Below are 57,671 nucleotides of genomic sequence, written 5' to 3'. Positions count from 1 at the left end.
CGCTTCCAAGAAATTCATCTATCTTTGCCTTGTTGTCAACGAACTTGTCTTTGTTTAATTTAAGCTCCTCGAGTTCTTTTTCAAAATAAAATTTTGTACCCACGCTTATGGTGAACCTCGAGTTTCCGGCAGTTCCCGCCTGAAGAAGCTGGATCTCTTCAAAAGCGGTGACTTCCCCGCCTGCAATTATGCCGGGATCTTTGATCGCAGATATCTTTCCGCCCGCTCTCAGTCGGGAGTTGAATGCATACTTCAATACTTCTATATTTCCGCGAGCCTCTATCAGCGTATTCTCGGCATATCCGATGAAAACATCGCCTTTGGCGGATATCATCCCTTTTCCATCGCCGCGCACACCAAGCTTTATAACTACGTTGCCGCCGCTCTCTATTATGGCGTCCTGACAGACGCCTTCAATAAAGATATCCTTTTCAGCTTTAACCGTAAAGTTTGAAAGAACATCATTTTTTACATAAACGTTGCCGTTAAAGACTATGTTGCCGGTGCTGTAATCCACGTTTCCGCGGACAGTGTACACAGGACTTACCTCCAGCGTATTGCGCACAAAGGTAACGCATCCGTCAGTTAATGCATAAAACTCTGTGTTGTCCTTTTCGGAGCGCACGCCCTCGCCGGTGTATATTTCAGTATCTGTGCCAGGTTCCGCCTGAATCTCTTCGTTACGGACGGTCAGTCCCCTGACTCCGGCAGTGGCCGGTTTTTTGGTGAGCAGCAGGTCGCCTTCGTTAACAACTCTGATGTTGTCAACATTGCGATAGTCCACCCTTCCGTTATTCAATACTTTCGGAGCGTTATTGACAGGTTCAAAATTGAGAACTACCTGAGAGTTTTTTCCTGCAATTGGCTCAACACCTTCCGCAATCAGAACTTTTTCAGATATCCCGCCATCTGAGGCAAGACGCACGACATTATTTATTGCCTCGCGGTTGATATTCACCGTAATTCTTTCGTGTTGTAACAAAACCATTATATCGTCTGCTGTTACAACACTTCCGGTGTTTACCCCGGGGTAAACGTCAAGATAAGCACGCAAACCATCTGCTGTCACCTTTACCTCAGTGACAGGAGGCGCAACCTTATCGCAGACAACCTTGATGATTATCCTGCCCTGTTCGTCCCGCGAAGTAATAAAATCAGCGCCTTCAAGATCATATCTGTCCGACATGAGAACTATGAGGCTTTTTTCATCCCTGCCTGTGTAATTCCTTAAAAGATTCATAATTAAATGGTATCCTCACGGTAAATTCGGTGTAAACCCCTTCATCCGAATCTACATCGATCGTACCGCAGTGAGCTTCCACAATCATCTTTACGATGGCCAACCCCAGTCCTGTTCCTTTCGCTTTACCCGAAGTAAAAAAAGGCTGAAACAGCTTGTTCCGGTTATCGCTGCTTATCCCAGCACCTGTGTCACGGATCTTTATGACACAAAGGTCTCCTTCCTTCTGGGCGGTCAGTTTTACTATGCCTTTTGCAGGAAGCGCGTCGATGGCATTTGAAACAAGATTGAAAATTACTCTGAATATCTTGCCTCTGTCCACCTTCATAATAATATCGTCCAAAACCTCAACATCTACACAGATTGCCGTATCTCTGGTCATTATATTGGCATGTTTTCTGATTTCATCAAAAAGTTCGGATATTCTGAAAGTCTCAATAGCAATAGAGACCCTCTGTCTGGAAAAATCCAGAATATCCAGCGTAAGCCCGTGGATGCGCTTAACCTCTGAGTGGATGGCGTCGATATATTCCTGCATTTCAGGTTTTATATCTTTTTCCTGCGCCATAAGCTCCAGATAAGACTGAACAATGTTCAGCAGGTTCTTTATGTCGTGGGCAATGGATGAGTTAAGCATCCCTATCACCCTGAGGTTTTCACTTTTGCGCATGTCGCTGTACATATTAAATCTGTCAACACCCAGTGCGCACTGGGAAGCTATAAAACGTGCGATTTTCACATCGTCCTCAGTGAAAAAATCATCTTCCTTGTCCGTAAGGTTTAAAACCCCAAGAACTTTGTCACCTTTTTTCAGAGGAACAGACATAAAAGAAGAGGTCTGGTAACCCAGAACGTCGTTGTCTGTTTCAGTTTTGTTCGACATTACCTCAATACCTGTTTTGGCGACCTTTCCCGCTATTCCGTCACCAAGCCGGATGTGAACGCTGGAATGATCAACCTCAAAACCTGCATGGGCATACATCTTCAGATACTCATCCTCGATGAGCATCAGAGAGATACGCTCAACCCCAAGATATTCCTTAGCTATGTTTATGATAGCCGGAAGGAGGTTATGCAGCTCGAACATACTGTTCATTTTTTCGGAGATCTCAACGAGAACCTCCAGAAAGTCTCTTTTCAGTCGAAATACCTCAATATGTTGTATTGCATATCCCGCTGGGCAGGGATAAAGCCCGCCTTGCGGATATTATTGTTTATCTCTTCTATGCTCATGCGGAAACCCACTCCGCATGCCGCAACAACGTTCTCCTCAATCATCAGGCTGCCGAAATCGTTTCCGCCGAACCTCAGCGCCGTCTGACCTATCTTCGGACCCTGCGTAACCCATGAAACCTGAATGTTCGGAACGTTGTCCAGATATATCCGCGCCATTGCCAGCAGCCGCAGATATTCGACTGCGGAAACGTTCTCTCCGCCAAGTTCCGTGTTCGCAGGCTGATATGGCCACGGTATGAATGCCGTAAAACCACCGGTTTTGTCCTGTACACACCTTATTTTATCAAAATGTTCGATAATATGCTCAACTTTATCTGTTTTTTTAAACATCATTGTTGCAGTTGTCTTCAAACCAAGTCCATGGGCGGTTTCCATGACCCCCAGCCACTTGCCGGAAGATATCTTATTCGGGCTTACCAGCTTCCTTTCGGAATCCACCAGAAGCTCAGCGCCCGCACCGGGTATGGAATCCAGTCCGGCAGCGACAAGTCTTTTTATGGTATCCTCAACTGAAATATTCTCAAGTTTCGCTATGTGGCTTATCTCCGGTGCGGAAAGTCCGTGTATCCAGACCCCCTGCTCCTTAATGAAACGCATCATATCTTCATAGAAGTCTATACCCAGTTCAGGGTGCAGACCACCCTGCAAAAGTATCTGCGTCCCGCCCAGTGCCTTTGTTTCGTCTATCTTGGATTTGAGCAGTTCATGGCTTATAACATACCCGCCCTTGTCCTTTATATCTTTATAAAAAGCGCAGAAAGAGCATTTGCACGAGCATATATTTGTGTAATTTATATTTCTGTCAATAACGTACGCAACGACACCTTCGGGGTGCAGTCTTTTCCTCATTTCGTCCGCAAGCCCCGCCAGCTCGAAAAGATCGGCATCGGCAAGCATCCTGCATCCGTCTTCAAAACTTATTCTGGACACCTTAAAAACCTCTTAAGTTATGTAAAAACATTTCCACATCTTAATTTTACATATCGGCAGAACAATTGAAAGTCTTTTTTCCTGAAATCCGTTGTAATTCTCCGTGACTGGCAATAGAATGAAGCATGTTTGAATTTTTATACGATACTCAGCTTTTTGTTACATTTCTGCTGGTGATGATACGCACTGCGGCGATAATGACGACTGCGCCGGTTTTCGGCAGTAACGTCGTAAAACCCCATATACGCATGCTCTTTTCTTTGATATTCGCCATGATAATATATACTTCCGTCAAAAAACTGGATATAGCCGACCCGTCCGGTCCCATGCTTATTCTCATGATAGCCAAAGAGATACTTCTTGGCGTGTGTATAGGAATGCTGGTGCATCTTCTGTTCATCGGTGTCCAGCTGGGCGGTCAGATAATCGGTACCCAGATGGGGTTCGGTATTGTTAACGTTTTCGACCCTCAGGCAAACATATCCATATCCATCATCTCCCAGTTTCTTAACATCGCCATGATACTCATATTTATTGCCGTGGGCGGGCATCTCCTTCTGATACAGGCGATACGCGCATCTTTTGAAACCATCCCGATAGGTATATATCCTGTGGACGCCAACGCGTTTCTGTACCTTACAAAACTATTCTCAACGATATTTATAACAGCGCTTAAGATAACCGCACCCGTATTCATAACCCTTCTGATTCTCCAGCTTGTTATGGGTATCATGGGGCGTATGGTTCCACAGCTTAACCTGATGATAGTCGGATTTCCCATACAGATAGCAGTGGGTATGACCGTTATGGCGATAGGCATGAGCTATTTCTACATCGTTTTTGAAAAGCTCCTGCACGTCTATTTTGAGAATGTGGCAAACCTTATAAGGTATTTATAGAATGGCAGACGAGAACAAAACCGAAGACCCGACGGGTAAGCGGCTTTCAGACGCCGCATCCGAAGGGAACATTCCGAAAAGCCGCGAACTGCCAACTGCGCTGATACTCCTTGCCAGTGCTGTATTTCTCCATTTTTACGCACCGTATTTTATGAAAGGCATGGGCAGGATAATGCGCGAACTGCTCACAATTGATGATTACAACATCACGGTGGACAACCTTATGGGGCTTCTGGTTTATTGCACAAAAGAGGCTGGACTGATAGTCGCGCCCTTCATGGCACTGATACTGTTCATATCCATTGCCGCAAACATCATGCAGGTGGGGTTCGTATTCACGCCGAAAGCTCTGGAACTGAAACTGGACAGGATAAATCCTTTCACCGGATTCGGACGGTTCTTCTCTAAAAGAAGCCTCGTTGAACTGGCGAAATCCATGTTCAAGATTTTCGTAGTAGGCTGGTTTGCATATTATATCGTTAAGGGGAAGATGGAGACCATCGTAACCCTTGCCGACGCTGATATTATAGATATTATTGAGTATTTCGGTTCGCTGATGTACGAATTGGTCTGGAAGATAAGTCTTCTGGCACTGATTATGGCTCTCATAGACTATGCCTATGTCCGCTATCAGCACAAAGAAGACCTCAAAATGACCAAGCAGGAAATAAAGGACGAACACAAGCAGATGGAGGGGGATCCCCAGATAAAGGGTCGGATACGCAAGGCACAGAGGGAACTTGCACGCCAGAGGATGATGGACGACGTGCCTAAAGCGGACGTAGTCATTACCAACCCTACCCACTATGCAGTGGCTCTGCGATATAATCTGGGTCAGGACAGAGCGCCTGTCTGTCTGGCAAAAGGACAGAGGCTTATGGCGCTTCGGATACGCGAGGTGGCAAAGGAATACGGCATCCTTGTACATGAAGACCCGCCCATTGCACGCTCACTTTTCAAAACGGTTGACATAGGGGATGAAATACCCGAAAATCTGTACAAAGCAGTGGCGGAAATTCTCGCCCTTGTTGATAAATTTAAGAAGAAATAGAACACATTTGTTTTTCTTCCCCCTTTAATAAAGGGGGATTAAGGGGGATTTTCATTAATTATAAATCAAATCCACCCCAACCCTCCTTTCCGGCTAGCCCGGTTCAGAAACATTCGCACAAAATACGGCGAATGTTTTATCTAAAGGAGGGAGAAAAGCAGGACGCAACGCATTTGAAACTTGCTGTTTAGATGCAAGCTATACAAGGAAGATTTTGTGAGACGAGCAAAAGCATACGTACTCTGTATGTGTTGCGAGCGAACAAAATATGACGACGTAGAGTGCAGCAGATAAACTGCAACAACTGACGCAGTGATGCGCAGCATATAAACGGCAATACAGGTGATAGATGGCAGACGCCAAAGAATATCTTAACATACTAAAGCAGAAAGAGATCTCATTCTCCGTGTTCTTCATGGCGATTATCGCCGTAATGGTTCTGCCGGTTCCTGCCATACTTCTCGACCTTCTGCTGACAACCAGCGTGGCGCTGTCCATCATCATACTTATGGTGGCGATACACTCTGACCAGCCGCTGAAATTTTCCACATTTCCCACAGTGCTTCTGATCGTTACACTGTTCAGACTATCTCTGAACGTTGCAACAACCAGAACGATCCTTCTCCACGGTTACGAAGGCGAAGATGCGGCAGGCGAAGTTATCCGTGCGTTCGGTCAGTTTGTGGTAGGCGGTAACTATGCCGTCGGTATCATAGTTTTCCTTATCCTGATAATAATCAACTTTATGGTCATCACCAAGGGTTCAACCCGTATTGCTGAAGTTGCAGCTAGATTCACTCTGGATGCTATGCCCGGTAAACAGATGTCTATCGACGCAGACCTGAACGCGGGGATGATTTCTGAGGACGAGGCAAGGCAGAAACGTATCGACATACAAAGGGAGGCGGACTACTTCGGATCTATGGATGGTGCCAGTAAGTTTGTCCGTGGAGATGCCGTTGCGGGTCTCATCATCACAGTTATTAACATTCTGGGCGGTCTTGTGATAGGCGTTGTTCAGGGCGGAATGGAAGTCATTCAGGCGGCCGAACGATACACTATCCTGACAATAGGCGACGGTCTGGTATCGCAGATACCTTCACTTATAATATCCACTGCTGCCGGTCTTATCGTTTCACGCGCAGGTTCCGGCGGCGATCTTTCAAACCAGCTTTTCAGCCAGCTTTTCAACAGCACGAAAGTGCTTGGCATAACAGGCGGAATTCTGCTCTTCTTCGCCATAATCCCCGGCATGCCGAAACTCTCTTTCATACTGCTGGGTTCGCTTTTCATCTATCTGGCTTGGCTTTCTAAGAACGCCGGAAAAGAAAAAGAACAGGAAAAGGAAAAAGCCGCCGCAACAGAAAAAGAAAAAGCACCTGTTCCGGAAGAAGACGAGGTAAAAAGTCTTCTGGAAATGGACATAATGGAACTGGAGATAGGCTTTGCCCTTATCCCGCTGGTTGACGCCAGTCAGGGCGGAACGCTCCTTAACAGGATAAAGGCAATCCGCCGCCAGCTCGCACTTGAAATGGGCTTCATTGTTCCGCCGGTGCGCATACGCGATAATCTTCAGCTTGATGCCAACGGCTATGCTGTCATGCTGAAAGGCGTGCGCATAAATACCGGCTCAATCTTTCCGGATAAATTTCTCATTATGAACCCTGAAGGTTCGGTTGCGGATTTCGACGGCATACCCACCAAGGAACCGGCATACGGGCTGGAAGCAAAATGGGTTGACGAAGCTGTTAAGGATATGGCAGAGATAGAGGGCTGTACCATTGTCGATCCTTCAACGGTCATTGCGACCCACCTGACAGAAATAATTAAGTCAAACGCTCATGAGCTTCTTGGCAGGCAGGAAACGCAGGAACTTCTGGATAAACTCAAAGAGAGATATCCGAAGCTCGTGGACGACGTTATCCCTGCTATACTCGACCTCGGTACCGTGAACCGCGTGCTTCAGGCACTTCTGAAAGAGCGCGTCTCCATCAGAAACCTGCAGACCATCCTGGAAATTCTGGCAACATACGGAATGCAGAACAAACATCCCGATTTCCTTACGGAGCGTGTGCGCGCCGTGCTGAAACGTCAGATAACAGAGAGCCTGCTCGCCGCAGACGGCAAACTCTACGTTTTCACTCTGCCATCCAAGGTTGAGCAGTTCGTAGCCACAAACATACAGAAAGGCGACGACGGACAGGAAATAGTTATTGACCCTTCCGTTGCGCAGAAGATACTGTCTGCTATAATACAGAAATCCGACCAGTGTATAGCGAAGAGCCTCCCCCCCGTTCTGATAGTCTCTCCGCCCATAAGACTGCCAATGAGAAGATTTGTTGAAAAATTTGTTCACAACATAAATATTATGTCCCATAATGAGATAAGTGACAGCGTAAGGATAGAGAGCCTCGGTATGCTGGAGATTAATATATGAGGATCAAAAAGTACGAAGTCTTTGATATGAAGGAGGCGATGAAGCTCATTAAGGAAGAGCTCGGTCCCGAAGCGATGATACTTTCCACCAGAAAGGTGGTTAAGAACAACAGCTTCGGTCTCTTTTCGCGCCCTATCATAGAAGTGACTGTCGGTATCGAGGACGACGAACGGGTAATAAACGCTAAAAAGACCGCAGGAAAACCAGCCGCTCCGGCTGCAAATGCATACGCAAACACTTATAAACCGCAACAGTTCAAACCTGCCGTTCCGGAGAAATCCGAAGCGGACAAAATAACCGAAATTATCAACACTCTCGGGCTTAACAAATTTGAGGGACTTGTAAACGATATCGCTGAGATAAAAAGGCAGATGCTTGAGATAAAATCCGGCATGAAGGACAATTTTGTCGTTGACCTGTCACAGCCTGTGCTTGAGTTTTATAATATTCTGCTTAAAAACGGCGTGGACGACGACATCGCTTACAAATTCCTTAAAAAGATAGAAAAACGTGCGGCTGCGGGTCTTTCCCGCAATCAGGTGAAAAACCTTTCCGTACAGCTTCTGGGCGACCTTGTGCCTATGGAAAAGGACTACTTCTCCATGATAAAACAGAAGGTGCTTGCACTTGTAGGGCCTACAGGCGTCGGAAAGACGACTACGATTGCAAAAATAGCCGCAAACCTGAGCCTGCAGCTCAAGAAATCAGTGGCGCTGATCACCATAGATAACTTCCGTATAGGAGCCGTTGAACAGCTTAAAAACTATGCGGAAATAGTGAGCATCCCCCTGAAAGTTGCATCCTCCCCAACCGAACTTGAAAAAATAATATACGAACTTAAAGATTACGAGTATGTTTTTATAGACTCCATGGGGCGCAGTCAGTTCGACAACGAACAGATAGGCGACCTGCGGAAATTCCTTGAGGTCAGCCCCCTTATCAAAGTGGCGCTGGTGCTGTCCATGAGCTGCAACCATGCGGAACTATCGGACACATTCGACAGATATTCCAAGCTGATGCCCGAATACCTGATATTCACAAAACTGGACGAAACAAAATATTTCGGTCCGCTGATAAATCTGCCGATAAAGAAAAAGACACCTGTTATGCTGTTATCAAAAGGACAAAATGTACCGGACGATATGGAGTTACCTGATGGCAGGAAAATTGCTTCTCAGGTTCTCGGAGAGATACCGTCCCTATGGAGCGATAAATGACGGATCAGGCACACAGCCTGCGAAAGAAAGCATGGGAGCAGAACAGAAAGGCGACTTACCTTTCTATCTCCAGCGGTAAAGGCGGTGTCGGCAAGACAAATTTTGCCGTAAACCTTGCTTGTCTGCTGGCACAGCTAGGCAAAAAAGTCCTCGTCTTCGACGCAGACCTCGGACTTGCCAACGTTGACATATTGCTCAACATCAGCGTTTCCGCCTCTATCAGAAAATATCTGACGGGCGAGGTCGGGCTTAACGACATCATAAAAAGAAACGTCTACGGCGTTGATGTCATCCCTGCCTCAAGCGGCTTCGTTGAGCTTTCAAATCTGTCTGAACAGGAACATGAGAAGCTTCTGGACATCTTCGTTCTGCTGGACGGACAGTATGATTTCATACTGTTCGATACGGGCGCGGGAATCTCTGAAAACGTGATACGGTTCGCATCCGTCGCGGATATGGTCATCGTGCTTACAGTACCGGAGCCAACCGCGATAACCGACGCATACGCTTTTATGAAGGTCGTGCATTTTCAGTACGGCATTCAGGAGATTCACTTTGTGCTGAACAGGGTGGACGACGTTGCAGGTGTTAAAGGAATTTTTGAGAGCATGAAAAATGTTGCACAGAAGTTCCTTAACGTGGAGCTTTCCCTTCTGGGGTATCTGCGCGAAGACAAAACGCTGATAAAATCCGTAAGGAACCAGAAGCCGGTCTGCATACTCGCACCCACGGCATCATATGTTAAAGACCTGCTGCCCATAGCAAAGAAAATTTCGGGGCAGCTTGAACTGGAACAGAAAAAGCAGAATCTCTACGAAAAGCTGAAAGGCGTCTTCAAGTGAACAGGTTTCACAGGAGGACGGTATGAATCTTTCTTACAGAGAAATGGCGCTGTTGTTGTCTTCAACGGTCTTCATCACCTCTTTTGTGGTGAAATTCATAATTTTTGATGTAAAATTGACTTATATGATAAGGGACATTATAATGTTCTTTGCGATTTATATGATCGCAAAAAGTCTGTTCTTTATGATAGACCGTATTTTAATTAACTTCAGGAAGATAATGTGACGCCTTACGAGTCTGCATCAGGTAACAAATTCAGCAGGGAAGAGAAGGAAAAGATCATCACGGAATTCATGCCGAAGATAAAGTCATGGGTTCTGCGTATCAGTACCACTCTGCCCGACAGCGTTGATGTGGATGATCTCTACTCTTCCGCATGTCTCGGACTTATAGAATCGCTCGAACGATTTGACAAAGACAGAAACGTAAATTTTTATACATACGGCGAAAGACGTATCAAAGGTGCGATACTCGACACACTTCGGAACCTTGACTTTCTCCCAAGAAATGTTCGCACAAGGCTCAAACAGCTTGAAAGACATATGGACAGCCATTACAGACATTCCGGTGAAAAACCCAGCGTTGAGGAAATTGTCAGCAACAGCGACTTTTCCGAAACAGAGGTACACAGGCTTCAGGAACTTATGGAAAACGACAAGGTGCTCAGCCTTGACGAAACCATTGGACCGGACGGTGAAACCACGCTTGTGGATTTCATTAAGTTCAACGGACTGACACCAGAGGACGAAACCGTACGCAACATGCTTGTGGAAAAACTGGCGGAAGAGATAGACGCTCTGGGCGAAAAAGAGAAATACGTCGTTTCACTCTATTATTACGAAGAACTTACTATGAAGGAGATAGCTGAAGTTTTGGGCATCACAGAGTCCAGAGTGTCACAGATCCACTCTGCGGCAGCATCAAAACTTCAGAAGAGGCTGAGGGAGTTTTATGAATAAGATCACTGTACTTGTTGTTGATGATTCCGCCTTCATGCGTAAGGCAATTGAAGGTATGCTTGCCAAAGACCCGGATATACAGGTCATAGGCACAGCCATCAACGGCATCGAAGCTATAGAAAAGGTTAAGACACTTAAGCCTGATGTTGTCACTCTGGACATTGAAATGCCCAGGATGGACGGACTGACGGCTCTTGAAAAGATAATGGCGGAAAACCCTCTGCCCGTTATCATGGTCAGCTCACTCACCACAGAGGGAGCGGAAGCGACACTTAAGGCACTTGACCTCGGCGCTGTTGACTTCATTCCGAAAGATAAATCATTCGCCAGCTTCGGCGTGCTTAAAATTGAGGACGACCTGCGCGAAAAAGTTAAAAACTTCGGCAGACGCAAGGCGTTCTTCGCAAGATCCATGAGAAAACCCATGGCGCCCTCCGGGCTGACAGCTCCTGCTGCACCCATGATAACAAGGGCGGCTCCGAAGATAACCAGCAAAAAGAAACTTGTTGTGATCGGCACTTCAACAGGCGGTCCCCAGTCTCTGCAAAAGGTTATCCCTATGCTTCCGGCAGACCTCGGCGTCCCCGTTCTTGTGGTTCAGCACATGCCGCCGAACTTTACAAAATCCCTCGCCCAGAGGCTCGATTCACTGAGCAAACTTCACGTTCTCGAGGCGCAGGGCAAGGAGCAGCTTGAACCCAACACAGTGTACATCGCCAAAGGCGGCATACACATGAAACTGAAAAAAGTAGGTCCCCACTATTATACAGAGCTTTCACCGGAGCCTTCAAACTCGCTGCATATCCCCAGCGTGGATGTCACGGTGGCTTCCGTTGCGGAGAATATCGGGCGCGACGCGCTCGGCGTTATCATGACGGGAATGGGTTCCGACGGAATGAAGGGGCTCCAGCTCCTGAAACTTAAGGGCGGAAACGTCATCGCCCAGAACGAAGCGTCATGCGTTGTCTACGGCATGCCCAGAGCGGTTGTTGAAGCGAACATACATGACGAAGTTGTCCCTCTGGACGAGATATACCAGCGTATCGTTGCATACTGCAAGTAAAGGGTGATAAATGGCGGATATTCTTAGTCAGGAGGAGATTGATGCCCTGCTGTCAACCGTCTCGACAGACGACGAGATGTCGGATGATACTGTCGAACAATTGGATTTTGTCCCCAAGAAAATATCCGTTTACGATTTCCGAAGACCCGACCGCGTAAGCAAGGAACAGCTACGCTCCATACGAAACCTGCACGACAAGTTCGCAAGGAACTTTTCGTCTACACTCTCTAATTATCTGAGAACAATCACTGATATAACACTTACTTCAGTTGACCAGATGACATACGGCGAATTCCTTATGTCACTTCCCGACCCCACCAGTTTCAACATCATAAGCATGATCCCCATGGAAGGAAACACAGTACTGGAGATAAACCCGTCGCTGGTTTTCCCTATCGTTGACAAACTTCTTGGCGGAATGGGAAAGCCCCTGTTCAACACACGCGAGCTTACCACACTTGAGCAGCATATTATGGACGGTATCTTAAGCCTTATCCTCAAAGACCTTGAGGAGGTCTGGCGGCAGATAATCCCCAACATACGGATGAAAAAGGAGCTGTCTGAAAACAGCCCCCACATCATACAGATCGTTTCCCAGAACGAAGTTGTCATTCTTGTCGTGTTCGAGGTAAAGTTCGGAGAAGTGCTGGGTATGATGAACCTCTGTATCCCTGCCATAGTTCTTGAACCGGTTCTCGGCAAGATAAGCTCCACTGACTGGCTCATAGGTGCCAAAAAAGGAGCCATGGGCGACAACGAAAACGAGATACTCAGTATCCTTAACGACACGGAAGTATCCACAAAAGTATACATGGGACACAGCAAACTGAGCATAGAGGACATACTGGAGCTTTCAAAAGGAGATCTTGTTATGTTCAACGTAAAAAGCGACAGACCCTCGGAAATATTCCTTAACAACAAGAAAAAGTTCCTCGGTACTGTCGGCACCTTAGGGGTGAAAAAGGCTGTGAAGATTACGGAATTTTTAACGGAGAATAACGATGAAAACACCGCTGAGTGACAGCAGACATTCCTCGCTGACCAATGTTCTTCTGGATGTGTTTAAAAACACTATCACCAGCATGTCAATGGATAAAGACGTAAGCCTCTCTTTTGCACAGGTGAGTTCTGCAAACCCCGACGATCTCACATCCGGATACGAGGAACAAACCCTCATTCTGGTTACAGAGGAAAACTCCGGTATGGAAGCGGGCATAATGTTCAACACCGTGGACATCACATACATGACCAATCTTATGATGATGATGGACGAACCGGGCAAAGACAAACTGGAGCCGGACGACAAGGACGCTATAAAAGAATACGCATCTCAGCTTCTGGCTGCATGCGGCGAACCGGTTAAAGAGAAAACCGGCGTTAAGGTTTCTTTCAGAATAGACGATGTAATGGTTAACGATGCGCCTGCACTTTTTCAGGCTGCTGAATATATGGTGGTGGACGCTGCACTCAGCATAGGCTCCACAAGCACGACTTTCCGCTTTTACACCGACAGCTCACTGCTGAACGAGTTCGGAGGCGGTTCCGGCGGAACCTCTTTTAGTGAAGAACCTGATTTCGGAGCGGCTTTCAAGTTTCCAGACGACGAAGCCGGAGTGCATATTCCGGAGATAGGCGGAGGCGGACATGGACACACTCCGGGCAATCTGGACCTGCTTCTCGATATTGATGTTCCCATAAGTGTGAAAATGGGTTCGACAAACATGTTTTTAAAGGATATTCTCACAATGGGATCAGGTAATATTATAGAACTTGACGAATCCGCAGACGAACCTGTTGAACTTGTGATTAACAACAAAGTCATCGCAAGAGGCGAGGTCGTTATCGTGGACGGCTATTTCGGCTTCCGCATAAAAGAAATTGTCAGCCGTGCAGAGCGGATAAAGAAATTAAAAGATTGACAGTACCCGCTGTTTTGGAAATAATATATTGTATATAAACAGGTGGAGGACCCGATAATGGCTTACGACCATGTGATTATAACAGTTGACGATTCTTCAACGATGCGCAGAATCATCAAGAATACCCTCACCAAACTGGGCTTCACAAACGTTCTTGAAGCAGGTAATGGCGTTGAAGGTCTTGATGTGCTTGCAAAAAACGAAGTTGATTTGATAATCACCGACTGGAACATGCCTGAAATGGACGGACTAACCTTCGTAAAAACACTCAGAGCGAAGGACGAATACAAAGAGACGCCCATACTCATGGTGACCACAGAAGCCGCCAAAGAAGATATCCTTACTGCACTGCGCAGCGGTGTTAACAACTATGTTGTTAAGCCGTTCACACCGGATACTCTTCAGGAGAAGGTTAACAAGCTTCTGGGACTGTAATATGTCTGATTACAAAGACATAAACGAACTTCTGGATATCGCCAGAAGCATCAATGAAGGGAATTATGACGTTGCAGGCGTTGACGTTAACGCCGAAAACGAACTTTATCATATCGCACAATATTTCAGCGATGCCATAAACAAGCTGAAAGCTGTGTACGATACAGTGGAAGACAGCTATGAAGACCTTCCTGGGTTTGAAGACACGCTGAAAGCCATCATTGCAGACTCGAAAACCGCTTCGGAAAACGTTCTTACCTGTGTTGACAAAATCAATTTCATAACGGATGATATCAGAGAAAACATACAAACAATAAAGGATCAGGTTGCCGCCGGACAATTCGGACTTGCCGGCGGAATAATAGACAGACTGCGCGACAAAGCACTCGGCGGTCAGGACACCTGTTTCGATATTATTGCTTCTCTGGAATTTCAGGACATTACCAAGCAAAAAATAGATAAGCTTGTTAAAATAATTTATGACCTTCAGGAAAGGCTGGCGCATCTTGTTCTCATGTTCGGCGTTAAAGAGAATAAGATCGACGTTCAGATGCTTGATATGATCAAAGATAAAAAAGACCTTTTAAAAGACCAGAATCTTGTTGACGAACTCCTTAAAGAGTTCGGTCAGTAAGGTCCGGAGGACACCATGAGCAATAATGAAATGCAGGACCTTGTTCAGGACTTTATTCTTGAGACAGATGAAATAATCGAAAGTCTCGATCAGGATCTTATTGAACTGGAAAACAGAAAAAATGACTTTGAACTTCTGAATAAAATATTCAGGGCGGCTCACACCATGAAAGGTGCTTCGTCCTTCCTTGGGTTTGACAAGATGAGCAGCGTTACCCACCACGCTGAAGAAATCCTCAACAAACTGAGAAAGAACGAAATGCAGGTTACTCCTGAGATAATGGACGTTCTGCTTGAGTTTGTTGACGTTACAAAAACTATCATTGCAGATATTAAAAACGGTACAAACACGGCGTCAATCGACGAAATCGTTCCCAAGCTCAAGCTTGCAAACGAAGGAAAACTCGGAATGGGCGGCGCAAGCGAAGCATCCGCAGGCGCAAGCGCAAAAAGAGAGAGCGTCGAGCAGGTCAAAAAAGCCGCTGTTGCCGTTGAACAGACCATTCGCGTTGACGTTTCACGTCTGGATTCACTTATGAACCTCGTGGGCGAGCTTGTTCTTTCCCGTAACCGTATCGGACAGATATCCGGCGAACTGGAAAAGAAATTTGAAGGCGAATATCTGGTCGAACAGCTTATGGAGACCACATCACAGATCGGTCTTATCTCCACTGAACTGCAACTCGCAGTTATGAAGACCAGAATGGTTCCCATCGGCAAAGTTTTCAACAAATTCCCCCGCATGGTGCGCGACCTCTGCCGCGACATGCAGAAGGACATAGACCTTGTGATCACAGGTGAAGAGACAGAACTTGATAAATCTGTCGTGGAAGAGATAGGCGACCCCCTGATGCACATGATCAGAAACGCTGTTGACCACGGTGTCGAGGTTCCCGCAGAAAGACGCAAAAAAGGCAAACCAGATAAAGGTATTGTAAATCTGTCTGCTTATCACGAAGGCAACCACATCGTTGTTGAAATTAAAGACGACGGTAAAGGTCTCGACCCTGACATGCTTAAAAAGAAAGCTGTCGAAAAGAACGTTATCAGCCCCGAAGAAGCCAAAAACATGGATAACGAGACTGCATACGGTCTCATCTTCCGTCCCGGTTTTTCAACTGCCGCACAGATAACAGACGTTTCAGGTCGCGGCGTCGGTATGGACGTTGTTAAGACTAACATTGAAAAACTGAACGGTATTATTAACATAGAATCTGAAATAGGTCACGGAACACGCTTCAAAATGAAGCTGCCCCTTACACTCGCCATCATTCAGGCACTTCTCGTTGAAGTATCCGGCGAGGTGCTCGCAATCCCGCTTGTTTCAGTTATCGAGACAGTTCGCATAAACGAAAAACAGATACACAGCTTTGAAGGACGTGAAGTTCTTAAACTGCGCGATTCCGTTCTCAGCCTTATCCGCCTGAACGAAATATACGAATTTCAGGAATCCTATGACGAAGACATTTATGTCGTTGTCGTCGGTATAGCTGAAAAACGCCTCGGCTTCATCGTCAACAAGCTTGTCGGTCAGGAAGAGATCGTTATTAAATCTCTGGGTGAATACCTCAGCGGTAACGAAGGTATAGCAGGCGCTACCATCATGGGTGACGGACGCGTACGCCTTATCATCGACGTCGCAGGCGTAATGGAAATTGCCTCCAAAATGCCAAGAAGATTCCGCCAGAAGAAAAAAGTTGATTCCGGCAGAAAGACTAACAATAAAATAACAGTTCTGATAATCGACGATTCGGCAACAGACCGCAAGATAATCAGCAGGCTGCTCACATCCACAGGCTGGATGGAGACCAAAGAGGTAACAAGCGGCAAAGACGCTGTAAAGATGATCGATAAGCTTGATCCGGACATCGTCATAACCGACATCATGATGCCTGATATGGACGGTTACGAGGTTGCAAGAAGTCTCAGAGAAAAAGGCTATGATAAGCCCATCATCGCAGCGTCAGGCAGATCGGAAATATCCGAACGTAAAAAAATATCAGCGGCGGGTATCGACGCTTTCCTCCTTAAGCCTCTGAACATGCAGATGCTGATGGACAAAATAGATGAGCTTATGGCGAACTCTTCTAACTCTTAGTTTAGTATTGATATTTTGCCGTACAGCTACGGCTAAGATTTACATATACGAGGTGGTCACGGAAACCAGACGTTTCCAGACCGCCTCGAAACTCCAACCATCCGCATTCTTACACTACTACGGCGGAAAAGATATTATTTACGAACTAACCGTCGTAGACGTCGTGAAAGGTGACGACTTTGAAGCAGCAGCAAAACAGTATAAACTTGATGAAAATAATTTCCGTGACCTTTCTCCGAAGCTTTCTAAGCCTAATCCTAATTTCCGCCGTTTTATATGGTGGAGATAGTTCAGCTAACGATCGCAAATTCTATCGCGTTATAGTTGCGCGCCCCGATTCAAACATGACAACTCAGATGCGCGTCTGGGCAGAGAATGAAGAGGAGGCTCGTGAAAACGTGGCACTTAACGGCTGGCAGATATTATCTATCGAACAGTCGGAACCAGGTGCTCCTTACAATCCGAATGTAAATACTTCCAGAGGAACAGAGGCTCAGACAACTGCACCCGCTTCTCCCTCAGATCATGAAATCAGCGTCACGAAACTCGGTGAAGGCGATATCCAGCCCATTGGCAAGTTTGCCGTAAAAGACGGAGCTGACGTGGATTTCAAACTCAAACCCGGTCCGTGCCAGACACTTGTCAAACTTGTTGTCAATGGCGAACAGGTTGATGTTTCAGACAGCTATTCGCTTAAAAACGTTAAAAAGGACACATATGTCGTTGCCGTTTTTGAAAAGAACGGTAAGGAATGTGATTCTAACGGCATAAGAGACAAGGATCTTAAAGAGATAGGCATTGTCTATTTCGATCTTGGAAAATTCAGTACAAAACTTTCGCAGGACAGCATAAGCATGCTTAAGTCTCTCAGCAAAAATAAAAAATATGTGATAATCGGACACACGGATGATGTACGCGTTATCCCTAATGTCGAATACAAAGACAACATAGAGCTTTCAAACAAACGTGCGACATTCGTTAAATCAAAAATACTTTCAAACGGGCTGGCAGGCTCGTCCATTAAAATGATGGGCATGGGACCTGCATACCCTGTCGCACCCAACAGACCGCAGGGACAGCCGCTAAACAGGCGTGCAGTGGTATATGAGCGAAGATAACGACGAACAGAAAATAACATATCAGGACTTCTTTAACATAAAACTCAACAAGTTTTATGAATTTGTCACGGAAGTCATGCATGACTTCACCTTCACAGTCCACAGAAGTATTAAAGACGAGGAAGGAAAGCGGAGAATCGAGCTCTGGCGTTCATCCAAAAGTGAAGAATCAGCCATGGTCTGGATTGAAATAGCGAGAAACGGCGAAGATATCGACAGATATGTTTCGTCCGATGTTCTGCGTACTATGAATGAAGAGGGGCTGACAAAACTCTTCTTTTTCACAAACTCGAATCTTGACGAAGACACACGCGATATTCTCGACGGGAAAAACCATTACATATTTACGCCGGCAGATATAATCGAAACTCTGGAAGCGCTTGATATGAAACGGATAACCGTTAAACCTGTTAAGAAACGTAAAACGGTTAAAATAGCTTCAGGTTTTTTTCAAATCCGCAATTATCTGAAACAGAACCCGCCTAAGGGCAAAAAAGTCTTTGTGAACACAAGCACCCTTTCGGACATGTGCGACCATTATGTTGTCATGACACGCCAGATACTTAACGATGTGGATCGTGTTGACGATATTAACAACATGAGTCCGGAACTCAAAGACAGATTTAAGCGGGTTCAGACTAAGCTTCTGCCGGAACTGCGCAAGACCCTGTTTTATAAGTTCACTGATAGATTCGACTATCTTGCACAGTCCATATATAATATTCAGGAGAGCCTGATAATCTATATCGGCGCTCTTGTCGAGATGGAATCTGAAGAAGAACTTAATAACTGCCGGGAAAAGATAGAAAAGGAACTGAACGTCCTTAAAGAAATTGACGGTAAGCTGGAAGAATTTTATAAGGAACAGATGGATAAAGCAGAAAGCCTCAGCTACAGACTGCTTTATACCTCAATAGGCATCATTGTGTTCATGGCGGTTTTTTTCGGCATAATGATGTTAAAAAAGTAAAAATACCAATCCGGTATCCTTTTATTCTTGCAATTTGTTTGATTTTTTAAGGATTATAATTTAAAATTACATAATTTTAAATTACTTAGCTCATAAAGGACGCACCACAGGGCAAAATGGAATACATAAAAGAGATACTAAATTACATCAGCGAAGTGGTATTTGTCATTAACGACAAATACCAGATACAGTATTGCAGCCCTCAGGTGAAAAACATCACGGGGAAGCCGCCGGAAAAGATGATCGGCAAGAAATGCCATATGGTTCTCTTCAATAAGATGGAACCCTGCAAAGAGTGCCAGCTCCAGAAACTGCGCGAAAACAAAATTCCGATTGATATCGAACACGATACCATTACGCACAGAGGTTTCCGCAAACTGCTCTCTGCAAAGTTTATAACCCTGCAGGAGGGAACGTATGCAGAGATACTTACCGACATCACCAGCACAAAAAAGCTCATAGACAAGCTGACCCGTCACTCCAAAGAGCTTAAAGCGTCCAACGTTATCCTTAACCTCAAACGCAAGGAGACTGAAAAGGAACACCGCTTTATACTCAAGACCATAAACTCGCTCAATGACGGCGTTATGGTTGTTAATCCGGATCTGACCATAAATATGTCCAACACCAGCCTGCAGGAAACATGCGGACTCTTCCATGTCAGCATGAACGCAATTAAATGCTATGAGGTCTACGGTTATACAGAGCAGTGCAAGGACTGCCCCCTTCTCGACCCGAAAAACGTACGCTCCTTCCGCGAGGCAAACGGGAAAAAACTGACTGTAACCATGAACCACTTTGACAAATATATTGTCGAGTCATTAAGGGATACGACAAAAGAACTTAAACTCATCGATGAAATAAAGACCCAGCAGAGCGTACTTCAGGAGAAACAGCGCCAGATGGCACTGCTGAACGAAGACCTTCTGCGAATGAACGATAAGCTGAAAACGGCCCATAAGATAATAGATGAAGAACTTATGCAGGTGGGACAGATTCAGGCGAGTCTGCTTCCCGAAAAGCTGCCGGAGATACCCGGATATGACTTCGGCGCCTTTTACACACCTGCGGAACATGCAGGCGGCGATTATTACGACTGTATCGAAATGAGCAACGGCTACTGGGGTCTAGGCGTGGCGGACGTTTCCGGTCACGGCATACCTGCATCCGTTATCATGGCGATCACACGCGCCATAATGCGTTCCTACACTTACGACATCATATCTTCCTCCGAGGCTGTTGCCATGGTGAACGAGATACTCTGCGACAATATCCACACCAACGACTTTGTCACAATGTTCTATCTTGTTCTTGATTCTGCAAAGGGAGTCTGCAATTTTGCAAGCGCGGGACACAACCCCCTACTGCTGTATGACAAGTCCGAAATGCTGGTTAAAAAAGTTTCTGCCCACGGAATGTTCCTTGGAGCATTTGATATGGTAGAATATGAAGAGGGTACGCTCACCCTTGACAGCGGCGATATAGTGTTCATGTACACAGACGGTCTGAACGAAGCTATGAACCGCAGCCGTGAGCAGTACGGGTACGACCAGCTTATCTCCAAGATCATGATGTTCTCGTCTCTGCCTGTAAGCGAGCTGATAGAGAATATCATGGAGGATGTCAGAGCATTTACACAGGGACACCCCTTTGAAGATGATATCACCATACTGGCTTTTAAAAAACTTTAGGAGGATCCAGATGTTTGACGTACAGGACAACGGCGGGAAAAAAGTAGTTTTTGTTAAAGGCGAAGTGAACGCACAGACAGGAAGCGAGCTTAAAAAAAGTATTCTTGACCTTTATAACTCTGCTTCGTCTGTCGTAATCTCTTTTAAAGGCGTTGTTTATATGAACAGCTCCGGTCTCAGAGAGATAATCGACCTGCTGAAAAGCGTTAATAAACTTAAAAAAGAACTGAAACTGTGCGAGATGTCTGCCGACATCCGCGAAATGTTCACCTTCACAGGACTGGACAAAGTTTTCAAGATCTACGATACGCAATCTCAAGCACTGGGGTAAAATATGTCTTATAAATTCACCCGTTACGGTGATTTCCTCAAGATATTGGTGGAACAGGACGCCCCGTTTAAAGACCTTGAAGATGCGGCACGCGGGATCGTTAATCTTAAAGATCTTAAACGTATCAGCCTCGACCTGAAAAACTGCTATTACATACAGAGCAAGGCTCTTGCCGCTCTTATAGCCATGAAAAAGAACTCCGCCAAAATTGGCGCCGAATTCATTGTCACAAACGTTTGCGACAATATTTATCAGGTCATGGAAATGGCGAATCTTACATCATATTTCAATATCGAAGAGGATTTTTCATCATATACATCAAGCGAGCTGGTGGAAAAATTCTTTCAACCTGATTATGCTGACAGAGTTTCAGACTTTATAGCGGAATCATACTCAGACGAATTCCGCGCGAAACTCCTTGAAATATTGGAGATGCCTGAACCCGAACTCAAGTTCTATGCCATCCTTACCATGGGAAAGGCGCATGACTACAGTGCCGAAGAACGTATCAAACAGGAGCTTGACAGCGAGATACCGCTTATAGTGCAGGCTTCCGTTCTTGTTCTCGGCTGGTTCGGAGATTCCGGCAGCAAAGAAAAAATTTACGGTGTGCTTGAAACAGGTCACGAAGAGGTAGCGGAAGCAGCAGCAGCGTCCATTGCTCTGCTCAGCGACGATTCAGACGCGGCAAGGCTCGGAAAACTTCTCACAAGCCAGAGCAAAATAATCCGCACTGCCGCAATTCAGGCGCTGACCCTTATAAACGACGACAACTGTTTTGAACTGCTCAAAGGCGCTCTGGACAACGAGAAAGAGGACGACGTTAAAGCTGTGCTGATACGGGCCATATCCTCTTTCAACAGGAGCGGGGTATCTGACATCCTTATCAAAGGACTGGACAGCAAATCCATCAAGATACGCGAGGCTTCGGCAAGCGGACTTGCAAAAATCAAGGCAAAGGACAAGCTTGAGGATATAATGTCGCGTATAACTGACAACGACGCATGGGTCGGCTATTTCGCCGTTAAAGCATGCGGTGAGATATGTTCTGCATCCGAAGCGGACAGGCTCATGAGCAGTTACGACAAAGTTGATGAAAACGTTAAACTCGCCATTGTTGAGGCGCTCGGCAAAATACCGGGTGATTTCAGCGATTTTTACATGAGCATCCTGGATAACGGGAACGAAGACATCCGGAAAGAGGTGCTTTCTTCACTGTTCCACGATAACAAAGAGAATATTAATGCGGTTGCCTTGAACCTTTTTGAAAATGATTCAAGCTGGCTTGTGCGTTACAAGGCTCTTGAAATTCTGGAACAGATAAGACCGGAGGGCTTCAGGGATATGCTTATGTCCAGACTTGCCGTGGATAACAGCAAGTACGTTAAAGAAAAGATACAGGCTGTACTGGAAGAAATATGATAACTGCTGCAACCATTAAAATAAAAGACGACGAGTTTGTGGAACTTAAAGACATAATCTATAAGAACGCCGCCATCTCGTTTGCGGACAGCAAGAAGTATCTTCTTGAGAACAGACTGTCCAAAAGGCTACAGGAACTCAACTTCAACAGCTTTAAGGATTACATCTATTACCTTAAATACGATGCCAAAAAGCGGGAGGAAATGGAGATCCTGCTAAATCAGGTGACCATCAACGAAACCTATTTCCTGCGGGAAAGAGCGCAGATGGATCACATGATAAAAACCGCTATACCGGAACTGCTTGCCGCAGGCAAAAGATCCATACGCATATGGTCCGCCGCCTGTTCATCCGGTGAGGAGCCGTATTCTCTTGCCATTCTTCTGAACGAGGCTGGGCTTTTCGCTAAGGCAAATATTGAGATACTGGCTACGGACATCAACACGGAAGTTCTTGATATAGCGCAGAAAGGTCTTTACAGAACAATATCCTTCAGAGGCGTGCCGCCGATGATACAGGATAAATATTTCTCAAAGGACGGTTTCGCTTTTAAGCTGGATGCGAACATCATGAACAAGGTAAAGTTCTTCCAGGGCAACCTGCTCAACCCCATGATGAGCGCAAAAGTCGGAAGGCTCGACATAATTTTTTGCAGAAACGTGCTTATTTACTTCGATATCCCTGCAAAGCAGAAGGTTATCGATCTGTTCCATAAATCTCTCGGTATGCCCGGAGCGCTTTATCTCGGACATTCCGAAACACTTAATAAGATTTCGGAAGCGTTCAGGATGGAAAACTTCGGAGGTGGTATAATTTATAGAAAGATCTGAGGGTAACGCCATGGGATAGGTCCCATTGAGGTTCAACACACACTTGTTGCTGAAAAGATTCAGGACGTGCAGCAGAGAAACGCTGACAACAAGGCTATGGCTGTGACCCACGAACAGCAGAACGAATTTAAGCACAAAGCTGAATCCGTTAATCAGGCGGACAAACCCGAAGGCAAGACCATCGGCGATGAAGAGAGACAAAAACAGGAACAGGAGCAGAAAAAGAACCGTGAGCGCCAGAAACAGGTCGCAAGAAGACTTGTGAAGGACACGGGACACATAATTGATCTGGAAGCGTGATAATGCAGATATGTAAATTGATTGTTATTTCTTCTGACAAAGTTCAGGTTATTCAATGCCGGAGTGAAAATCCGGCATCTTTCGTGTTGATCCCCACCGGATTTAGCGGGGAAGACGCCCAAAATGCGCTCTATATGCGCTTTGAGTGGTATGAAAACGACATACAGCATTCGGCGGTATGCACGTTTAAAAGCTATGATAACGGAAAACTCACCCTTTCGCCTGTTTCCGGTGTGCAAAAAGATGAAACCGAACAGTTTCACATCATTGACACCTATGAAACAGTTGAGTTCCGCCATGTGCAGGAATCGGAGATAGCCGATTTCAAACAGAAGACCGACAACATCAACAGGCGGTTCCGAAACAGCCTCACCACACAGATAAAAAATATTCTTTCCGATGAGACCCTCACGAACCAGTTCCTCTTCAGGCTTCTGCTTCAAATAGACGGAAAGCTTGACGAGCTTCTGGCACACAAGATGGACGGCAGCATCGACGGACTGAAAGAATGTAAACTGCTCGCCTTGAGCGGCGGAGGACTGTATTTCACTTCCGACAGCGCTTCAGCAGGCGACTATTTTTTCATCCAATCCACTCCGAAATATACTTCAAACTTTATCTTTGCTGCCCTTTGCAAAGCAAAAGAGGTTATTAAAGCCCCGCAAGGCGTAATAGTGATATCGGAATTTGTGCATCTGGACGAGATATCAAGAGACGGAATGGTACATTTCGTCTTTGAGAAAGAGAGGGAAAAACTTAAAAGGATCAGGGCAAATGTCTGAAACTACGCTTATCAGCCTCGCATTCTTCCTTATATGCGTTATGTTCATCATGCTGCTTATAGCTTTCACCAAGATACATAACATTCAGAAATGTCTGGCGGACGTCAGCCCGAAGGATCTCTACCCTTTCATGGAGGAACTGCGGGAACTTGTCATAGAATCGGAGCGCATTGCAGACAAACTTGAAGATGCCATAGCCAAAAAAGAAGAACTTCTTGAAGATATCTCAACTCTTGCCGAAGATAAATTAAAGAGGCTTGAGTCCATAAAGGCGCCGGAAGAGAAAGCTGTCCTGAAACAGTATTTCGCAATGCAGCAGAGACAGGCGGCATTATCGGAACCTCAATACTCTCAGGAACCCCTTACAATGCGGGACAAGATCGCAGAGCTTATCCGCTCCGGTCTGCAGGATACTGAGATCGCATCAAGGCTCGGCATATCCACAACAGAGGTACAGATAGTCAGAAAACTGGATATAAGCTGATATGGAAATAACAAAACAGACTGTTCCGGTCACCGCACAGGATGCACAGGGGCAGGAGGTCACTCTTCAAGAAGGAGAGGAAACAAAAGTTGAGGTGCTGAAACGCCTTCGCTCCGGGGGATATCTTCTGGCGGTGAAAGGCAGAACCGTGTCAGCTGAACTCGACTTTGAACCGTCTTCCAAAAACTTTCAGGCAGTTGCCACAAAAGGCGCAAACGGAACCACTCAGTTTAAATTCTTCCCTCCCCTGCTTGAAAAAGCGGCTACAACTTTTACACAGCCATCTGACCAACAACAGAATACTTTCACCAAACAGCCGGTACAGACACAGAACCAGCCACAACAGAACACCACAGCTTCACAACAGACGCAAACGACCATAAAACCGGAGCTGACTGATCTGCCCCAAACAAAGACAATCCCGCAGCAGACTGCACCACAACAACAGGCTGCTTCACAGCAAACTGCACAGCAGTCAACTCAACTCCGGCAGGAAACAAGGCACCAGATAGGTACTGCAATAGTTAAAGACGTTCGGGTTCTCCCTCAGAAAGCCGAAACCGTCATCCCCCAGGGTGACGGGCAAAAGCAGACTGCAATACAACCTGCAATACGCATTGCAACGGCAATTATTGAAAATAACACTACAACTGCTATAAAACTTCCTCCGAACTCCATACCCGTTGCAGACGGCGAACCTATGGAGGTTCACGTTGTAAAAATGCTGGACAACGGCAAAACCCTCATCAGTGTGAAGGACACGCTTTTCGAGGTTAAGCTTGATCCACAGCTTTTTAAAACGCTGATAGCAGAGGCAAAGATTCAGAACGATTCTGTCCTTCTGACCTTTGCAAAGCTTCCTGTGGAAAATCTCAATCCTCAGTATGTCAAACAGCAGGTTTCCGGCTTTGATATTGAAAAATTCATGCAGGCGTTCGGAAAGTTCACCCGCGTCAGCATGGAGGATATGACACATCAAACCCTTAAGGATGCGCTTAAAAACAGTGGGCTCACCTTTGAAAACAAGCTGCTTAACGATCAGGACGTGGGGGGGGACGAAAAATTCCGTGCTCTTCTCACAGGAGACAATCAGGCAAAAGACGGCATCACAAAGATGCAGATAACTAACCTTGTAATCGCAGACGGTGTTATGTCTTTTCTCAAGACAAAAGATGAAAATGTCGGCGATACCCTTTGTAAGATTAAAAAAGGTGCTGACGGCTCTAACACGGTTTATGTTTCCACCAGTTTTACAGAGCTTGGTGAAACCCTTATCGTGATCAAACAGGTACAGAACAGCTACACCGTTTCCATAAAGACTGAAAAGGATATCTCCGAATACATGGACGATATAAAACTTGATAACGGAACAGTGCGCTGGTTAAAATTTAATAAGCAGGATCTTCAGGTCATGAACCCGGCAAGGGAATTGACTGCAGATCTGGGAAATTTTGAGGTGATAATTTAATGAATCCGTATTTAAAGAGAGTGATGGATTTCTTTCTGGAATCCTCCGAGTATGTTGCAGTGATTTTCGTTGCTATCCTCAGCTACTTTATCGTCAAAAAAGTCATTGTAAGGTACATCCACAAGTATTTTGAAAAAACAGAGAACAACTATGACGACATGCTCATAGAATCCAACATCTTCTCACAGCTTGCCTTCATCGCTCCGGCGCTTGTGTTCATCTATTCATCGGACATAATCAGCCTGCCGAAGCACGTTACACAGATAATCTCTGCATACATTGCAGTTAATATAACGATCTTCATAGTCAGACTGCTGACTGTCATAATAAACATTTACAACACTTTCGAGGTTTCTGCCCGCAGACCCATAAAAGGCTATATCCAAATGATACAGGTTGCGGTGGGATTCCTCGGAGTTATAATCTCCGTCTGCATGGTCATAGGCAAATCACCTCTGGGCATACTCAGCGGACTGGGTGCCATGACCGCCCTGTTAATGCTGATATTCAAAGACACCATCATGTCGTTTATCGCAGGTGTACAAATCATGTTCAATGACCTCGTACACAAAGGTGACTGGATAGAGATGCCTGCCTTCGGCGTTGACGGCGTTGTTCAGGATATTGCACTTTATACAATTAAGGTTGAAAACTTTGACAAAACAATCGTAACGGTACCCACCAGCAAACTCATTGAAAGCTCTTTTAAAAACTGGCGCGGAATGCAGGAGTCGGGCGGAAGAAGGATAAAGAGAACTATCACTATAGACCAGTCCAGCATCAGGTTTCTTACTCCTAGAGACATTGAAAAGCTTAAAAGCTTCTCTCTTATAAAAGACTATCTTGATTCAAAGCTTAATGAAGATATCGACCCCACCGGAACAGATATCAACAAACGAAGACTCACCAACATCGGGACTTTCAGAGCATATATAAAAAGCTACCTTGAACATAACAAAAACATCCATAAAGGTATGACACTGCTGGTTCGCCAGATGCCGCCCTCTCCCGACGGACTCCCCATTGAAATTTACGCTTTCGTATGTGATACTGACTGGGGATTCTATGAGGACGTGCAGGCGGACATTTTTGATCACCTGACAGCGATCACTCCTGAGTTTAATCTGAGGATATATCAGCATATTTCTGATAAAATTCAGCTTTAACTGTTCAGGTCTTCGCTTTTTTTCCGATTTAGTGTATTAATCCGGGGGTTTATATGTTTTTTACCAGCAAATACAAAGTGACCATAGTAAATAAAAACATAGTTCTTGAGGTTAAACACGGTTCAAACCTCTACAAAGTTCTGCGGGAGCATGATCTTATTGAAAAGATGCTCTGCGACGGCAGCAGCCAGTGCGGAAAATGTAAGGTCAAGATAACCGGTTCCGATGTCAATAAACCCACTAAAAAAAGAACGACTTGTTCTTGCCGAAACAAGCTTGGATTCCGGTATCCGTCTGGCATGCCAGTATTCAGTCAAATCCGATATCAAAGTGGACACACAGGAGCCTACAAAACGCGAAAACGTTAACCCCGGCATAATAAGTATGAAGATTGTAAAAAAATCCGGTGAGATTGAAGAGAATGAATTCAAGCCATTTCTTAACACCGAAATGTTTATAAATCAAAGCGAAACCTCTGTTAATGAACCTGTAAAGGTTCCGGAAAACTATGAACCGGAGCTTATCGTTGACGAAAGTCTGGAAGACGAGCCGCTTGAAGAACATGTTTCACATGAAACATTTGCTTTCACTCCCCCTGTTGATGAAAATATCCAGGAAGAACCCGCAAAACAGCAGGAAGAGACCATAAAAATAGTTTCTCACATAAACGGGAACATGGTTCAGGATGACTCATATTCCAACGACGGACTGCTGCTTATCCAGCTTCCCGATGGAATTCAGTATTATCACTACAGCGCGGGTATAGGAAACATAGCTTCCAAGGGAACGATTAAAACCGCAGAGCGCCTTGAGACACTGCTTGAAAAGCAGTTTGTTTCGGATTTCATCTATAACAACATAAATATCAAAGACATAGAACGCGTTATAATCATGCTGGACGACTGTTATTTTGAGGGCAAGGAGATGTTTAATCTGGTGATTTACACATCTATCCACATTGGCTCTTTCCTTATAGAAGTCTTACAGCCTATGCAGAACCACAGAGATATGGTGCGCTTCATGCGCTTTGTAAATCAGACACCCGGCAAACGTCTGCTCATTCCGCTTGATTCTATGGAAAAGGCTTATTTCCTTGATGAAGGTAATCTTTTTGAGCTTGAGTCTTCAAACACCGGTTATGACGGGCTTCTCTCGCTCAGCGAGTTTAATGGTAAAAACCCTGTGATAGGTCTTAGCGACGATCTGCTTGAAACAACCATCAAAGATAACTTTCACCAGCCGGATTCAATATCTTTTACAGTATTTTTCCACACTGCTGTAATATTTATGAAAGCCGGTCTGACAGACAGAAGACTTCAGCTTCGCGAGCGCGCGGACGTTATGGATCTCATGCCCCTTGAGATAACTGTGAAGCTTGGAAAACATGACGGGCTTAAACGATTCAATATTTACAGAAAACAGGGATGTGACCTTTACATTGACCAGAACGCGCTGAACTGCCTTAACAGATTCCGTCTGTTCATAAGGACTGTGATCAGCTATGCGGAAAAACGTTTTAACACCATCGACAACATTGTTTTTTATACCCTCACGGACAGCATGACCCTTGCGGAGGATCTGCTTGCTCTGTCCGCAGTGCCTAAGAAGTACGAAAAACGGCTTAAAACATTCTCAGGCGATCCGTCAATATATGCGGTTCAGTTCTTTCAGGAAAAGGATATCGAGGTTTATTTCTCAAAAAGATTCGGCACCCATGAGGTTATAAACCTTGACGAGGATGCCGCGTTTATTGATATGCAAAAAGAGTGTGAGCAGAAAATTATTTCCTGAAAAGCTCGCTTATGGCTCCGTCCAGGTCGGCAGCGCGCACTGGTTTGTTCAGGTATATGCAAGCTCCAAGATTTTCGGAATCCTTAAATGATTTGTATGAGCCGAATGCGGTTATAACTATTACTTTCGCAACGATATTTCTTTCCTGCATTTTTTCCATGAATTCCAGTCCGTTAAGCTTCGGCATACGCAGGTCGGTAACAATCAGGTCATAAGAGCCTTTTTCAGCCTTAAACAGTCCATCCAGACCATCAACAGCCATATCAACTTCATAGCCGCCCATTTTCAGTATCTCGGCATATCCGAGGCGTGTGTGTTCTTCGTCGTCAACAACAAGTATCTTCAGGTTATCCATTATCTCTCGCCGTCATATTTAATAATTTCCCCTGTCTGATAGATGGGGTATATGGTTGATATAGTGTTTTTATAGACAAGCTGCTGACGCCCCTCGAAAGAGGTCAGCAGAGTATAGTTATCGAAACCGATGAGACTTCCGCGTATCTTAACCCCGTTTATGAGGAAACTGACTATTGGTGAACGCGACTTACGAACTTCATTCAGAAAGATATCCTGCATCGGCGGACGTGTATGTTTCGGGTGTCTGCCCTGATGCGCGCTGTAATATATTTTTGAGATAAAGTCGATATCCACAACTGTCTTTGCAGCAGCAACTGTTGCAATATCATTTTTTGAAAGCAGTATTTTAATTTCAGCATCGTCCAGAAGGATATGGTACGGATCGAAATCCATCACTCTGCCTCTGAATCTTTCCTTGTTCTTCATTATAAACATGAGCGGTATCTTGCGCGTTCTGGCGTTGTGCATAAACACAAACTCTATCTGCGCATGAAACGACGCGCCCGAAGCGGAATTATCCATGAAAACTCTCCCCTTTGTTGTATCTTAGCAGATTATAAATTGTTTATCTGTGTTTACAAGTTTTAATTTAATCCACATTGTTTATTTATGAAAATTGTAATACATTTTTTTGTGTTTATCAGGTTGAAAGTCACTGTCAGGTTTTCAACATTTCTGTACAAGCAAAAATCCTTGACAAATTTAGCGTAAATCGCTTGTCAACAATTTCCAAATAGCTTATTATTACTACGACTATTATTAAAAAATATAAGAATAAGAGGAATGTGTATGCGTTTTAAGGCGGTTAAAGATGAAATATATCCTTTCATCCAATATGCGAACAACTTTACGAGCCCTAAAAACCTCAATACTATTCTGCAAAACATATACATAGAAGCAGAAGCGGACGGAGTTACACTGCGGGCAACTGATATGCAGGTTGGATTCTCCGGCAAACTCGACGTCAGCGTCGAAACAACAGGCATAGCTACAGTATCCGGCAAGAAGCTTCTGGACATCGTAAAAGAAATTCCTGACGGCTCTGTTATAGATTTCTTTTTCGACGGATCAAAAATAAATATCAGTGCCGGAAGATCCAATTTTAAACTCTCCACCATAAGCCACGAAATCTTTCCTACAATGGCGGAGATAACACCTGAATACAGCCTTAAAATTAAAAGCAATCTACTCCTAGACCTCATAAAGAAAACAAGTTTTTGTATTTCAACAGATGCATCTAAAATCGAATATACAGGAGCGCATCTTGCAGTTTACGGAAACAAACTTGAAGTATCAGCCGCTGACTTCCAGCGTATAGCCACTAGCAGCATTACTTTTGACGATGAATACGCAAATGAATTCATAATAAATATTCCCAGAAAGACCGTTGTGGAACTCATCAAAATTCTTGAACACGATGAATATGTTGAGATTGATACAGACAGAAAGCAGATAATATTTAAAATCGGTACAATTCAGATATATTCAAAACTCATAGAGAAATATATCAAAAGTATCACTAAACTGTTCTCTAACGATTTCCCACTCGTGGCAAGGCTTAAACGCTCCGAATTTCTTGATGTCATAAAACGCGTTTCTGCCATCACCAGCGAAGTGACACACGGCGTCGTTCTTTCCTTCAAAGATGAAAGCCTTACGCTTTACAGCCTTGAAACAGAATATGGTGCCGGTAACGAAACTATTGAAGATTACGAATACACAGGTAACCCGATAGATATTATTTTCAACTCAAAACACATGGTTGAAATGATAAATAACATAGACACTGACTATTTTGTTCTGAAAATGATTGCGGACAGAAACCCTGCCATCATTCTTCCTGACAGCGGTGAATATAAATATCTTGTGGTTCCAATCTCAATCAACAGGTTCTGATGTACACCAAACGGGTCAGACTTGTTAATTTCAGAAACCACATTGACTCCGTATACGACTTTCAGAAATATAATTACATTCAGGGCGACAACGGCAGCGGTAAAACCTCTGTCCTTGAAGCCCTTTATGTTTTATTCAATCTAAAAAGCTTCCGTCCCCAGTCAGTCAACAGAGCAATAAGCTTCAATATGTCATTCTGCGACATTTCCGCTAAATGCGATGACGAAGGACACGAGAAAACTTTCAGATATCATTACGACACTAAAGCTGATCTGAAAGATGAAAACGGCAAAATCTCCAATAAGACACTCTATCTCCTGAATCATCCGGTTATCTGTTATTCGCCTGAATTCCGTCAGATAGTGTCTGATGATCAGAGCGACAGACGTAAATTCATTGACAGGATAGCGTTTCAGCTTGATATAGCTCATTTTGACAGATTGACTGAAATTAAGCACCTGAACTCTATGAAAATCGCAGAATTGAAAAAAGAGCATCATGACATAACATATCTTGACGCTCTGAACGAAAAAATCGTCTCAGTTTCAAAAAAAGTGACAGGAGCCAGGCAATGTGCCGTCGGACAGATTAATGAGCTTCTCAGGGGATTTTATTCCCTTCTGAAAGACAATGACGGTTTTTTGCTGGATTTGCGTACTAATACTTTCAGAACAGACATACTTGCAAAGGAAATAACTGACAGACGTGTGGTTTACGGGGCATCTAGGGATAAACTCTACTGCATCTCCGAAGGACGTATTTACGACAGGTTTTCATCATTCGGTCAAAAGAAAACCTTTGTGCTTCTGACCCTTGCCGCAGGGCTTAAAGTGCTTGAACAAAATGGCAGAAATGGTATAATAACCTTTCTGGACGACTTTGAAGCGGGACTTGATGAAAACCGCATCAGGAAAGTGTTTGAGATGTTTTCGTCCAGTTCTCAGATTTTTGTTACAGGGGTCAAAAATCACTACTTTTCTGACTTACATTCAATAAGGATACAGGTGAAAAATGACGAACACTCCCAATAATTACAGTGAAGACAGTATCCGAGTGCTCGAAGGGCTTGAGGCAGTACGCCAGCGCCCGGGTATGTACATCGGTTCTGTTGGCTCAAGAGGTCTGCACCACCTTGTTTACGAGGTTGTGGATAACTCTATTGATGAAGCCTCAGCCGGATACTGCAGCAACATCAACGTAATTATCCATATAGACGGTTCTGTTACTGTCGAAGACGACGGTAGAGGTATTCCCGTCGGCATGCACCCCACTGCCGGCAAACCCACAGTCGAAGTTGTTATGACCGTTCTCCACGCTGGCGGTAAGTTTGACAGCGGTTCATATTTCGCATCAGGCGGTCTCCACGGCGTCGGCGTTTCAGTTGTGAACGCTCTCAGCGAATTTCTCGAAGTTACAGTCCGCAGAGAAGGCGGAGTTTATTTTCAGAGATATGAACGCGGTAAACCTGTTACTGAGTTTAAACGCGTAGGTGATACGGATAAGAACGGAACAAAGATAACCTTTAAACCTGATGCTCAGATATTTGAAACACTTGAATTTTCTTATGAAACACTTTCAAGACGTATGCGTGAGCTTGCTTTCCTTAACAGTGGTCTGCGTATAAAAATAAGCGATGAACGTTTCGATCATGCTGACGATTACCACGCAGAAGGCGGTATAGTAAGCTATATCAAGTTTCTGAATAAAACAAAATCGCTCATTCTTGACGAACCTATCTATTACTGTGAAATGACGGAAGACAGGATTCAGGTTGAGTTTGCGATACTTTACAACGACAGCTATGTCGAAACACTCTACTCCTATGTCAACAATATCCACACAGAGGAGGGAGGTACCCATGAGGCGGGCTTTAAGGCAGCTTATACAAAAGTTTTCAACAACTTTGTCAACAAATATAATCTCATTAAAGAGAAGCTCACTCTGACAGGTGACGATATCCGCGAGGGTATGTCGGCTATCATCTCAATTCGTCTGAACGAACCTGTTTTTGAGGGTCAGACAAAAACTAAGCTCGGTTCAAGCTCTGCGAGAAACGCTGTGGAATCTGTAATGAGCAAATTCCTTCAGGATTTCTTTGAAGAGAACCCCACAATCGTCAAAAAGATACTCGATAAAGCTCTTCAGGCATACAGAGCCAGAGAGGCGGCGAGAAAAGCGAAAGAACTTACAAGACGTAAGAACGTTCTGGAGATATCCACCCTCCCCGGCAAGCTTGCCGACTGTCAGGAAAAGGATCCTGCAAACTCAGAACTCTTCATAGTGGAAGGGGACTCTGCGGGTGGTTCTGCGAAACAGTGCCGCGACAGACGCACACAGGCTATCCTGCCCCTTAAGGGTAAGATCCTTAACGTTGAGAAGGCTCGTTTTGATAAACTGCTTTCCAGTAACGAAATCCGTACTCTTATCACTGCACTTGGAACAAGCATAGGCGATAAGGATTTTAATATCGAGAAACTGCGTTATCACAAGATCATAATCATGACCGATGCGGATGTCGATGGTGCGCATATTTCAACTCTGCTTATGACCTTCTTCTTCCGTTATATGCGTATGGTAATCGAACGCGGATATCTCTATCTTGCTGCGCCCCCTCTTTATAAAGTCAAAAAGGGTAAATCTGAAAGATACATACAGAACGAAGACGAAATGGAGGACTATCTCCTTGACGTCGGTCTCGATGATGTCGAGATACACGGAGTTAACCGCAACAGGTACAAAGAGCTTCTTATAAATCTCATTAAAATAAACCGTATGGTTACTAAATATGAGAAAAAGGGATTCTCCAGAAAACTCGTTAAGTCCATGGCGATATATGATTCTCTGGACTATCTGAAACTTGAGGATGAATCGTTTGTTAAGGAACTTTATGCAGCTTTTGAAAGCAACGGTTCACTTAAGAATTATATTAAGACTGACATAGGCTTTAACTCTGAGTTCGGCAGATACAACATCACGCTCGAATCAAATTCAAAAACTCTGGCTATAAACACCGATCTGCTTTCAACTCCTGAATTCAGGGAACTGCGCAGACTCGGTACTTTCCTTAAAGAGATCGGCGACGCTCCTTACAAGATAAAAGTCGGCGAAGAGATAATGAACTTTGAAACGCTGACCGAGTTTGTAGGCTTCATCGAAGCAAGGGGCAAAAAAGGTCTCAACGTTCAGCGTTATAAAGGTCTTGGTGAAATGAACCCCGAACAGCTCTGGGAAACTACAGTTGACCCTGAAAGACGCACTCTTTATCAGGTGCGCATCGAGGATGCGGAAGTTGCCAGCGAGCTTTTCACTCTGCTGATGGGCGATGTTGTGGCTCCGAGACGCGAGTTCATTGAGAACAACGCTCTTAACGTTAGAAATCTGGATGTCTAGGTGTATTAATGGAAGATAAAAAAAGAATTGTCGGAATAACCGTTGAAGAATCCGTAAAGAACAGCTACCTCGACTACGCCATGAGCGTTATCGTGGGACGTGCGCTTCCGGACGTGCGCGACGGTCTGAAACCTGTTCACCGCCGCGTGCTCTATTCTATGAGCGAAATGGGCGTTGAATACAACAAGCCTTACAAAAAATCCGCCCGTATCGTCGGTGACGTTATCGGTAAGTATCACCCACACGGTGACAGCGCCGTTTATGACACTCTCGTGCGTATGGCACAGGATTTCTCGCTGAGATACCCTCTGGTCGACGGTCAGGGTAACTTCGGTTCTGTCGATGGCGACAGCGCAGCGGCAATGAGATATACAGAGGTCAGGCTTTCAAAGATATCTGATGAACTTCTCTCCGACCTTGATAAAGACACGGTGGATTTTACGCCGAACTATGACGGTTCACTGGACGAACCCGCAGTTCTGCCCACACGCGTCCCCACACTCCTTATAAACGGTACCAGCGGTATTGCGGTCGGTATGGCTACTAACATCCCCCCGCACAACCTCACAGAGGTTATCACTGCTCTTGACTATATGATTGATAATGAAGGATATACCGAAGAGGATATCCTTAATATCGTTAAAGGTCCTGACTTCCCTACCTATGGTCTTATCATGGGGAAAAAGGACATCCTCAACGCATACAGAACAGGTCGCGGGTCAATAACCATCCGCTCAAGAGTTGTTATTGAAGAGACCAAAACAGGTAAACCTGTGATAATCGTCCGCGAGATTCCTTATCAGGTCAATAAGGCGGCTATGATCGAAAAAATAGCTGAACTTGTTCATGATAAAAAGATAACAGGTATCACAGACCTGCGTGACGAATCGGATAAAGACGGTATCAGGGTTGTTATCGAACTGCGTAAGGGCGAAAACGCAGACGTGGTTCTTAACAGGCTCTATAAATTCACTCAGATGCAGACCTCTTTCGGTTTCAACATGGTTGCTCTGGTTGACGGTAAGCCCCATACGCTTTCTCTTGTCCGTATCCTTCAGGAGTTCATCTCTCACAGGGTTACAGTCGTTACCCGCAGAACAAAATTTCTGCTCAGAAAAGCGGAAGACAGACTGCACATCTTGGAAGGTCTGATAAAGGCAGTTGAGAACATCGACGAAGTTATCAAGACAATCAAGTCTTCTAAAGACACACCGGACGCGAAACGCAATCTGTGTGAAAGATTCAGTTTCTCCGAAATTCAGGCTCAGTCAATTCTTGAGATGAGACTGCAGAAACTGACCGGACTTGAAATCGAAAAACTTCAGGAAGAATATCAAAATACTCTGAAAGATATAGAATATTACAGAAGCATTCTTGGTAACAGACATGTCATGATGTCTCTTATCAAAACAGAGCTGGACGAGGTCAAATCTAAATACGGCGATGAAAGACGTACCGAAATCACTGCAGACGTTCAGGATTTTGAAGATGAGGACCTTATCCCCAATACTGAAAAGGTCGTTACGATGACCCATCAGGGATATATCAAATCCACTCTGCTCAGTGCGTTCACGTCACAAAGACGCGGCGGTAAAGGCAAAACAGGCGCCGGAAGCAAAGACGAGGATTTCATTGAAAGGATCATCGTAACAAGCAACCACACACGCCTTATGTTCTTTACAAATACAGGTAAGGTGCATTATCTGAAAGTATACAACCTTCCCGAAGCTCTTAAAGAAGCCAAAGGAAGACATATATCCAACCTGCTGACACTTGAAGCAGAAGAAAAGATCGCAAGCGTTCTTGCTCTACCCACTGAAATAGAAGGCAAGTTCCTGTTCTTCGCCACCAAAGACGGCGTAGCGAAAAAGACCAGCCTTGATGAATTCTCCAGCGGCAGAAGCGGAATCGTAGCTATCAAAATGCGTGACGGCGATGAAATTATATCCGCAGACATCACTACTGATGAAGATCACGTTATCTTCACCAGCAGAGACGGAAAAACTATACAGTTCTCATCTCAGGACGTTCGCCCTATGGGCAGAAGCGCAACAGGCGTGAGAGGAATGACACTTGATATGAGAGACTATGTTGTTTCTATGGAAATTCTGACAGGCGATCCCTATATTCTGTCTGTAACAGCCGGCGGATACGGAAAACTGACTGAACGCGAGGAATACAGAGTACAGACCAGAGGCGGAAAGGGAATCAAGCTTTGCAGAGTAAGCTCAAAAACAGGCTTTGTATGCGGCGCGAAACAGGTTCGCCCCGGCGACGAGGTCATGCTGATAACAAAATCAGGCAAGACCATCAGAATAGACGTTTCAGGCATATCCACTATGGGACGCGACACAATGGGCGTCAAACTGATGGATATCGAAGAGGATAACGAGATAATATCTTTTGCGGTTGTAAAGGAGGGACAGGACAATGGCAATAGCGATGGACGGGAAGATACTGGCAGCGAAGGTGAGAGCGGAGCTGAAACAGAAGGTTGACGGCCATAAGGCAAAAACGGGCAGAGTTCCCGGACTTGCCGTCGTTCTCGTTGGTGAAGACCCTGCAAGTCAGGTCTATGTAAGAATGAAGAACAAAGCGTGTGAAGAGGCAGGCTACAAATCCATAGTTAACAGGATGCTGGCTGAAACCACGACAGAAGAGCTTTTGGCAGTTGTTAACGAGTACAACAACGACGATACAATTAACGGTATCCTTGTCCAGCTCCCTCTGCCCAAGCAGATAGATGAACATAAAGTTCTTTATGCCATCAAACCCGAAAAGGACGTGGACGGATTCCATCCTTTTAACGTGGGACTTATGAACATCGGCGAGGAGACTCTTTATCCCTGTACTCCTTACGGATGTATGAAGTTCTTTGAGGAATACGGCATCGAGACAAGCGGAAAAAATGCTGTTGTTATAGGCAGAAGCAACATCGTGGGCAAGCCCATGGCTTCTCTGCTTATCAAAGCAAACTGCACAGTGACAATATGCCACTCCAAAACAAAAGATATAGCAGGAATCTGCCGTCAGGCGGACATTGTTGTCGCTGCCATCGGTAAACCCGAGTTTGTTACAGCAGATTTTGTTAAAGAGGGCGCGGTTGTTATCGACGTGGGCATAAACAGAGTGAACGACAAACTCGTAGGCGACGTTGCATATGAGGAAGTAGCTAAAAAAGCAAGCTACATCACTCCCGTTCCCGGCGGCGTCGGTCCCATGACAATTGCAATGCTCCTTGCGAATACTATGAAATCATTTGAGGCAACACTCTAATTATATGGACACCATTTATGCGGCGATAAGTCCGCTGATATCTTCAGCGATAATAGTCGTGCGGATCTCGGGGGATAAAGCCGTAGAGGTCTTTGAACTTTTAAACGGGGCGGATGTGAAGAACATCCAGCCCCGTAATGTTTATAACCTCAAATACAGCGGCAGTGTGTCGGATGACGTTCTTGCCGTGTATTTCAAAGCACCAAATTCATACACCGGGGAGGATGTGGTTGAAATATCCTTTCACGGCAATCCTATAATAGTCTCATCAGCTTTTAAGGATTTTGAAAAGCTCGGTTTTGTTACGGCCGAACCGGGAGAGTTCACCAAAAGAGCCTTCCTGAACGGTAAAATGGATCTGACACAGGCAGAATCCGTTGCAGAGCTGATCTCCTCAAAGACTTTACAAGGGATAGATTATTCCTACGAACAGCTTAAAGGTAGTCTGCGCAAAGAAATAGAGTATATAAAAGACCTGTTTATCAATGCGCTGACCATTATTGAAGCTCATATAGATTTTCCGGAAGAGGACATCGAAGACGCGCACGCCAGGATAGTCTTTGAAAACCTTGAGCTGCTTAAAGCCGAACTGTCTGCTATTCTCGCGTCTTATGACAGCCACAGGATAATGCGTGACGGATATCGTATAGCAATTGCAGGAAAGCCCAATACAGGCAAATCATCTCTGATGAATTTCCTTTTAAAAGAGGAACGGGCTATAGTGTCTGATGTTGCAGGAACTACAAGGGATTATATTGAATCAAATTTTGTGCTGAACGGTGTTCCTGTCAGTCTTGTGGATACAGCAGGGCTTCGCATTACATCCGATGCTGTTGAAAAGGCAGGTATCGAGCGTACAGGCGAAGTTATAAAAGATGCTGACCTTGTTTTAGTACTGCTTGATGGCTCAACACCTCTGGATGAAGAGGACAAAAACGTTCTGGAGAGCACAAAAGAGCTTAAAAGGCTGGTTGTTGTTAATAAATCTGACCGCCCTCTCCTGCTTAATGATATAAAATATGATTGTCTGGTGTCTGTTAAGGATGGTTCAGGTATGTCTGAGCTTCTGAAAAAGTGCGGCGAAGTCGTCAGTATTACAGATGCTGACAGATTCGGTAAGGCTGTGATGGTTACAGCAAGACAGCGCGGATATTTCATAAAGATACTTGAAACAGTTGAAAAGTTGTCCGATGAGTCGGAAATAGATTTTGACATCTTTGAATATGAACTTAATAGTTCCCTGCGTCTCCTTTCGGAGATAACGGGACTTTCATACACTGAGGATATTCTTACTAATATCTTCAATAACTTTTGTATTGGAAAATAATGTGGATAAGTTGAATGTTTCACGTGAAACATCGGCTTCTTGTGGTGAATAATGTTGGTTTATGACAAAAAGTACGACGTTATTGTTGTCGGAGCAGGACACGCAGGCTGTGAAGCTGCGCTTGCCTCTGCAAGAATGGGCGCGAAGACGCTATTATTTACAATATCTGTGGAATCCTTGGCACAGATGAGCTGTAACCCTGCCATCGGCGGGCTGGCGAAAGGGAATATAGTAAAAGATATCGACGCTCTCGGCGGAGAGATGGCAAGAAATACCGATGAAACAGGTATTCAGTTCCGCATACTCAATATGAAGAAAGGACCCGCTGTCCGCAGCAGCCGCGCGCAGGCAGATAAAGAACTTTATCGCCAGCGGATGCTGGAAGTTATCATGCAGGAACCCATGCTTGACCTGAAACAGGGTTTAGTTCACGAAGTTTCTGCTGAAAATGGGAAAGTAAACGGTGTTATCAGTGATACCGGAATGTTATACAGGTCTGAAAAAGTTATTCTTACCACAGGAACGTTTCTGAAAGGTCTTATACATATAGGTGATAAGCATTACGAAGCAGGCAGAATGAACGAATTCGCTTCTGTTGAACTTGTTTATTCTCTTCATAGGCTTGGATTTGAAACAAAAAGACTTAAAACAGGAACACCTGCAAGGCTGGATTTTGCAACAATAGATTTTTCAAGGTTAGAAGCGCAAGGCGGAGACAATCCCCCCCTGCCCTTTTCTTTTGAAACTAAAGAGATAAAACTTCCGCAGGTTCCCTGCTATACTACATATACTAATGAGAGAACCCACGAGATAATCCGTAACAACCTGCACCGTTCACCGCTTTATGCAGGTATTATACAGGGTGTAGGTCCCAGATATTGCCCTTCCATTGAAGATAAAGTGAAAAAATTCCCAGAAAAGATAAGGCATCAGATTTTTCTTGAACCGGAAGGTCTGCGCTCAAAAGAATGGTATGCTAACGGTTTTTCATCATCTCTGCCTATTGATGTTCAGATTGCAATGTACAGAAGCGTTGAAGGACTTGAGAACGTTGAGTTTGTACGTCCTGCATATGCAATTGAATACGATTTTGTACAGCCCACAGCACTTAAACCTACTCTTGAGACTAAACTGATAAGCGGTCTTTACTTCGCAGGTCAGCTTAACGGAACCAGCGGATATGAGGAAGCTGCGGCGCAGGGTCTTGTTGCCGGAATAAATTCCGTCCTTGCACTGGACGGCAAAGAACCGATGATTCTGCAAAGAAACGAAAGCTATATCGGTGTTATGTGCGATGACCTTGTGAATAAGGGAGTTGATGAACCCTATAGAATGTTCAGCTCAAGGGCGGAATACAGACTTTGGCTCAGAGAAGATAACGCGGAGTTCAGACTTCTCGAAAAAGGGTATGCTCTTGGTCTTATCAGCAAAACCAGATACGACAGGTTCCATGCGGAGAAAGCTGAATTTGAACAGGATCTTGACCGTATAACAAAGATACATGTTAATCCGAATAAAGAAACAAACAGCATTCTTGAACAGTTCGGATTTCAGGTGCGAACCGGAGTAACAGCTAAAGAGCTTCTGCGCCGTCCTGAAATGGATTATGATAAACTGAAAATTCTTTACGGCGGAACAGATAACGCACGTGTTGCAGAGCAGGTTGAAATAGCTGTGAAATATGAAGGTTATCTGGATAAACAGCAGGAAGAGATAGAAAAATTTGATAAAATTGAAAAGGTTCGCATACCGGATGATCTGGATATTGACAGCATACAGGGGCTACGCAAAGAATATAAGGACAAGCTGAAGGCTATACGTCCTGAAACTCTTGGTCAGGCGGGACGTATACAGGGAATGACGCCTGCTGCTGTTTCACTTCTACACATATATATAATGGGGAAAAAATGATAGAGCAGTATTTTCCTTTTTCAGAAAGCCAGCTTAAGAAAATAGAACAATTCTACGAGATACATGTCAATGCTGTACTGAACGTAACTGCGATAAAAGATAAAGAGGATTTTTACAGAAAACACGTTCTTGACAGTTTCTTACTTTTCACCGAAAGAAAGAATATTTTGAAATCGCCTGTCTGCGATATAGGAACAGGCGGAGGTTTTCCTGGTATTATACTTGCAATAATGTATCCGCATATAAAGTTTACTTTGGTGGACAGCATCGCGAAAAAATGTAAATTCGTTGAGGACGCGGCGAAGGAGCTTGGGCTTGATAATGTTGAAGTTATTACATCCCGTGCCGAAAATATAAAGAACAGAAAATTTGCCACTATCCTTTCAAGGGGTGTGGCGAAGACTGCCGAACTGCTTAAATTCACTGAAAATCTTGCAGATAAGCGAAGCGTATGGGTTCTTTACAAAGGTGAAAATGCCGAGGCAGAACTGTTCGCATCTAAAATAACAATCGTGAAAAAACATTTGGAGTGGCAAAATGTCAGATATGACGAACCGATTCAAAGGACATATACTATTATTCATCATGCTGATGATGACAGCAGGCTCCATTAGCGCCTATGCCGCTGGTGAGCTGATAATCTTCAACCGCGAGTATTACGCTATTAAGGATCTGAACGCAACTGACGTCTGGAAGCTGAAGGAACTTACCATCAGCGAAGATACCGGAGCTGCAAAGAATGCAGGGATCATCCTCGGACGTTATTATGTCAGACAGGGTGAGCTTGAAAAAGGGTATAAAATGCTTCAGGATAATCTGGACGACAGCTATTTCGACAGATTTATGAAGATTAATGCCCATCTTTGGGTTCTTGATGCCGCAAAGAAAAGCAAAGATGAAAAAGTTGCTGCTGATCAGGCACAATACCTCAGCGGTCAGGAGATGGATGACAAGGCAGAGAAAGCTTACCGTCTGTATTGCTCACAGGAAAAACTGCACATCGATAATGAAAACGTAAGAGCCTGTATTGAAAGAAAGGCAGTGAAAAAACCTGAAAGCGTTTTTGATCTTCAGCCTGTGGTAAAAACTGTTTCCAAAGCAGACGAAACTCCTCTCCCCTCCCCTGTGGTTACTGCCGTACCCGCTATGCCGGAAGTTTCGATGGCTCCCAGAGTTAAAGAGAAAAATACAGCTGAACCTATGCATGAGCCTGAGATAACAAAACCCCAACCGGTTAAAGAACAGCCGAAACCGATTCTTACCAAAGGCAAAGTAGTTGTTAACGTAGTGAACAGTTTCCAGAATCCGGAGATTGTTGAAGCAATGCTTTATACTATAAGCAGGCAGAAAACAAGCATAGAGCTTGATTTCAAAGGCGACCGCGGTTTTTATGATTATGTCATAGATGCCGGAGCGGCAACCATAACAGCCGGAAACAGCACATATGATTTTTCGTCCAACAGGAAAGAGAATATGACTAAGGCTGCTGACATGGCTGTGAATATGGGAGCAAAGATAATCGTTCTCGGTTATGGAGAGGGATACAGAGACACCGCATCTGATATTGCAGACAGATATAAAGACAGAGCACAGTTCATGCTTTTCAATATTCAGGAAAAAGACTATCAGGGCAGACTTAAAGAGTTTAAGGGAAAGGCAGGCGGGCAGCCCCTTTCGTATGTTATAGGCGGAACTCAGGAACAGGTGCTTAAGATACTTCCTTTTATGAGATATTATTCACCCAAACCGGATAAGTCTATCGTTGTGAACGCAGTAGATACCGTAGGTAAAAAATATCTTACAGGAGAATATGGTGAATTCTCTAAAAATACATATGTGGTCAGCGACATGATACTCACAGAACAGGCAGAGGCTGAAGAGTTCGCATCAGTATTTTCAAAAGATTTCAACAAGCCTGCAACAATGAGCGATTTCATTGGTCACGACTTTATACAGTTCATAGAGAAAAGAAGAGTCGGCGGCAGCGGAACCTATCTGTTGAATATAAAAGAGACCGACGACGGAATCAAAAGAGAGAGCAGAGCTTACCGCATCCTTGGAGGCGGCAAGCTCACCAGAGTTGAAAATTAATCCACTTCTATAAGTCTGTAGTCAGCTGTGCCTATGCCAAGTTTTTCGGCATGGGCAAGCTGGACTGCAGAATCAATATTCGGGTATTTCTCTTTAAACGGATCATTTCCACCATAAGCCTTAATAACAAGATCATGACATGCCTTATCCAGAGCCACAGGGTCTGTTGAGGCGGCAAAACCTATATCTGCGACCACAGGTCTGTCGTTGCCGGGGTAACAGTCGCATGCAGGTGAAACCGAAAGTATAATGCTGAGAAAAACCAGTTTTCTGTCCAGAGCGTTGAAAACGCCTGCTGCGTATTCTGCCATCTTCTTTTGTGTAGTTGCAGATGATGCGTTCCAGTTTATTTGTATGGCGGAATGAGGGCAAACACTGATACACATTGCGCATCCTGTGCATCTATCGGTAATGAAAGCTTTAGGGTTCATATCAATTGCGTTTGATGCACAAAAGGTAAGACAGCGCCCGCAGGCTGTGCAGGTTTCCTGAACAACCGAAGGGTGAGAATCGGAGTGCATATCAAGTTTTCCTTTGCGGCAGGCGCACCCCATGGAGATATTTTTGATTGCTCCTCCGAATCCTGAAACCTCGTGTCCCTTAAAGTGAGAAACAACCATCATGCCGTCGGAAGAAGCTATTTCAGCAGCAAGCATCACCTTTGAAAGAAGCTCCCCTTGCACAGGGACATCAACAGAGTTGTCACCTCTTAAGCCGTCTGCGATTATCACTGGAGTTTGCAGGGTGGAATAATTAAAACCGTTCATTGTGGCGTTGTGCAGATGGTCTACGGAGTTTGTACGCATACCGACATAAAGGGTGTTGGTATCTGTAAGGAACGGTTTTGCTCCCAGAAGATTTAAAATATCCAGAACAGGACGCAGGAAAACAGGACGTATGAAAGCAGTGTTTCCATATTCTCCGAAATGTGTTTTAACAGCAATAAGATCGCCCTTAGTAAAAAAATCCTGTGGATTACATCTATTTAGTAATTTTGAAATTTTCAACAGAGGGCTTTTGTGTTTTTTACTATCAATTGATGAAAAAAAGACTTGAGACATTATAAAAAACCTCCCAAAAGTGGTAATATAGTACAATATTAGTGTGAAAACGCACAATATTCAATTTAACTTAATGATGGTAAAGTCCTCAATTTTAAAATATACACAAGTGAAGGAGACGAGATGAGTGATTTTTATATAGGACGACAGCCCATCCTTGATGAAAAAGGGCTTATCTTCGCGTATGAGGTACTTTACAGGAGTCATGGGCAGACGGGGGCTTCTGTAACTGACAACGCGGCTGCAACCGCAAGAGTTCTCATAAACGCGATGCAGAACTTCGGGCTTGAAAAACTGCTCGGAGGGAAAAAAGGGTTTATAAACGCCGATGAAAGTACAATTCTTGACGGTGCAATTGACCTGTTGCCAAAAGAGACCTTTGTCATTGAGATTCTTGAATCCACAAAGATGAGCCAAAAGCTTATTGATAAGATACTATACTATATGGGGAAAGGGTATAAGTTTGCTCTCGATGACATGGAGTTTACAAAGGAATATATCGGAACTTTTAAAGAGCTTTTTCCGGTAGTTGACTACATTAAAGTGGATTACATGCTTTCCGACAGAACCATTCTTGAACAGAATATGAAATTGCTTTCAGGTGTTAAAGCAAAAAAACTGGCTGAAAAGGTGGAAACACAAGAAGAATATGAAAGCTGCCGCAGAATGGGATTTGATCTGTTCCAGGGATACTATTTCGCAAAACCTATAGTGATTTCGCAAAAATCAGTTGATCCGTCAAGAGCAGCCACGATACAGCTTATTAATATGCTCAGGAGTGATGCGGAGCCAAATGAGCTTGAAAAGGTTATAAAGAGCTATCCCGATCTTTATATTAATCTGCTGAAGTTTATGAACTCATCGGCGTTCTTCACCCGCGGAGTGATAACTTCAATTAAACATGCTATGGCAATGCTGGGTAGAGTGAACCTCACGAAATGGCTCTATCTGATACTTTATGCCGGACCAAACAATGACAGTCAGAGCAATCCGGTGCTTATAACCGCACAGGTCCGTGCAAAGACAATGGAGCGCTTATGTCAGGTGAGTCCAAATATCAATAAAAAAGCGGACAGCGCTTATCTGGTGGGGCTTATGTCCCTTCTGGATGTTATATTCAACAGAGAGATAGAAGATATAGTCAGAGAGTTCAACGTTGATGAAGAGGTCAAGATTGCAGTTACGAAACAGCAGGGTGATCTCGGTCTGCTGCTTAAGACAGTCAAATGCTATGAAAGTGACGATGTATGTGAAATAGTCGACTGTTTCGGGCTGCTCCAGATAAGTTTTGAAGAGTTTAACAGAGTAATGATGGAAAGCTATGACTTTACAGATAAGTTCGGTCTGTAGCCTACATATAAATGGTAAAAGATTGTGTTGACGAAGGCGTATTTATTTGCAAAGATAACTATAGTCTTAAAATAGTACAATGTTATGCAGAAAGCATACGGAGACAGGGATGAAAAGGGAAAAATCTGAATATGCTGTGCAGGCGGTGAGCAATGCCATTGATATACTGGAACTTCTTGGCGACAGCGACAATGAACTCAGTATAACAGACGTGGTGTCTACGCTGAACCTCACCAGAAGCAATGTGAACAAGCTCCTCGCGACGCTGGAGATGCTGGGGTATGTCGAACACAACAGATATACCGGAAACTTCCGTCTGGGAGTTAAAACTTTCCAGATATCGCAGGCGTATATAAACAAACTGAACCTGATAGAGATATCCATACAGGTTCTTCAGCAACTGAAAAACGATACGAATGAATCTGCATACATCAGCGTACTGCGTGAAGGTAACGTTGTATATCTGAACGTTATCGAAACAGAACAGGCAGTGCGTGTTCTGCCGCGCATAGGAAATGTAGGTCCGGCATACGCAACAGCAACAGGCAAAGCTCAGCTTGCGTATTATGACCCTATGGAACTTGAAAAACTCTATACCGGTGAGTTCAAAAAGATAACTGCAAACACTATAAAGAATTTCGATCAGCTTAAAGACGAACTGGACGAGATAAAAAGAAACGGGTATGCTGTAGATAATGAAGAATATGAACTTGGCGTCCGCTGTGTCGGTGCGCCTATCAAAGACTTCATGGGCAATATAATTGCAGGCATAAGCGTTTCCGCTCCTGCGGAAAGGATGCCTATGGATTCCATCAGGGACAGTGTTGCCCCTATGGTGCTTGAGGCTGCAAAAGTTCTCTCGAAAAAATTCGGATTCAGAGAGCTTACAGACGAAGAGTAGCAAACAGAAGCTGTTATCCGGTGTATGACCGGAGCTGGTAAGATTATCAAAATGGAAAACCGCACTGGTATCATATTTCTTACTGCTGATAAACAGCTCTGCACTGCCGTGCAGGAGTATCTTAAAACTGTATGCTGTGATCATGTCTTTGAAATAACCAGCGATCTGAGCTTGTTTTCGGAGAAACTGCTTTCCGGAAAAGTGATTATCGCTCTTGCAGATACAGCCCTGGGTGATGTTTACATCACTCAGGCGCTTGCTATACTTAAGTCTATCGATCAGGATCTCCCTCTCATTTTGATCACTAACAAAGACAAACAGGAAAAAGCAGCCGGATTCATAAGTTCCGGAGCTTCTGACTATGTCACAACTGATAACCTTATACGCCTATGCCCTGTAATAAAGCGGGAAGTAAAAGGGTATAAAGAAATAGTTGAAGGCAAAAAGGCAAAACAGGAGATTAAAGAACTCCAGAATATAATCAATTCCGCAGAGGATGAGATATATGTACTTGATGGTGCAGATTTCCGCATCACATTTGCAAACCGCAAAGCATCCTTTAACCTGAAATATCCTGAAGATAAACTGAAAAAAATGTTCATGAATGAGATCATGACAGACGTTATGCCTGTCGGGTTTATGAGCGGCTGGGATAAATTTAAGTCGAGAAAAACTTTTTACACCCGCATGAAAAGGAGCGATGGGACAGTATATCCCGCGGAAGCTGTGTTTCAGTCGGTTAAAACAGATGGTAAAACTGCTATTTTAGGTATTATCCATGATATAACCGAAAAGGAATCTGCAAAACAGCAGGCGATGATACTTAACAAAGCTATAGATGCCAGCGCTTCGTCCGTAATCATAACAGATAACGACTACAAAATATTCTATGTGAACAAAGCATACTGCACGATGACCGGAAAATCGAGAAGTGACGCAATAGGTGCGGATATTCTGGGGAATATAGTCAGCAATGAAAAAAAGAATGACTTCAGGAACGCATTGAAAAACTGCGGCGGCGGTCAGAGCTGGGTGGGTGAATATAACAGGCTCGGAAGGGATGGTGAGGAATACGTTGTTCTCGGTTCAGTCTCCCCTGTTCTGAACGAGAGAAGCGAACTCCAGAATATTGTTATAGTTGAAGAGGATATCACAGAGAGGCTACGCATCAAAAGCCAGCTTATGCATGCGCAGAAGATGGAGACTGTTGGCGAGCTTACGAGCGGCATAGCTCACGATTTTACCAACATGCTCACAGCGATAGGCGGTTTTGCGTCCATTATGAAACGCAAAATGGAGCCTGAAAGCAGCTTTTATATGTATGTCGATAAGATAGTTGAGCTTACAATCAGGGCGAAAAGCCTGACGCAGAACCTGCTCACTTTCTCCCGCAAACAGATGCAGTCTGAAAGAGTGCTTAACCTGAATGACCTTGTGGATACTGTCAGCGGCTTTCTTTCCATGGTGATAGGCAACAAACTTGAAATAAGGAAAGAACTCAGCCCCGAAGAAATCAATATAATCGGTGACCCTGTGCAGCTGGAACAGGTGATAATCAACCTCGCAACAAATGCCAGAGATGCCGTTACAAAGGACGGCATACTTACCATTTCCACCGACAGGCTTATGATAAGCAGCAAAGAAGCCGGAGGCGGCTTTAAAGAGTATGCTGTCATAAGTGTTAAAGATAACGGAAGCGGCATAGATGATAAGAAGCTTAAAAAGATATTCGAGCCTTTTTATACCACGAAAGAGGAAGGCAAAGGAACCGGACTGGGTTTATATATTGTCAGCGACATTATAAACCGCCATCACGGCATGATAGAATGTCAGAGCGAGATAGGCGTCGGTACGGAATTCATTATAAAACTGCCTGTTACAGAGAAGAAACCGGAAGAAACAAAAGAAGAGATTGATGTTAAATCAACAAAAAGTGCAGTAATACTCCTTATAGAAGATGAAAAGATGGTGCGTGAAAGCCTTATGAACGCCCTTGACGCTTACGGGTATAAGGTCATTGAGGCGGCTAACGGAAAAGAGGCTCTTGATATATATAAAAAGCAGCACGGAGGGATAGATCTTGTCATAAGCGATATAGTGATGCCTGTCATGGACGGCATAGAAGCCTATTCTCAGATGAGTGCTGTCAACCCTGATGTAAAAATGATATTCACCACCGGCTATGTCGGTGAAACCCATAAAAGAGACAACTTTGATGAAAGCGAGCATGTTGTCCTGCTGAAACCTCTACTTGTCAAGGAGCTTATAAAACGGATTGAACAGCTCATCGCAAAAAACTAGCAAATAAATTTGCCAACTGTGTAATTAGTGGTATACTTTATTTTTAATGAGCCTCCAGAGGTCCGGAAATGCATCTCAAATCACATCTTTTACGCGAATTGACAGTGCTTTATGTTGATGACAATGCTGATACCGCAGAAGCGTTAAGGTTCACATTTGAAAATTCCCTTAAAAGTCTTACAATTATGCCTACTGCCGAAGAGGCGATAGAACATTTCATGAAATTCCGTCCGGATCTTGTGATAACTGAGGCAATGCTCCCGTTTTCCGATGGTCTGGAACTCGCCGGACGTATCAGAGAGATCAGTCCGGACACTCCTGTAATGATTATAAGCGGACATAAGGATGAAAAACTGCTTCTCGGAGCGCTTAACGCTAATGTTGAATGTTACCTTCTGAAACCTGTAAACCTTCGTAATTTGAAAAAGAATATAGCACTTGCTGCGGAAAAGATAAACAGGCAAAGAGCAGCACAGCGTAGCAGAAATCTTCTGACACGGATACTGGACACATCCAGAGAGATGTACATGGCTGGGTTTGGTGAAACTGTCACATACATGAACGCATCACTCCTCGAATTTTTCGGGATAAGCTCTGCTGTCTGCACAGATGGCATGGCAAATGTTGAAGTTGTGGAAAATCGCAGAAACGATATGGCAGTCCCCTTCCCTATGTGGCTTAAAAGAGTTCAGGGACTTGACGGATATGAGACCATCGTGAGCCTTATCCGCGGCGATATGCTTAAAAGTGATGCTAAGACCTATATTGCCAGAGTCACGAGGATAGAGGAAGAGGACGGGTTTGCTATCTCCTTTATAGACATAACGGTGATGGAATCCCAGAAACGGTTCTTCCATAACCTTGCGATGAAGGATCCGCTTACGGATATATACAACAGACAGAAATTTTTGGATGAACTCAACAGAGAGATAACCAGAAGCCGCCGATACGAAGGCAGCCTGGCTATGATAATGTTCGACATAGATAAATTCTGCGATATGAATGAAAAATACGGTCAGCAGGCGTGCGACGGGCTTTTAAAGGAGCTTGCCGCCCTTGTTGGTGCAAATGTCAGAACGACTGACGTATTTGCCAGATACGGCGGAGAGGAATTTCTCATACTCACGCCTGAGGTGGGACTTGAGGGCGCTATGAAACTTGCCGAGAAACTCAGACTCGGTATATCAGGTCATGAGTTTGCGAATATCGGCGAGGCCACTTGCAGTTTCGGTGTGGTGCAGTTCAGCGGTGAGGATGCGGAAGAGTTTTTAAAGGCAGCTGACAGCGCCCTGTTCAGGGCTAAGGCAAAAGGCAGAAATACTGTATCTGAATAAAAAAGGGAGCCTTTCAGCTCCCTCAGGTTGTTGACAAACTACAGATTCATACAAAACCATTAGACTGCTTCGTCGCTAGTGTTCCTCGCAGAGACGGGTTTCGTCTTCGCGAGGAATGAAATGACGACGCGATCTCGTATTTATATGCTTTACATCAGTTTAAGGGAGCCTTTCAGCTCCCTTATTTGTTTAACAGCTTCCTGATTCAACGTATTCCACTATCTTTTCTTTGATGGTGGTTACAGTCTGCTCAAATTTTTCAACATTTTTTTCAAGCAGAGTCATACGGAATCCGGGGATTGATGTAAAGAACGATGTAAGCGGAACCACACATATGCCTGTTGCGCCAAGCAGATAATAAACGAAACGCTTATCGTGGCTCATTTTGTCCTCACACATCTTATCAACGATATCGCGTACCTCTTTAATTTCGATGTTCAGCTTCTGGTTTTTGTTCAGAACCGCTTCGTTGAACACTACTGACATGTAGAAAGCGCCGTTTGAGCGGTTTACAACCACATAGGGGCAGTCTTTCAGCATGTTGTAAGCGATGTTGGACAGTTTTTCATAATGTTTGAGCCTTTCGTTCAGGTACGTTGTGTACATGGGGTGTGTCATTATGTGGGGAATTGACATCTGAGGCAGAGTCGTTGAGCAGACCTCAGCCATTTTCTGGTTCAGTATGGCATTTGTGAAGCGTTTGAAGGCTTCGTCCTTGTCTGCGTTATAAACTTCCATCCAGCCGCAGCGTGCGCCCGGCCAGGGGAACTCTTTGGATATTCCCTTCATAGCGATACCAGGAACGTCTCCGATTATGTCGGAAAGGGCTATGGTCTTCTTACCGTTATAGACCATGTTAAGGTATATTTCGTCAAAGATGAGCATCAGGTCGTGTTCTTTCGCCATATTGACGATTCTGCGCAGGTCATCTTCGGTATGGACATAACCTGTGGGGTTGTCGGGATTAATGACCAGAATACCCACAATTGATTTGTGGCTTTCAACTTTTTTCTCAAGCTCATTGAGATCGGGAGCCCAGTTGTTATAAGGGTTCATTCTGTATGTGTTGGGCGGAAATGATGCGTGGAGAACTTCCGCCAGAAGGTGTGTTGAGTAAGTAGGCTCAGGCAGCATTACCCTTGCATCTACCCTGATTGAGCTATACGCTCGTGCTATTGCGTCGCCAAGTCCGTTGAAAAAAATGATGTCGTCTTTTGTAATCTGCACTCCGCCTCTGGCGTTTGTGCGTTCCGCGAGAAATTCGCGAACGTCGTAATCGCCTTTTGTGGGGCAGTAGGCAAAGGTCATGTTGTTGTTTCTGACAAGATCAGCGATGGTATCTTTCATCCAGTCGGGGATGATCTCGCCCTTTGCAACCGGGTCGCCGATATTCTCGTAACAGATCTCGACGCCGTGCTGCTCCAGAACCTTAGCAACATTGACAATATTGCGGATCTCATAGGTCAGGCCGTTTCCGCTTTTGGCCAGGTCATAACGCATATAACACCTTTTAATAAGTATTTGGCTTACGCCTGCCTCTTTTTTGTTGCGACGCAAAAACGAGGGTATAGGTTTTGACTTATATTACAACTGGCGCAATATTTCCAGAATAATCTGCAAAATGTGGTTTTTCACATCCAAAAAGAGGCATTTGCTCATAATGCATGTTATAATAGTTCATAGGTGAACTTTTTATAAGAGGTGTGCATCATGAGAAAATTAACTTATCCGGCTATTATAGCCGCGGCATTACTGCTGTCCGCATGCGGAGGCGATTCCGGAAGCAGCAGTGAAACGAGGCTCAAAAAAATCATCATTGATGATAATGCTGACAACAAAGCAGACCAAGTTTATACTCTGGAATACGACAGTGAGTCTTATCTGTGATCGGCAACAATGGAAAACTGCGATGACGGGACGCCGAAAAGTTCTGCAATCTGCTCTAACGGTGAGGTAATATATACCTATGTGTTCTCGCGGGATGCGGCAAAGAACATAACAGGCATTACGATAACCAAAAACACGGGTACTGTAAAAACTGTGGAACTGGTCTATGACGGGTCTAACGCAATTGTATCCATGAAATCGGACTATACTTCAAACGGAACCTTTAACTACGCCGAGTATTACACAACGAACAGCGACGGTGACATAACCAGAGCCGACATCGACAATGACAATGACGGCATTGTGGACGACTATTCTCTGTTCACATATTTTACTGCAGGAAAACCATACCATTATGAGCTTAACGAAGATTACATATCTGTGCCGGCTATAGACTATGCTGCTGATTATTCCTATGATGCTGACAGTAACGTAACCGACGTCATTATTGATGAGGATGGCGACGGAACCAAGGACGAATACAGGTCGTATTCGTATGATGAGAACGGGAAGCTGGCTCAGATAGACATCGCCGGCAGTTTCGGCGGAACACCCGCAGGATACATGTATATGGAGTATGAGGAGGGAGCCGAAAAGGGGACCTATCTGGGGTATATACTGATGAGCATCGGACTGTTTATCTGAAAAAGTTAGGGCAGCCGTAGCTGCCCTAAGGTTGTTGACAAACTATTAAAACCATTAGACTGCTTCGTTGCTGGTGCTCCTCGCAGAGACGGGTTTTGTCTTCGCGAGGAATGAAATGACGACGCGATCTCGTATTTATATGTCTTTATCATCTGACAGAGGGCAGCCGTAGCTGCCCTTTTTTAATATTCAGGTATTGGAGTGTTTTTTGATTCGCCGCGCTGGCGGAAGTGTATCTTAATAGGCACACCGTCGAAACTGTGGTGGGCGCGGATGATATTTACTATGAATCGCTGGTATGAAAAATGCACCGCATCCGGATAGTTAACGAATACCACGAATTCAGGAGGACAGGTGGAGACCTGTGTGATGAAATAGAACTTCACCCTTCTGTTGCGGGTAACGGGCGGCTGGTGGCGTTGTACGGCTTCTTCCAGTACCTCCTGAAGCTTGTGGGTGGAGATACGCTTGCTGTATTCCTTATAAAGTTCTTTCGCCGCATCGAACACCTTAAAAATATTCTTGCTTGTCAGTGTTGAAGTGTATATCAGCGAAGGTTTATTCAGAAACTGAAGGTGATGGTCTATATCTTTAAGGAATTCCTTTGCCCGTTCGTCTTTGTTTTCAATAAGATCCCATTTGTTCGCAACAAGGATAACTGGTCTGCCCGCTTCCCAGTTGTCCGCTATAACTTTAACGTCTCTGTCGGTCAGTCCTTCGTTTGCGTCTATAATGCACACGGCTATATCTGCGCGCTCAACTGCGTCTTCCCAGCGGTGGTAGCCGTATTTTTCTATCTTGTCTTTGAACATTATCTTCTTTTTACGGATTCCCGCAGTGTCGATAAGGACATATTTCTGTCCGTCGTACTCGAAGAAGGTGTCAACCGCGTCGCGGGTTGTACCGGGTATGGGTGTGACGATAAGTCTGTCCTGTCCCAGCCATTTGTTTATCATGCTTGATTTACCGACGTTGGGTCTTCCTGTCACGATAAGCTTTATTCTGCCTTCGTATGGGTCGGTTTTGTCATGGTCTTCCGGTATCTGCTCGACTATTTTATCAAGCAGTATGTCAACATTACGCCCGTGTGAAGCGCTTATTCCGATTATTTCTTCCACGCCAAGGCGGAAAAAATCGTATGTAAGCACTTCTTTCGAGTCGCTGTCCACTTTGTTGACAACAACCTGATATGGTTTGCCTGTCTGGCGGAGCAGATCTATGACAATTTCGTCAAGGGGATGTACGCCTTCAACTCCGTCTGTCATAAGGATAAAGAAGTCGGCTTCGTTCAGGTTGTGCATGAACTGGGCCTGCATCTCTTTTTTCAGCAGTTCTTCTTTAAGGTCGAATCCGGCTGTGTCCACAATTGTGAACCTGTATCCGTCCCAGTCGGCAACGAATTCTATTCTGTCGCGGGTAACGCCGGGCATATCGTCAACGATTGCAATTTTTTTTCCAGCCAGTCTGTTAAACAGTGTGGATTTGCCCACGTTCGGGCGTCCTATGATTCCTATGGTAAACATTATTCCTCTTCCGGTTTGCAGTAGCGTATCTTTGTCGGTGCGGACTCGCCGTCTGCATTCACGGCGGTAACTGTTATGTCCAGACAGCTTTTAATTGTCTTTGGGTAGACCACTGATGTGTTTTGAGTAGAAAACGTTTCACATGAAACATTTTCACACGCTTTCACGTTGTATGTGTCCGCGCCTTCGGAATCACTCCACACGATGCGGGAGTCGGCTCCTATGTTCAGCACGGAAATTGTTGCAACTGGCAGAGGCGGATTAAGCACCTTCTGCACAGGTATTTCAACTGTATACGGGGTTCCTCTGTTACCGTCGTAGTCGGACAGTATCAGATAGAATTTATTATCAACCACAGAAGTTTCGGGAAAAGTTATTGTTTTTCCTCCGGTCTGTGCGATAGTTTTTCCGCCGGAATAAACGTCGAAACGGGTGAACTTATCATCGGTTTCGATGGATACGCGGTACACTCCGCCCTCTTTCGTATATTTTGCGTTCTGAACCTTCATCGGTTTCGCATAGACTACTTTTGCCATGTAAGGTTCTGAAAGTACGCCGTATTTCACAGACCTTTTGCGGAGCCTGTAAAAGTATTTATATCCCGGTTGAACGTCTTCATCAATGAAGACAGATTTCGGATCAACTGTTTTTAAAGGGTTAAAAACGGAACACTCGTCGTCAGCTGAAACACCTTTTTCAATAAAGAGCTGATCAGATTCCTGATTATCTATTTTAACACCAGCGTCATCAACTGAAACAAAAACAGATGTGGGCGGTGTCATGTCTGCAAGGGCAGATTTAGGAACCGGATTGGTTTTCTTTCCGCATCCGGCGAGTACCAAAAAAAGTGCTAAAATAAGACTAGCGTATTTCATTTAAAAAGTTTTTCCCGTTATTTATCTGTGTTTCAACAGCGGATTTTGCGGTGCCGCCGTATGCTTTTCTTGCGTTTACCGACGCCTGAAGAGTGATTGCGTCGTATATGTCTGATTCTATCACATCAGAGAATCTTTTGAACTCATCAATTTTAAGCTCGCTGATGTCCACACCCTTCTGAATTGCGTATGCGACGGTGGAGCCGACAATATGGTGTGACTGCCTGAACGGAACGCCTTTGCGTACAAGGTAGTCTGCATAGTCTGTGGCGGTGGAATATCCTGCGGTTGCCGCCTTCTCCATTTTGGGAGTGAGCAGTTTCATCTTTTCCACCATGGGTGCAAATATCTTAAGGGATGCTTTTATGGTGTCAACTGCATCAAATACAGGTTCCTTGTCCTCCTGCATGTCTTTGTTGTATGCAAGGGGCAGACCTTTCATGGTTGTAAGCATGCTTATGAGACTTCCGTAAACTCTTCCGGTCTTTCCGCGGATAAGCTCAGGCATGTCAGGGTTTTTCTTCTGCGGCATTATGCTGGAACCGGTGCAGAAGTCGTCTGAAAGCTCTATGAATGCGAATTCTGATGTGGAATAGATTATCAGTTCCTCGGAGAATCTGGAAAGGTGCATCTGGCATATCGCACAGGCGGAGAGAAATTCGATTGCGAAATCCCTGTCGCTGACGGAATCCAGAGTGTTTTCTGTTGGTGCTTTAAAGCCCAGTTCGTTCGCTGTGAAGTGTCTGTCTATGGGGAAAGTCGTTCCAGCAAGCGCGCCTGAACCAAGAGGAGAAAAATCCATGCGTTCCAGACAGTCGGCAAATCTGCCGTAGTCCCTTTTTAGCATCTGGAAATATGCCATTATGTACTGCGCAAAAAGGATTGGTTGTGCGGTTTGCAGGTGGGTGAACCCCGGCATGTAAACGTCGATGTTCTTCTCTGCCTTTGCTATGATGGTGTCAAGCAGGTGCTTAACGAGCGCCATGGTCTCTTCAATCTCGGCTTTGAGATACATACGGAAATCAACAGCGACCTGATCGTTTCTGCTTCTGCCAGTGTGCAGTCTCTTTCCTGCGTCGCCGATTATCTCTGTCAGGCGTTTTTCAACAGCCATGTGGATATCTTCATCTTCCGTGCGGAACCGGAACTTTCCTGATTCGATCTCTTCCAGAACCTGCGCCAGACCTCTTTCGATGTCCTTAACATCGGTTTCGGAGATGATGCCCTGTCTGCCGAGCATACGCGCGTGGGCAAGGCTTCCTTTGATGTCGTATTTATAAAATCTTTTGTCAAAGTGGATTGATGCGTTGAATTCTTCCACAAACTTGTCAGTGGGCAGCGTAAAGCGCCCTGACCACATCTTTTCAGACATAATACCGCTCTCCTTTTACATACAGCTTCATATATAGGTAATTTGCGGGAATTAATCCAGATAAAACTTAAAAAGCATCGGTCATTGAATAATTTTTCGTATAGGTTATGATGATTATTACATAAAAGGTGATAGAGAATGCTTAGAAATTTAGTGAACAACATGTGGCTGAGACACTCATTCTGGACTGCGGCGGCGGCTATGCTGTCGCTTTCGTCGGCAAAACTGCTTGGACTTGCTGAATACTACTGGGCGCCTATATCCGCTATAATCGTGATGCAGTCAACTCTTGGTCAGTCATGGGACACTTCCAAACAGAGGCTTATTGGAACTGTGATAGGCGCGCTTTTTGCCGGTGCCTTCAACTATGTTTTTCCGGAGGTCAACACGCTGAATTTCGGTCTGGGGATATTTATAATGGGTATGATCTGTTATGCCATGAGGCTGACAGTGAGCGCATACAGGCTCGGCGGCGTAACGTTTACTATCATCCTTCTGATGCACCACAGCGAAGTTGCTTGGCGTATAGGGTTCGACAGATTCGTGGAGGTTTCGCTGGGTATCTGCGCGGCGCTTCTGGTAAGTTTTGTAGATAATAAATGCCCTGCCATGAAGGCATTAAAAAAGGCGGCATAAAAGCCGCCACAGACTGATGACAAACGCCGTATTTCGTGAGAAGTGCGGCGTTTTTTGTTTTTGTATCTTGTTATTTCTTTTTCCGGTTTATATCGCAGCCGAAAGCTGATTTTCATCATTTATCACGGGTATTTCAAGCATCTCTCTGAAATATATAAACAAATATGACAGCACAAGGGCTATCTTCTTCATATTCTGCACTGCCGCTGAAAGAAGGCACTGCTC

52 protein-coding genes and 1 pseudogene (1 of these 53 running past the window's edge) are annotated in these 57,671 nt (G+C 44.6%); 43 read left to right on the top strand and 10 right to left on the bottom strand.

Translation table 11 applies throughout. The annotated features are described in order from the left end of the window. The 3 genes in view from LRY47_RS08385 to mqnC are tightly spaced (at most 50 nt apart) and all read right to left on the bottom strand, a layout consistent with a single transcriptional unit that may run on beyond the window. On the bottom strand, window positions 1–1,240 hold the 5' portion of the coding sequence (locus tag LRY47_RS08385; RefSeq protein WP_295224194.1) for a FapA family protein. It extends 302 nt beyond the left edge of the window; only the first 1,240 of its 1,542 coding nucleotides appear in the window; its start codon is at window positions 1,238–1,240; the stop codon falls past the left edge of the window. Further along, a complete protein-coding gene (locus LRY47_RS08380; RefSeq protein ID WP_295224192.1) occupies window positions 1,206–2,327 on the bottom strand; it encodes a GAF domain-containing sensor histidine kinase in 1,122 nt (373 codons plus the stop codon). The genes LRY47_RS08385 and LRY47_RS08380 overlap by 35 nt, the downstream gene beginning before the upstream one ends. A gap of 50 nt (window positions 2,328–2,377) precedes the next feature. Further along, window positions 2,378–3,406, bottom strand: a complete 1,029-nt coding sequence (gene mqnC / locus LRY47_RS08375; protein WP_295224190.1) for a cyclic dehypoxanthinyl futalosine synthase — start codon at window positions 3,404–3,406, stop codon at window positions 2,378–2,380. 125 nt (window positions 3,407–3,531) lie between these two features. Here mqnC and fliR point away from each other — a divergent pair, with 125 nt between their 5' ends. From fliR to LRY47_RS08245, 27 genes and pseudogenes are all read left to right on the top strand, one after another. Continuing rightward, on the top strand, window positions 3,532–4,305 hold the full coding sequence (gene fliR, locus LRY47_RS08370) for a flagellar biosynthetic protein FliR (RefSeq protein ID WP_295224187.1): 774 nt from the start codon (window positions 3,532–3,534) through the stop codon (window positions 4,303–4,305). Between the two features lies 1 nt (window position 4,306). Continuing rightward, window positions 4,307–5,356 (top strand): flagellar biosynthesis protein FlhB, encoded by a 1,050-nt coding sequence (gene flhB / locus LRY47_RS08365; protein ID WP_295224185.1) that lies wholly within the window; start codon window positions 4,307–4,309, stop codon window positions 5,354–5,356. A gap of 349 nt (window positions 5,357–5,705) precedes the next feature. Next, window positions 5,706–7,793: a flagellar biosynthesis protein FlhA gene (gene flhA, locus LRY47_RS08360; RefSeq protein WP_295224182.1), complete on the top strand. Its 2,088-nt coding sequence runs from the start codon at window positions 5,706–5,708 to the stop codon at window positions 7,791–7,793. Then, complete coding sequence (flhF, locus tag LRY47_RS08355; protein ID WP_295224181.1) at window positions 7,790–9,010, top strand: flagellar biosynthesis protein FlhF; 1,221 nt, start codon at window positions 7,790–7,792, stop codon at window positions 9,008–9,010. The genes flhA and flhF overlap by 4 nt, the downstream gene beginning before the upstream one ends. Continuing rightward, window positions 9,007–9,852: a MinD/ParA family protein gene (locus tag LRY47_RS08350; RefSeq protein WP_295224179.1), complete on the top strand. Its 846-nt coding sequence runs from the start codon at window positions 9,007–9,009 to the stop codon at window positions 9,850–9,852. The genes flhF and LRY47_RS08350 overlap by 4 nt, the downstream gene beginning before the upstream one ends. A 22-nt stretch (window positions 9,853–9,874) precedes the next feature. Beyond that, a complete protein-coding gene (locus tag LRY47_RS08345; RefSeq protein ID WP_295224177.1) occupies window positions 9,875–10,078 on the top strand; it encodes a hypothetical protein in 204 nt (67 codons plus the stop codon). Continuing rightward, window positions 10,075–10,812: a FliA/WhiG family RNA polymerase sigma factor gene (locus LRY47_RS08340; RefSeq protein ID WP_295224174.1), complete on the top strand. Its 738-nt coding sequence runs from the start codon at window positions 10,075–10,077 to the stop codon at window positions 10,810–10,812. Before LRY47_RS08345 ends, LRY47_RS08340 begins: the two co-directional genes overlap by 4 nt. After that, window positions 10,805–11,875: a chemotaxis response regulator protein-glutamate methylesterase gene (locus LRY47_RS08335; RefSeq protein ID WP_295224172.1), complete on the top strand. Its 1,071-nt coding sequence runs from the start codon at window positions 10,805–10,807 to the stop codon at window positions 11,873–11,875. Before LRY47_RS08340 ends, LRY47_RS08335 begins: the two co-directional genes overlap by 8 nt. Before the next feature lie 10 nt (window positions 11,876–11,885). Next, the gene (fliM, locus tag LRY47_RS08330) at window positions 11,886–12,896 is read left to right on the top strand and encodes a flagellar motor switch protein FliM (protein ID WP_295224170.1); all 1,011 of its coding nucleotides are present in this window, start codon (window positions 11,886–11,888) and stop codon (window positions 12,894–12,896) included. Beyond that, a complete protein-coding gene (gene fliN / locus LRY47_RS08325) occupies window positions 12,877–13,794 on the top strand; it encodes a flagellar motor switch protein FliN (RefSeq protein ID WP_295224168.1) in 918 nt (305 codons plus the stop codon). Before fliM ends, fliN begins: the two co-directional genes overlap by 20 nt. A 57-nt stretch (window positions 13,795–13,851) precedes the next feature. Then, window positions 13,852–14,229, top strand: a complete 378-nt coding sequence (locus LRY47_RS08320; RefSeq protein WP_132871265.1) for a response regulator — start codon at window positions 13,852–13,854, stop codon at window positions 14,227–14,229. A 1-nt stretch (window position 14,230) separates the two neighbouring features. Beyond that, a complete protein-coding gene (locus tag LRY47_RS08315) occupies window positions 14,231–14,863 on the top strand; it encodes a protein phosphatase CheZ (protein ID WP_295224164.1) in 633 nt (210 codons plus the stop codon). 15 nt (window positions 14,864–14,878) lie between these two features. After that, window positions 14,879–16,960, top strand: coding sequence for a response regulator (locus LRY47_RS08310; protein ID WP_295224161.1), 2,082 nt, complete (start codon window positions 14,879–14,881; stop codon window positions 16,958–16,960). Window positions 16,961–16,967: 7 nt separating this feature from the next. Then, on the top strand, window positions 16,968–17,249 hold the full coding sequence (locus tag LRY47_RS08305) for a hypothetical protein (RefSeq protein WP_295224160.1): 282 nt from the start codon (window positions 16,968–16,970) through the stop codon (window positions 17,247–17,249). Window positions 17,250–17,304: 55 nt separating this feature from the next. Continuing rightward, window positions 17,305–18,078 (top strand): OmpA family protein, encoded by a 774-nt coding sequence (locus tag LRY47_RS08300; protein WP_295224157.1) that lies wholly within the window; start codon window positions 17,305–17,307, stop codon window positions 18,076–18,078. Beyond that, complete coding sequence (locus LRY47_RS08295; protein ID WP_295224156.1) at window positions 18,065–19,048, top strand: hypothetical protein; 984 nt, start codon at window positions 18,065–18,067, stop codon at window positions 19,046–19,048. Before LRY47_RS08300 ends, LRY47_RS08295 begins: the two co-directional genes overlap by 14 nt. A 116-nt stretch (window positions 19,049–19,164) precedes the next feature. Continuing rightward, a complete protein-coding gene (locus LRY47_RS08290; protein ID WP_295224153.1) occupies window positions 19,165–20,739 on the top strand; it encodes a SpoIIE family protein phosphatase in 1,575 nt (524 codons plus the stop codon). A 10-nt stretch (window positions 20,740–20,749) separates the two neighbouring features. Continuing rightward, the gene (locus tag LRY47_RS08285; RefSeq protein WP_295224150.1) at window positions 20,750–21,070 is read left to right on the top strand and encodes an STAS domain-containing protein; all 321 of its coding nucleotides are present in this window, start codon (window positions 20,750–20,752) and stop codon (window positions 21,068–21,070) included. A 3-nt stretch (window positions 21,071–21,073) separates the two neighbouring features. Then, window positions 21,074–22,492, top strand: a complete 1,419-nt coding sequence (locus tag LRY47_RS08280) for a HEAT repeat domain-containing protein (protein WP_295224149.1) — start codon at window positions 21,074–21,076, stop codon at window positions 22,490–22,492. Beyond that, window positions 22,489–23,322, top strand: a complete 834-nt coding sequence (locus tag LRY47_RS08275; protein WP_295224146.1) for a protein-glutamate O-methyltransferase CheR — start codon at window positions 22,489–22,491, stop codon at window positions 23,320–23,322. The genes LRY47_RS08280 and LRY47_RS08275 overlap by 4 nt, the downstream gene beginning before the upstream one ends. 66 nt (window positions 23,323–23,388) lie before the next feature. Continuing rightward, entirely contained in the window at window positions 23,389–23,622 is a 234-nt protein-coding gene (locus LRY47_RS08270) for a hypothetical protein (RefSeq protein WP_295224143.1), read from the top strand. A 2-nt stretch (window positions 23,623–23,624) separates the two neighbouring features. Beyond that, window positions 23,625–24,404 carry a hypothetical protein gene (locus tag LRY47_RS08265; RefSeq protein ID WP_295224141.1) on the top strand — a complete coding sequence of 260 codons (780 nt, stop codon included), beginning with the start codon at window positions 23,625–23,627 and terminating at the stop codon, window positions 24,402–24,404. Continuing rightward, window positions 24,397–24,888 carry a hypothetical protein gene (locus tag LRY47_RS08260; protein ID WP_295224138.1) on the top strand — a complete coding sequence of 164 codons (492 nt, stop codon included), beginning with the start codon at window positions 24,397–24,399 and terminating at the stop codon, window positions 24,886–24,888. Before LRY47_RS08265 ends, LRY47_RS08260 begins: the two co-directional genes overlap by 8 nt. A gap of 1 nt (window position 24,889) precedes the next feature. After that, complete coding sequence (locus tag LRY47_RS08255; RefSeq protein ID WP_295224136.1) at window positions 24,890–26,356, top strand: hypothetical protein; 1,467 nt, start codon at window positions 24,890–24,892, stop codon at window positions 26,354–26,356. After that, window positions 26,356–27,522: a mechanosensitive ion channel domain-containing protein gene (locus tag LRY47_RS08250; protein ID WP_295224133.1), complete on the top strand. Its 1,167-nt coding sequence runs from the start codon at window positions 26,356–26,358 to the stop codon at window positions 27,520–27,522. The genes LRY47_RS08255 and LRY47_RS08250 overlap by 1 nt, the downstream gene beginning before the upstream one ends. A 53-nt stretch (window positions 27,523–27,575) precedes the next feature. Next, window positions 27,576–27,728 (top strand): annotated as a pseudogene (locus LRY47_RS14170) (hypothetical protein); the annotation flags it as partial. A 19-nt stretch (window positions 27,729–27,747) separates the two neighbouring features. Continuing rightward, window positions 27,748–29,313, top strand: a complete 1,566-nt coding sequence (locus LRY47_RS08245) for a hypothetical protein (RefSeq protein ID WP_295224131.1) — start codon at window positions 27,748–27,750, stop codon at window positions 29,311–29,313. Here the strand turns inward: LRY47_RS08245 and LRY47_RS08240 are convergent. After that, window positions 29,303–29,668 (bottom strand): response regulator, encoded by a 366-nt coding sequence (locus LRY47_RS08240; protein ID WP_295224129.1) that lies wholly within the window; start codon window positions 29,666–29,668, stop codon window positions 29,303–29,305. The two genes, LRY47_RS08245 and LRY47_RS08240, sit on opposite strands and share 11 nt — an antisense overlap. After that, complete coding sequence (hfq, locus tag LRY47_RS08235; protein WP_295224127.1) at window positions 29,668–30,192, bottom strand: RNA chaperone Hfq; 525 nt, start codon at window positions 30,190–30,192, stop codon at window positions 29,668–29,670. The genes LRY47_RS08240 and hfq overlap by 1 nt, the downstream gene beginning before the upstream one ends. Before the next feature lie 267 nt (window positions 30,193–30,459). Here hfq and dnaN point away from each other — a divergent pair, with 267 nt between their 5' ends. The 9 genes from dnaN to LRY47_RS08190 are packed head-to-tail and all read left to right on the top strand — an operon-like array spanning window position 30,460 to window position 43,561. Continuing rightward, window positions 30,460–31,566: a DNA polymerase III subunit beta gene (gene dnaN / locus LRY47_RS08230; RefSeq protein WP_295224124.1), complete on the top strand. Its 1,107-nt coding sequence runs from the start codon at window positions 30,460–30,462 to the stop codon at window positions 31,564–31,566. Then, entirely contained in the window at window positions 31,566–32,597 is a 1,032-nt protein-coding gene (locus tag LRY47_RS08225; RefSeq protein WP_295224122.1) for an AAA family ATPase, read from the top strand. Before dnaN ends, LRY47_RS08225 begins: the two co-directional genes overlap by 1 nt. After that, the gene (gene gyrB / locus LRY47_RS08220; protein ID WP_295224120.1) at window positions 32,578–34,956 is read left to right on the top strand and encodes a DNA topoisomerase (ATP-hydrolyzing) subunit B; all 2,379 of its coding nucleotides are present in this window, start codon (window positions 32,578–32,580) and stop codon (window positions 34,954–34,956) included. Before LRY47_RS08225 ends, gyrB begins: the two co-directional genes overlap by 20 nt. An 8-nt stretch (window positions 34,957–34,964) precedes the next feature. Then, on the top strand, window positions 34,965–37,454 hold the full coding sequence (gene gyrA, locus LRY47_RS08215; RefSeq protein ID WP_295224118.1) for a DNA gyrase subunit A: 2,490 nt from the start codon (window positions 34,965–34,967) through the stop codon (window positions 37,452–37,454). After that, window positions 37,387–38,232, top strand: coding sequence for a bifunctional methylenetetrahydrofolate dehydrogenase/methenyltetrahydrofolate cyclohydrolase FolD (gene folD, locus LRY47_RS08210; RefSeq protein WP_295224116.1), 846 nt, complete (start codon window positions 37,387–37,389; stop codon window positions 38,230–38,232). The genes gyrA and folD overlap by 68 nt, the downstream gene beginning before the upstream one ends. A gap of 4 nt (window positions 38,233–38,236) precedes the next feature. Continuing rightward, window positions 38,237–39,559, top strand: a complete 1,323-nt coding sequence (gene mnmE / locus LRY47_RS08205) for a tRNA uridine-5-carboxymethylaminomethyl(34) synthesis GTPase MnmE (RefSeq protein WP_295224114.1) — start codon at window positions 38,237–38,239, stop codon at window positions 39,557–39,559. Window positions 39,560–39,610: 51 nt separating this feature from the next. Continuing rightward, the gene (gene mnmG, locus LRY47_RS08200; RefSeq protein ID WP_295224111.1) at window positions 39,611–41,470 is read left to right on the top strand and encodes a tRNA uridine-5-carboxymethylaminomethyl(34) synthesis enzyme MnmG; all 1,860 of its coding nucleotides are present in this window, start codon (window positions 39,611–39,613) and stop codon (window positions 41,468–41,470) included. Then, window positions 41,467–42,084 carry a 16S rRNA (guanine(527)-N(7))-methyltransferase RsmG gene (gene rsmG / locus LRY47_RS08195; protein WP_295224108.1) on the top strand — a complete coding sequence of 206 codons (618 nt, stop codon included), beginning with the start codon at window positions 41,467–41,469 and terminating at the stop codon, window positions 42,082–42,084. Before mnmG ends, rsmG begins: the two co-directional genes overlap by 4 nt. Beyond that, window positions 42,008–43,561, top strand: coding sequence for a hypothetical protein (locus LRY47_RS08190; protein ID WP_295224106.1), 1,554 nt, complete (start codon window positions 42,008–42,010; stop codon window positions 43,559–43,561). Before rsmG ends, LRY47_RS08190 begins: the two co-directional genes overlap by 77 nt. Here LRY47_RS08190 and LRY47_RS08185 read toward each other — a convergent pair. Then, complete coding sequence (locus LRY47_RS08185; RefSeq protein ID WP_295224104.1) at window positions 43,558–44,568, bottom strand: DUF362 domain-containing protein; 1,011 nt, start codon at window positions 44,566–44,568, stop codon at window positions 43,558–43,560. The two genes, LRY47_RS08190 and LRY47_RS08185, sit on opposite strands and share 4 nt — an antisense overlap. 177 nt (window positions 44,569–44,745) lie before the next feature. Between LRY47_RS08185 and LRY47_RS08180 the strand changes: the two genes are divergently transcribed. The 4 genes from LRY47_RS08180 (at window position 44,746) to LRY47_RS08165 (ending at window position 50,508) form a co-directional block, all read left to right on the top strand. After that, window positions 44,746–45,972 (top strand): EAL domain-containing protein, encoded by a 1,227-nt coding sequence (locus LRY47_RS08180; protein WP_295224102.1) that lies wholly within the window; start codon window positions 44,746–44,748, stop codon window positions 45,970–45,972. A 109-nt stretch (window positions 45,973–46,081) separates the two neighbouring features. Next, window positions 46,082–46,873 (top strand): IclR family transcriptional regulator, encoded by a 792-nt coding sequence (locus LRY47_RS08175; RefSeq protein WP_295224100.1) that lies wholly within the window; start codon window positions 46,082–46,084, stop codon window positions 46,871–46,873. Between the two features lie 24 nt (window positions 46,874–46,897). After that, window positions 46,898–49,174, top strand: a complete 2,277-nt coding sequence (locus tag LRY47_RS08170) for an ATP-binding protein (RefSeq protein ID WP_295224098.1) — start codon at window positions 46,898–46,900, stop codon at window positions 49,172–49,174. A 68-nt stretch (window positions 49,175–49,242) separates the two neighbouring features. After that, on the top strand, window positions 49,243–50,508 hold the full coding sequence (locus tag LRY47_RS08165) for a diguanylate cyclase (protein ID WP_295224096.1): 1,266 nt from the start codon (window positions 49,243–49,245) through the stop codon (window positions 50,506–50,508). Between the two features lie 189 nt (window positions 50,509–50,697). Here the strand turns inward: LRY47_RS08165 and LRY47_RS08160 are convergent, their stop codons facing one another. Further along, a complete protein-coding gene (locus tag LRY47_RS08160) occupies window positions 50,698–52,008 on the bottom strand; it encodes a pyridoxal phosphate-dependent aminotransferase (protein WP_295224094.1) in 1,311 nt (436 codons plus the stop codon). A 210-nt stretch (window positions 52,009–52,218) separates the two neighbouring features. Here LRY47_RS08160 and LRY47_RS08155 point away from each other — a divergent pair, with 210 nt between their 5' ends. Together LRY47_RS08155 and LRY47_RS08150 are read left to right on the top strand one after the other, a co-directional pair. Continuing rightward, window positions 52,219–52,395 (top strand): hypothetical protein, encoded by a 177-nt coding sequence (locus LRY47_RS08155; protein ID WP_295224092.1) that lies wholly within the window; start codon window positions 52,219–52,221, stop codon window positions 52,393–52,395. 9 nt (window positions 52,396–52,404) lie between these two features. Beyond that, a complete protein-coding gene (locus tag LRY47_RS08150) occupies window positions 52,405–53,040 on the top strand; it encodes a hypothetical protein (RefSeq protein WP_295224090.1) in 636 nt (211 codons plus the stop codon). A gap of 182 nt (window positions 53,041–53,222) precedes the next feature. Here the strand turns inward: LRY47_RS08150 and der are convergent, their stop codons facing one another. The 3 genes from der to argH are packed head-to-tail and all read right to left on the bottom strand — an operon-like array spanning window position 53,223 to window position 56,813. Continuing rightward, the gene (gene der / locus LRY47_RS08145) at window positions 53,223–54,563 is read right to left on the bottom strand and encodes a ribosome biogenesis GTPase Der (protein WP_295224088.1); all 1,341 of its coding nucleotides are present in this window, start codon (window positions 54,561–54,563) and stop codon (window positions 53,223–53,225) included. Next, complete coding sequence (locus LRY47_RS08140; RefSeq protein WP_295224086.1) at window positions 54,563–55,438, bottom strand: hypothetical protein; 876 nt, start codon at window positions 55,436–55,438, stop codon at window positions 54,563–54,565. Before LRY47_RS08140 ends, der begins: the two co-directional genes overlap by 1 nt. Then, window positions 55,425–56,813, bottom strand: a complete 1,389-nt coding sequence (gene argH, locus LRY47_RS08135; protein ID WP_366043499.1) for an argininosuccinate lyase — start codon at window positions 56,811–56,813, stop codon at window positions 55,425–55,427. The genes LRY47_RS08140 and argH overlap by 14 nt, the downstream gene beginning before the upstream one ends. A 135-nt stretch (window positions 56,814–56,948) precedes the next feature. Here argH and LRY47_RS08130 point away from each other — a divergent pair, with 135 nt between their 5' ends. Then, window positions 56,949–57,446 carry an FUSC family protein gene (locus LRY47_RS08130; protein ID WP_295224082.1) on the top strand — a complete coding sequence of 166 codons (498 nt, stop codon included), beginning with the start codon at window positions 56,949–56,951 and terminating at the stop codon, window positions 57,444–57,446. The last annotated feature ends 225 nt before the right edge of the window (window positions 57,447–57,671 follow it).

It is taken from the genome of Seleniivibrio sp., from assembly GCF_021209385.1.
Lineage (GTDB): Bacteria > Chrysiogenota > Deferribacteres > Deferribacterales > Geovibrionaceae > Seleniivibrio.
The sequence above is the reverse complement of the archived record's forward strand: the minus strand, read 5'-3'. Positions and strand labels throughout refer to the sequence as shown.

Excerpts from the sequence above, each read along its gene's own strand:
- LRY47_RS08280 (WP_295224149.1), top strand. The coding sequence starts at position 21,074 with ATGTCTTATAAATTCACCCGTTACGGTGATTTCCTCAAGATATTGGTG.
- LRY47_RS08265 (WP_295224141.1), top strand. The coding sequence starts at position 23,625 with ATGCAGATATGTAAATTGATTGTTATTTCTTCTGACAAAGTTCAGGTT.
- LRY47_RS08295 (WP_295224156.1), top strand. The coding sequence starts at position 18,065 with ATGAGCGAAGATAACGACGAACAGAAAATAACATATCAGGACTTCTTT.
- rsmG (WP_295224108.1), top strand. The coding sequence starts at position 41,467 with ATGATAGAGCAGTATTTTCCTTTTTCAGAAAGCCAGCTTAAGAAAATA.
- mnmE (WP_295224114.1), top strand. The coding sequence starts at position 38,237 with ATGGACACCATTTATGCGGCGATAAGTCCGCTGATATCTTCAGCGATA.
- LRY47_RS08225 (WP_295224122.1), top strand. The coding sequence starts at position 31,566 with ATGTACACCAAACGGGTCAGACTTGTTAATTTCAGAAACCACATTGAC.
- dnaN (WP_295224124.1), top strand. The coding sequence starts at position 30,460 with ATGCGTTTTAAGGCGGTTAAAGATGAAATATATCCTTTCATCCAATAT.
- LRY47_RS08150 (WP_295224090.1), top strand. The coding sequence starts at position 52,405 with ATGGAAAACTGCGATGACGGGACGCCGAAAAGTTCTGCAATCTGCTCT.
- mnmG (WP_295224111.1), top strand. The coding sequence starts at position 39,611 with ATGTTGGTTTATGACAAAAAGTACGACGTTATTGTTGTCGGAGCAGGA.
- LRY47_RS08175 (WP_295224100.1), top strand. The coding sequence starts at position 46,082 with ATGAAAAGGGAAAAATCTGAATATGCTGTGCAGGCGGTGAGCAATGCC.
- LRY47_RS08285 (WP_295224150.1), top strand. The coding sequence starts at position 20,750 with ATGTTTGACGTACAGGACAACGGCGGGAAAAAAGTAGTTTTTGTTAAA.
- LRY47_RS08350 (WP_295224179.1), top strand. The coding sequence starts at position 9,007 with ATGACGGATCAGGCACACAGCCTGCGAAAGAAAGCATGGGAGCAGAAC.
- LRY47_RS08300 (WP_295224157.1), top strand. The coding sequence starts at position 17,305 with ATGACAACTCAGATGCGCGTCTGGGCAGAGAATGAAGAGGAGGCTCGT.
- LRY47_RS08315 (WP_295224164.1), top strand. The coding sequence starts at position 14,231 with ATGTCTGATTACAAAGACATAAACGAACTTCTGGATATCGCCAGAAGC.
- LRY47_RS08170 (WP_295224098.1), top strand. The coding sequence starts at position 46,898 with ATGACCGGAGCTGGTAAGATTATCAAAATGGAAAACCGCACTGGTATC.
- fliR (WP_295224187.1), top strand. The coding sequence starts at position 3,532 with ATGTTTGAATTTTTATACGATACTCAGCTTTTTGTTACATTTCTGCTG.
- LRY47_RS08155 (WP_295224092.1), top strand. The coding sequence starts at position 52,219 with ATGAGAAAATTAACTTATCCGGCTATTATAGCCGCGGCATTACTGCTG.
- LRY47_RS08240 (WP_295224129.1), bottom strand. The coding sequence starts at position 29,668 with ATGGATAACCTGAAGATACTTGTTGTTGACGACGAAGAACACACACGC.
- LRY47_RS08310 (WP_295224161.1), top strand. The coding sequence starts at position 14,879 with ATGAGCAATAATGAAATGCAGGACCTTGTTCAGGACTTTATTCTTGAG.
- LRY47_RS08180 (WP_295224102.1), top strand. The coding sequence starts at position 44,746 with ATGAGTGATTTTTATATAGGACGACAGCCCATCCTTGATGAAAAAGGG.
- LRY47_RS08245 (WP_295224131.1), top strand. The coding sequence starts at position 27,748 with ATGTCAATAAACCCACTAAAAAAAGAACGACTTGTTCTTGCCGAAACA.
- LRY47_RS08275 (WP_295224146.1), top strand. The coding sequence starts at position 22,489 with ATGATAACTGCTGCAACCATTAAAATAAAAGACGACGAGTTTGTGGAA.
- LRY47_RS08380 (WP_295224192.1), bottom strand. The coding sequence starts at position 2,327 with ATGTTCGAGCTGCATAACCTCCTTCCGGCTATCATAAACATAGCTAAG.
- gyrB (WP_295224120.1), top strand. The coding sequence starts at position 32,578 with ATGACGAACACTCCCAATAATTACAGTGAAGACAGTATCCGAGTGCTC.
- LRY47_RS08250 (WP_295224133.1), top strand. The coding sequence starts at position 26,356 with ATGAATCCGTATTTAAAGAGAGTGATGGATTTCTTTCTGGAATCCTCC.
- flhA (WP_295224182.1), top strand. The coding sequence starts at position 5,706 with ATGGCAGACGCCAAAGAATATCTTAACATACTAAAGCAGAAAGAGATC.
- LRY47_RS08335 (WP_295224172.1), top strand. The coding sequence starts at position 10,805 with ATGAATAAGATCACTGTACTTGTTGTTGATGATTCCGCCTTCATGCGT.
- hfq (WP_295224127.1), bottom strand. The coding sequence starts at position 30,192 with ATGGATAATTCCGCTTCGGGCGCGTCGTTTCATGCGCAGATAGAGTTT.
- LRY47_RS08290 (WP_295224153.1), top strand. The coding sequence starts at position 19,165 with ATGGAATACATAAAAGAGATACTAAATTACATCAGCGAAGTGGTATTT.
- gyrA (WP_295224118.1), top strand. The coding sequence starts at position 34,965 with ATGGAAGATAAAAAAAGAATTGTCGGAATAACCGTTGAAGAATCCGTA.
- fliM (WP_295224170.1), top strand. The coding sequence starts at position 11,886 with ATGGCGGATATTCTTAGTCAGGAGGAGATTGATGCCCTGCTGTCAACC.
- LRY47_RS08140 (WP_295224086.1), bottom strand. The coding sequence starts at position 55,438 with ATGAAATACGCTAGTCTTATTTTAGCACTTTTTTTGGTACTCGCCGGA.
- LRY47_RS08160 (WP_295224094.1), bottom strand. The coding sequence starts at position 52,008 with ATGCGTTATGACCTGGCCAAAAGCGGAAACGGCCTGACCTATGAGATC.
- LRY47_RS08190 (WP_295224106.1), top strand. The coding sequence starts at position 42,008 with ATGTCAGATATGACGAACCGATTCAAAGGACATATACTATTATTCATC.
- flhF (WP_295224181.1), top strand. The coding sequence starts at position 7,790 with ATGAGGATCAAAAAGTACGAAGTCTTTGATATGAAGGAGGCGATGAAG.
- LRY47_RS08345 (WP_295224177.1), top strand. The coding sequence starts at position 9,875 with ATGAATCTTTCTTACAGAGAAATGGCGCTGTTGTTGTCTTCAACGGTC.
- LRY47_RS08260 (WP_295224138.1), top strand. The coding sequence starts at position 24,397 with ATGTCTGAAACTACGCTTATCAGCCTCGCATTCTTCCTTATATGCGTT.
- LRY47_RS08165 (WP_295224096.1), top strand. The coding sequence starts at position 49,243 with ATGCATCTCAAATCACATCTTTTACGCGAATTGACAGTGCTTTATGTT.
- LRY47_RS08130 (WP_295224082.1), top strand. The coding sequence starts at position 56,949 with ATGCTTAGAAATTTAGTGAACAACATGTGGCTGAGACACTCATTCTGG.
- LRY47_RS08320 (WP_132871265.1), top strand. The coding sequence starts at position 13,852 with ATGGCTTACGACCATGTGATTATAACAGTTGACGATTCTTCAACGATG.
- flhB (WP_295224185.1), top strand. The coding sequence starts at position 4,307 with ATGGCAGACGAGAACAAAACCGAAGACCCGACGGGTAAGCGGCTTTCA.
- der (WP_295224088.1), bottom strand. The coding sequence starts at position 54,563 with ATGTTTACCATAGGAATCATAGGACGCCCGAACGTGGGCAAATCCACA.
- fliN (WP_295224168.1), top strand. The coding sequence starts at position 12,877 with ATGAAAACACCGCTGAGTGACAGCAGACATTCCTCGCTGACCAATGTT.
- LRY47_RS08255 (WP_295224136.1), top strand. The coding sequence starts at position 24,890 with ATGGAAATAACAAAACAGACTGTTCCGGTCACCGCACAGGATGCACAG.
- folD (WP_295224116.1), top strand. The coding sequence starts at position 37,387 with ATGGCAATAGCGATGGACGGGAAGATACTGGCAGCGAAGGTGAGAGCG.